The following is a 57,671-nucleotide window of genomic DNA, read 5'->3' on the forward strand; positions in this document are numbered from 1 at the left end:
TGACCTCAATTTATCAATTAATAAAGATCTATCTTTTATGCATAAAAATGCACACCTACTAGTGAAAATTTCACTAAGGTTGTGCAAAAATACTCAAAAAACATAAAAAGGGATAAAATATATATTAAAATCAATTTAAATTTTATATCTAAAAAATAAAAACACAATGGGAAAGTATTGATTCCTCAATATTTTCCCATTGTGTTTTTATTTAAGTTCTTATTTGGTGGAGGCGACGGGTGTCGAACCCGTGTCCGAAAGTAGATCCATCTAGCTTTCTACGAGCGTAGTCTGTATATTAAATTTCGCTTACAAGAGTGCCTACAGACAGGCGCCTTGCTCGCTAGCTTCATAAGTTCCGTTCCTAGCTCAAAGCTTTGCTAAGCTCGGTTCCCCACTAATTATGACACCAGTATCCTAAGCCGTGGGCAACCTAGGGCTGATGAGTAGCTTATATTAAGCTGCTAATGCAAAATTATTATCTTCTGCGTTTATCTTTAATGCATACTTTATTATCGAGGCACCATGCTTCCCTCGACTCGCTTATCAAACCCATCTTACCCCCGTCGAAGCCAAAACGCCCCCATGTATGAGATAATATGGTCTAAACGCTAAATTCCATATTCAATTTTTAAATTTAAAAGTTTTAATCAAACTTATGTTCTCATTATATATCAATTAATTAATTTAGTCAAGGGACATATATTTTTGTTTGTAAGAGACAAATTCCTTGACTAATTAATTAACTTTTAACATTCTAAAACAGACAATTTATATAATACCTAATTATACTTAAAATATCAATGGTTAATTTTACCTTAATTAAAATTTCTTATCTTTTACTCTCGCTATACTTAAAATATAACTTATTAATAATATTTAACTTATAGAATAATATTTTTTTAAATTATTTAAAGTAAACTTCTCCATCTTCTATTTTATCTATAGTAACTAGAGACTCAACTCTTATTCCTTTATCCTCTAAGTGAGCTCTTCCACTTTGGAATCCTTTTTCTATAACTATTCCTACTCCAACAACTTCTGCTCCAGCTTGTTTAACAACATCTATTAATCCAAAAACTGCACATGCATTTGCTAAGAAATCATCAACTATAAGGATTTTCTCTCCTGGTTTTATGAATTTCTTATCAACAACAACATTGTATATTGTTTTTTTAGTGAATGAGTAAACTTCTGAGTTAAATAACTCTTCTCTCTTGTTTCTTGGTAATCTTTCTACTTTCTTACCAAAAACAACTGGTACATTATCAAAGTATTGAGCTGTTATTATTCCTAAGCCTATTCCTGTTGATTCTATTGTAAGGATTTTGTCTATTTGATCATTTTTAAATTTATCTTTAAATTCTTTTCCTACTTCGTTAAAAAATTCTACATCCATTTGGTGATTTAAAAAAGAATCAACCATTAAAATATTATCTTCTGTAACTCTACCTTCTTTTTTTATCTTATCTTTTAATAGTTCCATTCGGTTACATCCTTTCTTACTATTAATTTATAGTATTAATTTTCTATATTATATCATAACAGAAAAACTTATTTCTATCTAATTTTATTATATAGTATTCTTAAGATTCATGTAATCCTTTTTGGTAATTCTTTATATAATAATATTAGAAAAATATTTAGGAGAGATAAATATGACTTTATTTCAATCATTAATAATACTACTTATATGTATTTTATCCATAATTATAATTTTATATTTAATTGAGTCAGATAATTTTTCACCAGAAAAACAAATAAGAAAATATGTCTCTCTAGGAAAATTCCAAAAAGCTCTTTATTTTTTAAACAAACATTCAGAAAAATTAGATCCTCTATTTTTCTATAACAATAAAATTTTAGTATTATCAAAACAAAAAGATTTTGATTCAGCCTATGAACTTTCTATAGAGGCAATAAAAAAACTTAAAGAACCTAACTATGAATTTTACAATAATATTTCATTTGTATATTACAATCTAAAACTTTACCATAGAGCCATAGATTTTTCAGAAAAAGCCTTAAGTTTAAATCCTATAGATACCTTTGCTTTAAGTAATAAAGGCTTCTCTTATATTAAAATAGGGGAATACTCTAAAGCTGAGGAATGTTTTGATAAAGCCTTAGAGTTTAATCCTAGCTTTAAAAATGCCTTATCAGGAAAGGCTCACTGTGCTTTTGAAAAGGGAGATTATCTTCTTGCTACTAAATATCTTGAAGATTTTGTTTCAATTGAAAAAGAAAATGCATCTGCTTATAAAAAATTAGGAGAATGCTATTTTCTATTAAATGATTTAAAAAACAGTTCTAAAATGTACGAAAAATCTTTAGAAATCAATTCTGAAAATGATGCTTGTTATTGTGAATATTCCAATGTGTTGCTTTACTTAGGGCATTATGATAAAGCCCTAAACAATTTAAATAAAGCTCTTTCTATATCTCCATATAACTTTGTGGCCTTTTATTATAAAGCACGAGCTTATTCATTAAAAAAAGACTTTGATAATGCCTTTTATTATTTAGAAAGAGCATTCCATCATTGTAATTCCTTAAAAGAAATAGCTCTTAAGGATGAAATGCTTACAAACTTAAAGTTTTTCTCAAAGTTTAGTGAGTTATTAGAAATTAATTCTTAATTTAAAAATGAGCCTTATTAATAATTTATTTTACACAAATTATTAATAAGGCTCTAAAATATATTTATAAATTACTCACTAAAATCATCTATGCTTATACTTAAAAAAATACAGTCATTATTTCCATTAATAGTTTCTTTTATTTCCTCTGAATCCATGTCAATTCCTATAACATTACTATTAATTCCATTTCCTAAAGTTGCATAATAAAGGCAAACTCTCTTTCCTTTTTCAAGTTCTAACTCATGATCTCCAGCAAAATTAGCACTTAAATAGTCTTTTATATTTTCTTCAGCCTTGTAATTATGACGACTATAAGCTCCCGCTCCTCCTAAAAGACAATTTATCCTATTATCATCTTTAAAGTTTATTCCTAAGATTATATTCTCTTTCCCCTTTTCAGCTATTTCACTTATAGCTGTCAAAATCGTTTCATTTTTCACTTCTTTTCCCTCTTTATAAACCTCATAATTTAAATGAATCCTATAACCATTGTTTTTAGAAATATTTTTCACATTATAGAAAAAAACTCTATTGTCAGTCAAATTTAAAATCTGCTCCTCTTTTTCTGAAAACTTCTCAAAACTTACCTTTGCAACATCATTTTTAGAAAACTCTCCACATCCAATAAATAAAAATGCTGGAATTATAGCTAAAATTACCCCTTTTAAAACTCTCATTAAAACACCCCTATATTAATTTTTATATTATAATTTGCAACCCCCGATTTATTAAAATTTTATAAATTAATAATAAACAAAAGTTCCTTTACTTAAATATAAAAAAGGTTCTTAAAAGATAAAAGTTCTTAAATTTTACAATATAATAACTTTATTCTTCTAAGTACCTTATAAAAACAACCTAGTATCTATTCCTTTCCTTAAGTTGTCTATCCATTTCTCTCTTATGAGCCTTTTCAAGCATTGTATCTCTCTTGTCGTAGTTTTTCTTACCTCTACAAACTCCTAAGTTAACCTTAACTCTTCCATTTTTTAAATATAAAGAAAGCGGTATTAAAGCAACCCCTTGCTGCTGAACTATTCCTATTAATCTTTGAATTTCACTTTTATGAAGAAGTAATTTTCTTTTTCTTAATGGATCAACATTAAATATGTTTCCTTGTTCATAAGGACTTATATGCATATTATTTATAAATATTTCTCCATTATTTATATCTGCATAACAATCCTTTAAGTTAACTCTTCCGTTTCTAATAGATTTAACCTCTGTTCCAACTAAAGCTATACCTGCTTCCATAGCTTCATCAACAAAGTAATCATGTCTAGCTTTTCTATTCTCTGCTAATGTTTTATTGTCTTTTCTCTTTGCCATACTTCTCACCTACTATGGTTATATTAAAAGCATTTTTACTTACCAAAGCAAAATGCCTCCTATTTCTTCTTTTCTTTTCTTTTTATTTTAACATACTTACTATTTAAATGTAAATTCACAAAACTATACTTATTAACACTAAGCGCCAACCATTCTCTATACTTTCTTAAATAAAAGCTTCAAATCACCTTATCTATTAACTAAAAACCTAATTATATAAAGATATTAATAAAACTTATAGATAGAATGTAGAGAATATCTACATAAATTATTAATGAAATGTAGATATTCTGCAAATCTATCTATAAGTTTTTCTATCTTCCTATTATAATCTCTTCCTCAGCAGTTTTTTCTCTTGGTTCTATTATTTCAACCTTTCCTTCTGATTCAAGCTCTTTTTTTACTTCATCAAGTAATTCTTCTCTCTCTTTAGTTTCAGCTTCTTTTTCTTCAATAGTATATTTATCTTCAACTATTTCAAAATAAACTTCTCTAGTATCCATTTCTACTCTTGAGCAAAGAACCTTAACTCTTTCTCCAAGTTTATAAACTTTCTTAGTTCTTTCACCTATCAATTGAAGGTTTTCTTCATCATAGATATAATAGTCATCTCTAAAACTTGTTACATGAACAAGACCTTCTATGGTATTTGGAAGTTCAACAAAGGCTCCAAATCCAGTAACTGAAGAAATAATACCATCAAATATTTCTCCAATTCTATCTTTCATATATTCAGCTTTCTTAAGATCATTTGTTTCTCTTTCAGCTTCTTGAGCTATTCTTTCCATTTCCGAAGATTGCTTAGATGCAGAATCAACAATACTTAAAAGTCTCTTAGCTCTCTTAGAATCAATCTTCTTATTTATATATTCTTTTATTATTCTATGAATTTGTAAGTCTGGATATCTTCTAATTGGTGAAGTAAAGTGACAATAGTATTCGGCTGCTAATCCAAAGTGTCCTGCACAGTCTGGAGAATATCTAGCTTGCATCATACTTCTTAAAAGTAAAGTATTTATTACCATCTCTTCATCTTTACCCTTAACTTCTTCAACAACCTTTTGTAAATCTCTAGATTCAATAAGCTCTCCAAAATTAAATGAATATCCTAAGCTATATGCAAAGTTTTTAAATCTTTGAAGCTTTTCATTATCTGGCTCCTCATGTATTCTATATACAAAAGGTATTTCAGCCTTATTCATATATTCTGCTATAGTTTCATTGCATACTAGCATAAATTCTTCTATGATTCTATTTGCTATAGCTCTTTCATATGGTTTTATATCTATTGGCTTTCCTTTTTCATCTAAAATTATTTTGCTTTCTGCAAATTCAAAGTCAATAGCTCCTCTTTCCATTCTTTTCTTATTTAAAATTTTACATAACTCTTCCATAGCTTTAAAGTCATCTACTAAGTCTTTATATCTATCAATTAATTCTTTATCATTATCTCTTAATATCTTAGTTACATCAGTATATGTCATTCTCTCATTAGTTTTAATTACACTTTCATGTACTGAATGATTAACCACATTTCCTTTATGATTTATTTCCATAAAGCAAGTTAATGCAAGTCTATCAACCTGTGGATTTAATGAACATATTCCATTTGATAACTTTTTAGGAAGCATAGGAATAACTCTATCAACTAAGTAAACAGAAGTAGCTCTTTTAAAGGCCTCTTTATCTAAAGGATTGTTTTCTTTTACATAATGAGTTACGTCTGCAATGTGAACTCCTAATTTATAGTTTCCATTTGGAAGTCTTTCTATAGATACAGCGTCATCTAAATCCTTAGCATCTTCACCATCTATAGTAACCATTTTTACATCTCTTAAATCTGTTCTTCTCTTAATTTCTGACTTTGGAATTTCCTCTGAAATTTCTTCTGCAAATGCTAAAACTTGTGGAGGAAATTCTTCTGGAAGAGCATATTTCTTAATTACAGTTATAATATCTAATCCTAAATCTCCTCTGTTTCCTAATATTTCTACTACTACTCCTTCTGGATTTTTTCTTCTACCATCTGGCCACTTAGTTATTTCAGCAACAACTACATTGCCTTTTTTAGCTCCATTTCTATCTTTCTTAGATATGAATATATCATTTTGAATTCTTTGATCCTGTGGAAGTACAAATCCAAAACTCTTATTATCTTCATATATTCCTATTACTTTTGTGTTAACTCTTTCAGTTACTCTTACTATTTCACCTTCACGTCTCTTGCCTTCTTGATTTTCTTTTAAAACCTTACCTAATACTCTATCTCCGTTCATAGCTCCATTTAAAGCATTTTTAGGTATAAATACATCTGTTACTCCTTCTTCATCTGGTATTAAGAAACCAAAGCCTTTTTGATGAATTTGGATTTTTCCAGGTATTAAACCCACTTTATCTATTAATCCAAATCTATCTTCCTCATCTCTTACTATTAAGCCCTCTGCTTCTAATGCCTTAAAGACTTTTTTAAATTGCTTATATTCAGCTTTATTTATGTTAAATATCTTTGATAGTTCTAACATTGTCATTGGTCTGTATGCTTCTTCTTTCATAAGACCTAAAATTATATCTTTTATTTTCATGCTTTTTCCTCCGTTCTATATATAGATTTAAATGCAACTTGTATATTTTAGCTCAAAGCCTGTTTATCTTAAATTCTAATGAATTACCTTACCTAATTATCTAAGATATTGCCAGGAAACATTAATTTATCATCCTACTAATATGATATGTTTAATTTCTCTCTTTGATTAAGGAAATTCAATCCAACATTAACTTAAAAATTTTTCTTTAAAAGTATTAGATATGAATTTTTAATTCACTTCAATATAATTTAAAAGCCACCCTAATTATATGGGTGGCCAAAAACAACTATTTAACTAAATTTATAGCTAATGTATTTATAGCGAATAATACAGATGAAAAGATAGTAACCTTTATAAGTCTAGCTTCTCTTGTTCTACCTTTATTTCTTGAAAAGAAGCTATCTTGACTTCCTTGAATTAATCCACTTAAGGCATCTGCTTTACTTGGTTGCATCATTATTGAAACCAAAATTACTATAGCTAAAATAGTTTGGACCACTACTAAAATTTTATTCATAAGAAAACCTCCTAAGCTTTGTATAGTTGCATAATTCCATAAAATTATCATATCATACCAATGAAAATTTTACAATATTTATATACTTTCTAGCACACTTTTATAAAATAATACATATTATATAGTTTAACTATTTTTCTATCTTCTTATACTATAAAATGCTCTTCTTAGAGACTTTTATATAGTTTTATATAATACTAGTACTATAACATTATTAAAAAAACTTAAGGAACTATAATAATTAAAAACAATTATGATAAATAAAAAAACTTCGCCCTAAAAATAGGACGAAGTTGAATACCCAATACCACCTAATTTATATTAGTATTGATTGTATTTTAATTATGACTAATAAAAACTTAGTTTTTTATTTATAAACTTTTATTTTTATCTTTAAAATATAATTATTTTGAAAGGTTGAAGAACGCATTTATTCCTCTGTATTCAGCTACTTCACCTAATTCTTCATTTATTCTGATTAATTGGTTATATTTAGCTACTCTTTCACTTCTAGCTGGCGCACCAGTTTTTATTTGACCTGCATTAACTGCAACAACTAAGTCTGCTATAGTTGTGTCTTCAGTTTCTCCTGATCTATGAGAAACAACAGCTGTATATCCTGCTCTATTAGCCATTTCTATAGCATTTAATGTTTCTGTTAATGTTCCTATTTGGTTAAGTTTTATTAAAATTGAGTTAGCAATTCCTTTTTCTATACCAGTTTTTAATCTTTCTGTATTTGTAACAAATAGATCATCACCAACTAATTGAACTCTTTTACCAAGTCTTTCAGTCATAAGCTTCCAACCTTCCCAGTCTTCTTCAGCCATACCATCCTCAATTGAGATTATTGGATATTTGTTAACCCAATCTTCAAAGAAATCAACCATTTCAGCAGCTGTTAAAGTTTTTCCTTCATGCTCTAAAACATATTTTCCATCTTTATAGTACTCAGATGAAGCTGCATCTATTGCTATAAAGAATTCTTTTCCTGGTTCATAACCTGCTTTTTCAATAGCTTCTAATATAACTTCTATTGCTTCTGCATTTGATTTTAAGTTTGGAGCAAATCCTCCCTCATCACCAACACCAGTTGAGTATCCTTTTGAATTTAAAGTTTTCTTTAATGCATGATAAACTTCTGCACAAGCTCTTACAGCTCTTTCAAAGCAATCAAATCCTACTGGCATAATCATAAACTCTTGGATATCTACTGAGTTATCAGCATGACTTCCTCCGTTTATTATGTTCATCATTGGAACTGGTAAAACTTTAGCATTTACTCCTCCAATGTATTGATATAAAGGCATTCCTAAATAGTTAGCAGCTGCTTGAGCTACCGCTAAAGAAACTCCTAATATTGCATTAGCTCCTAATTTACCTTTATTTTTAGTTCCATCTAACTCTATAAGAGTTTTATCTATGTAAGCTTGATCTAATACGTTTAATCCTATTATCTCTTCAGCAATTGTATCATTAACATTTGCTACTGCCTTTTCAACACCTTTTCCTAGGTATTTATCTTTATCTCCATCTCTTAATTCAACAGCTTCATATATACCTGTTGAAGCCCCTGAAGGTACTGCTGCTCTACCAACTGTTCCATCTTCTAAGTAAACTTCAACCTCTACTGTTGGGAAGCATCTTGAATCTAAAATTTGTCTAGCTACCACATCAATTATTTCAATATATTGTTTCATCTTTAAATTCCTCCTTAAAAAAATTCAAATTAATACTCAATTATTTTTATTCTTTACTTTTCTGATAAATTTTATGCTTTAATTTTAATCTATTTTTCATATTAAAAATATGATTCAAATCACATTTTCTTGAAAATGATTATCATTTTTATTTTTTTAGAGAAATATTCTTTAAACACCTATAAAATTTATAATTTAATAAGAAAATATACATTATACTTAATACAATATTACTACATTATAAATTAACCATATATACTTATAAAAAATTTTTATAAAATCTTATTTTCTAAATTTAAATAATATTAACTTTAAATTACTTAATTACAATTCTATTTTTATTGTTTACACTTATAACTCAATTTATAAATTAATTTTGAAATTTACTTTAATATTATTTTACACAAATAAATAATATATAAATTTAAGTTATAACTAAATAAAAAAAGACTCTCCTAAATAAGCTGAATTATCAACTCTTTAGGACAGCCTTTTTAAATTAGTGTTTATGACATGCTACTACATGATGAACATTTTTTTCATGAGAGTGCATGTATTTTTGACATAAATAATAAATAGCAAATGGTAATATTAATGATATTACATAGCTTATAATAAGCATCCACATATACTCATGTGATTGAACTAAATTTCCTGCAATTGATGTAGGCGGAACAAAGGATATAAAGAATGCAAATATAGAAGTTACAAGGCCAACTACTGCTACTATAATCTTAACTAGTTTTCCACCAGGAATTTGATAAGCTCCATTTAATCCTTCTCCTAATATAGCTTTTATATATCCTACGAAGAATAGAATATATCCACTTAAATAAATTACAACTGTTAATGACATTGCTGCTAAGAATGAAAGATTACTTCCACCTGCTCCGAATGTTAAAACAGCATCCCATATACTAACAATTATACCTTGTGCTATAACTAAATAAACTGGTACATCCTGCTCATTTGTTTTAGCCCATGATTTTGGAATAGCGCCTTCTTCAGCTGCTATAATCATTCCTCTTGTCGGTCCTACAACCCATGAACTTACTTCTGCAATTACACCAAAAGCAAGTAATAAAGCTATTATCTTGACTAAAATTGTATTGTTAGCTGTAAAATGCCCTAATAAAACAGCAAAAGTTTGAACTACCCCAGCACTTAAATTTATTTGATCTTGAGGAATAACTGCTGCTATTGCAAGCCCTCCTAAAGTACTAACAACAATTGCCACTATAACTAATAAAAACATTGCTAATGGATATTCTTTTTTTGGATTACTCATTTCATTTGCATGGGTAGCTGATGCTTCTACACCCATGTAAGATAATATAAATGATACAAATACAACTAATGTATTTACTTTTGTAAAGTCTGGAACAAAAGTATCTTTACTTGATATGTATATAGTATTACCTTGAACTATATATACAAGAGATAAGATTATTAAAATAGCTGCTGGTAAAAGTATTCCTACTATAAAACCTATTTTAGCTATTTTAGCAGTATATTTTGTTCCCCCCAATTGAGATAATGCTAAAATCCAAAAGATTACAAATACACCTATAAATTTTATCATTGTATTACTATTTAGTGCTGGCCAATCAAATACATATGATAAAGCCCCAAGAATGAAGTAAATCATGGTTACAAATCCAACTGTTATTTCAAAGAATTCAAAAAATAAGTTTGCAAAACCATATTTTTTACCTAAATTCTTTCCAGTCCAAGTGAAAACTCCACCTTTTTCCCATCCATCTACAGTTGCCATTTCAGCAGCACATAAAGCAACTGGAATAAACCATAAAAATCCTCCTAAAAGTAGATAAAATACTAAGTGTAATTTAGATGTTGCAAATGTAGGATATTCATATACAGCCATAACCATAGAGGCTGTCATTGCGAAGAACCCAAACAATGTTAATGATTTTTTTGTTGTTCCTTCCTGTTTCATTTAAATTCAACTCCTTTTAAGTTATTTGATTAGCTCAAATAAATTAAAAAGTTAGTTGCTTCAAAGAGAAGTAAGAAACTTTTAATCTTTGAGTTATAAACATATTTAACATTTTATTAACCTTTTGTTTATATATATTATAACTCTTAACTTATTATTTGTTAAATATTTTTTAAAATTATTTCAAATTTCTATTATTTCCTTTTAATCTTTAAAAATTAAATAAAATAAATTAATTATATTACTATTAATGTAAAATAACCATACTATCTTTAAAATATTGAATTTTATCTATTAAAATTATTTTAATTTTAAATATTAATAATCGACATTTAAGTATTAATAAAGTAAATATTAATTAAATTCCTCACTAAAGACATCTTACTTAGATTTAAAAAAACATAAATCACTATATAAGTTGTAGAAACACAAATTCACAACTTATTTTATTATAAAAAAATAGTATCCTTCATTAAGAAGAATACTATTTAAAACATATAACTAACTATTATATTATTTGTTTAAAAGACATTTTCCAGTCATTTCTGAAGGAACTTCTAATCCCATAACAGTTAACATAGTTGGAGCTATGTCAGCTAATTTTCCACCATCTTTTAGTGATTTTCCTTCAGCATCTTTTGATATCCATAAGAATGGAACTGGATCTGAAGTATGAGCAGTCATTGGTTTACCAGTTGAGTAATCTATCATTACTTCTGCATTACCATGGTCAGCAGTTATGAATAAAGTACCTTCTTTTTCTAATACTTTATCAGCTACTCTTCCTAAGCACTCATCAACTGCTTCTATAGCTTTAACAGCAGCTTCTTGCACTCCAGTGTGTCCAACCATATCTGGGTTAGCGTAGTTTAATATTATCATATCATATTTATCTTGATCTAATCTATTTATTAATTCATCAGTTACTTCATAAGCACTCATTTCTGGTTTAAGATCGTATGTAGCAACCTTTGGTGAAGCTATTAATGCTCTATCTTCATTAGTGTTTGGTTGTTCTACTCCACCGTTAAAGAAGAATGTTACGTGAGCATATTTTTCAGTTTCAGCAATTCTTAATTGGTTTAATCCTTTAGATGCAACATATTCTCCTAAAGTATTTGTATAACTTTCTGGTCTGTAAGCAACATCTACACACTCTAAAGTTTTGTCATATTGAGTCATACAAACAAAGTTAAGGTGTAATTGCTTTCTTTCAAACCCTTTGAATTCTGGATCAACTATAGCTCTAGTTATTTCTCTAGCTCTATCTGGTCTAAAGTTGAAGAATATTACTGAATCTCCATCTTTAATTCTAGCTACTGGGTGTCCATCTTCCTCAATTACTGTAGGTAAAACGAACTCGTCAGTTTTATTATCATGGTAAGATTTTTCTATAGCTTCAACAGCTGAAGAAGCTTTTTCACCTTCTCCTAAAACCATAGCATTATAAGCTAATTCTACTCTTTCCCATCTATTATCTCTATCCATTGCATAATATCTACCACTTATAGTAGCTATTTCACCAACACCAATTTCTTTCATAGCATTTTCTAATTCAACTATGAATTCTTTACCTGATGATGGAGCAACATCTCTACCATCCATGAAAGCATGAACGTAAACTTTTTGAAGCCCTTTTTTCTTAGCTAATTCTAAAAGACCTTTTAAGTGATCTATGTGAGAGTGAACCCCTCCGTTTGATAATAATCCCATTAAATGTAATGAAGTATTATTTTCTTTAGCTTCGTCCATAGCTTTAACTAAAGCTTTATTTGTAAAGAAAGTTCCTTCTTTTATTTCTTTAGTTATTCTAGTTAACTCTTGGTATATTATTCTACCAGCACCTATATTTAAATGACCAACTTCTGAGTTACCCATTTGTCCTTCTGGAAGACCAACTTCTAATCCTGAAGCTTGTAATTCAGTGTGTGGATATTTTGCAAATAATCTATCATAATTTGGTTTATTAGCAGCAGCTACTGCATTACCCTCTTTGTTTGGAGAAATTCCAAATCCGTCTAATATCATTAACATTACAGGTTTTTTACTCATAATAACCCTCCAAAAACTAAATTTCTATTTATACATTTATTATAATGTTTAACTAATTAAAAAACAATAGCAATAGACAATTGGTATTACTTGCCTATTGCTACTATTTAATTACTAATATTTATTAGTAGTTTACGATTTGAGCAAAGTCAGCTGCAACTAAGCTAGCTCCACCAACTAAAGCACCATCGATATCTGATTTAGCCATTTGTTCAGCTATTGTGTTAGGCTTAACTGATCCACCGTATTGGATTCTTACTTTATCAGCAACTTCTTGTCCGAACATTTCAGCAACCATAGCTCTTATAGCAGCTATTGTTTCATTAGCTTGATCTGAAGTAGCAGTTTTTCCAGTTCCGATAGCCCATATTGGTTCGTAAGCTATAACAACTTTCTCAGCTTGCTCTTTAGTTAATCCGTCTAAATCAGCAGTGATTTGAGCTTTTATAACGTCGTTAGTAGTTCCGTTTTCTCTTTGCTCTAAAGTTTCTCCACAGCAAAGGATTGGAGTTAAATTGTGTGCGAAAGCAGCTTTAACTTTTTTGTTGCAAGTTTCATCTGTTTCGTTGAAGTATTCTCTTCTTTCACTATGTCCAATTATAACGTAATCTATGTTCATAGCTTCTAACATTCTTGGAGCGATTTCTCCAGTAAATGCTCCTTTTTCTTCAAAGTGCATGTTTTGAGCACCTACTTTTATATTTGTTCCTTCAACAGCTTTTTTAACTGCATCTAAACAAACGAAAGTTGGACAAACAACAACCTCACATTTTGCATCTTTAACTAATGGCTTTAATTCTTCAACTAATTTAACAGCCTCGTCTATTGTATAGTGCATTTTCCAGTTTCCTGCTATTATTGGAGTTCTCATCTATATTCACCTCTATTAATATTTTAAATATTAAATAATATATGACAGACAATAATATCATATATTATTTCTCTAAAATCTCTGAAAATATTAAATAATAACCCTAATATTTTCTTAACTTTAGTAAAACAAGGCTAAGATTCAATGAAAAATAAATTTCATTGAATCTAGTCTTATTTCTTATAAAACAACAATCTTTATACTTCAATCTAAATATCTACTTTAATATATTTATAATATTATTTATCGTTTAAAGCAGCTATTCCTGGTAATACTTTTCCTTCTAAGAATTCTAATGAAGCTCCACCACCAGTTGAGATGTGAGACATTTTGTCACCGAATCCTAATATGTTTACAGCAGCAGCTGAATCTCCACCACCTATTATAGTAGTAGCATCTGCTTCAGCCATAGCTTTAGCAACAGCTATTGTTCCTTTGTTGAAGTTTTCGAATTCGAATACTCCCATTGGTCCATTCCAAATAACTGTTTTAGCATCTTTTATAGCTTCAGCGTATATAACTTCAGTTTTAGGTCCGATATCTAATCCCATGAATCCTTCAGGAATGTTTTGATCCTCTGTAACTATAGCTTCAACATCTTTGAATTCTTTAGCTACTCTGTGGTCTACAGGTAATAATAATTTAACACCTTTTTCCTCAGCTTTAGCTAACATTTCTTTAGCATATTCAACTTTATCTTCTTCTACTAATGAACTTCCTATAGTATATCCTTGAGCTTTTAAGAATGTATAAGCCATTCCTCCACCTATTATTAAAGTGTCAACTTTTTCTAAAAGGTTATTTATAACGTTTATCTTATCTGAAACTTTAGCTCCACCTAAGATAGCAACGAATGGTCTTTCTGGATTTTCTACAGCATCTCCTAAGAACTTAAGCTCTTTTTGAATTAAGTATCCACATACTGCTGGTTTTAAGTATTCAGTTACTCCAACTGTTGAGCAGTGAGCTCTGTGAGCAGTACCAAATGCATCGTTAACAAACATTTCAGCTAAGCTAGCTAATTCTTTTGATAACTCTTCTCCATTTTTAGTTTCTTCTTTTCTGTATCTTGTATTTTGAAGTAAAACTACATCTCCATCTTTCATTTCAGCTATAGCTTTTTTAGCATTTTCTCCAACAACATTATCGTCAGCAGCAAATACTACTTCTTTACCAAGCATTTCGCTTAATCTTTTAGCTACAGGTGCTAATGAGAATTCTGGTTTAGCTTCTCCTTTTGGTTTACCCATATGTGAGCAAAGGATTACTTTAGCACCATTATCAACTAAGTATTTTATAGTTGGCATAGCTCCATTTAATCTATTTTCATCAGTTATAACACCATCTTTTAATGGAACGTTAAAGTCGCATCTTACTAATACTTTTTTACCTTTTACTTGAACGTCTTCTATAGTCTTTTTATTGAAGTTCATTATATTCACCTCTTAAATAATATTTTATAATTACCTTTAATATAAATAAAAATCATTTATATGTTAAAGTAGTCTGGCCTCATAGCTTTAACTATAAAACCAGACCCTTTTATATAATCAGTCTAAATATTTAATTTTAAAAATTACTTAGAAACTAAGCATTTTAAAGTTCTGATTAATTGGTTAGTGTATGAAGCTTCATTGTCATACCATGAAGCAACTTTAACTAATTGTTGTCCGTCAACTTCCATTATTTTAGTTTGAGTAGCATCGAATAATGATCCGAAGCTTGTTCCGATAATATCTGATGATACTATTGGATCTTCAGTATATCCGAATGACTCGTTTGAAGCAGCTTTCATAGCAGCGTTTACTTCGTCTACTGTTACTTTTTTGTCTAAAGTACAAACTAACTCAGTTAATGAACCAGTTATTACAGGTACTCTTTGAGCGTTTCCGTCTAATTTACCAGCTAATTCTGGGATAACTAAACCTATAGCTTTAGCAGCTCCAGTTGAGTTTGGAACTATGTTAGCAGCAGCAGCTCTAGCTCTTCTTAAATCTCCTTTTTTGTGTGGAGCATCTAAAGTATTTTGATCGTTAGTGTAAGCGTGGATTGTAGTCATGAAACCTTTGTTTAATCCGAAGTTATCATTTAAAGCTTTAGCCATTGGAGCTAAGCAGTTTGTAGTACATGAAGCACCTGAGATAACATCTTCGCTTCCATCTAATATGTTGTGGTTTACGTTGAAAACAATTGTTGGTAGGTCGTTTCCAGCAGGAGCTGAGATAACAACTTTCTTAGCACCAGCAGTTAAGTGAGCTGAAGCTTTCTCTTTTGATGCAAAGAATCCAGTACACTCTAATACTACGTCTACTCCTAATTCTCCCCATGGTAATTGAGCAGGATTGCTTTCAGCAGTTACTTTGATTTCTTTTCCATTAACTACAAAAGCTCCTTCTTTAACTTCTACTTCACCATTGAATCTTCCTTGTGCTGAATCATACTTTAATAAGTGTGCTAAAGTCTTAGCATCAGTTAAGTCGTTGATTGCTACAACCTCAAACTCAGGGTTGTCGATCATTAATCTTAATGCTAATCTTCCTATTCTTCCAAATCCGTTAATAGCTACTTTTACCATTATAAATACCTCCTAAAAGATGTTGTTTTTTATATATAAAATATTTAAAAATATTTTAAACAAAGTTATTTTTAGAGATTTCATATTTTTTTATTCATCTCTATTTAAAAAATTCAAAACTTCATTAGCTGCTCCTTCATCTGTAATAAGAACGGCATTTTCATTACCATAAACAGTAGTTAAAACTGCTTCTGCTTTATTCTTACCACCAGCTACAGCTATGTGATTTTTTATTTTTCTAAGATCATTTATTGTAACTCCCAAAGTAGGCATTACATAAACAACTTCTGACTTTTCATTAAAGTAGCACCCAAAAGCTTCTCCTTTAGCACCTAAATCTAACAACTTTACTATTTCTTCTTTAGGCACGCCTCTTTTGTTAGCCATTTTTTTAGCTTGACCTATACCATATATTAGCATATCTGCATTTTTAATATTTTGTATAAGATCCTTCATATCTTCCTGTTTCATTAAAGCATCCATTACTTCTTTACTTATATTATCAGGAACATGAAGCATTTTATAGGTTCCATTTAACTTTTTAGCTAAATTCGCAGATAATGTATTTGACTGCGTCTCAACCTTCTTACCCATACCACCTCTTGCAGGCACCACTAACACATCACGTAGGTTTGCCATTTCTGGTAATTCGTCTATAACTTCTTTTACAGTACTTCCACCAGTAACAGCAATAGTATAGCCATCTTTAATGATATTCTTAGAATAATTTGCAGCGGCTTTTCCAAGCTCTTTTATAGTATTTTCATCTTCACTGCAATCTCCTGGAACAACAATTACGTTTCTTACATGAAGCATATCGCATAATTGCTTTTCAAGATTAGATAGCCCTTTTATTTCATGTATAAATCCTTTTAAAGATTCTAACATGAACTCTCCTTCTTGGGTTACAGACATACCTGGAGTGTTTATTTGTATAAGGTTTTGAGATTTTAAAAAACCTATTTCTGTTCTTACAATTCTTTCACCTAAATTTAAATTGTTTGCCAAAGCTCTTCTACCTATTGGCTGATTATAATAAATTGTTCTGATTATATTGTATCTTTTAACTAATAGTTCTACCATTTCAGGAACTATTATCTTTTGCAATTTTAAAATCTCTAGCAAATCTCGCAACTCCTTTGGACACTATAAGTCCCACTCTCTTCTCAAATGTCCCACATGTTTATTATAAAACATATTAAGAAAAAATTAAAGGGTTTTCAGAAAATTTTTTCTTATTTTTTTAAAAAAATATAACAAATATAGTCAGCTTATGAAATTTGTCTATATTTTGCACTTAAAACAAGTACTTTACACCCTTATTTGCCATAAGCTAGAAATTTTTCCTTTTAAAATCTTTTTCTTTTACTAGATGACTTTATTCCTAACTCTTCTCTGTATTTTGCCACAGTTCTTCTTGAAATAGCCATTTGTTTTTCTTTTAGAATTTCACTTATTGATTGATCTGATAATGGCTTTTCTTTATTTTCTTCTTCAATTACTTGTACTAAGGCTTTTTTTATATTTATAACTGTAAAATCTTCTTCTCCGTTACTTTTTTCTTTATTGCTTATTGAGTTTACAAAAAGATTCTTTATTTTTATTGTTCCCATAGAAGTTAAAATATACTTATCCCTTATAGCTCTTGAAATAGTAGATTCATGCATTTCTAATTGTTCAGCTATTTCTTTTAAAGTCATAGGCTTTAAATATTTCTCTCCCTTTTCAAAATAACCTTTTTGTTTTTCAAGTATTTTTTCAAGAACTTTGTATAAAGTACTTTTTCTTTGCTCTATACTTTTTATTAGAAATATAGCTTTTTCCATTTTTTCCTTTACATACTCTGTAGCCTCTTTATCATTAGTACTATCTTTTAATATTGATTTATATAAAGGATTAACTGAAAGCCTAGGCAAAACTCCATCATTCATTAATATAAAAAATTTCCCATCTATCTTTCTTATTTCTGCATCAGGAACTATAAAACCAACTTCATCACCAGTATAAAAGCCTCTTGATGGTTTAGGCTCTAATTTTTTTATCAAATCCCCATAGTCCTGTGCTTTTTTAGTGGTAATTCCTAAATCTTTAGCAATAGCTTGATATTTATTATCTGCTACGTTATCCAAGTGTCTATCTATAATTTCTTTAACTATTTGATCGTATTGACCATTTCTTTCTAATTGAATTTCTAAGCATTCCTTTAAACTTCTTGCACCTATGCCAGCAGGTTCTAAATTATGAAGAACTATTAAAGCTCTATTAAAAGTCTCTTCAGTACAATTTAACTCACCAATTAATTCTTCTTTTTTTATATCCAAATATCCCTTATTATCTAAACATTCAACCATATAACTACATACACTTCTCATATATTCACCTATTGGAAATTCTAATATTTGCCCTTCTAAATAATCTTTTAAAGATTCAGGCTTACTCATGAAAGTAAAAGGTGATATTCCTTCTTGATTATATTCGCCATAACTTTGAGAGCCATAGTTATCAGACTCTAAATATTTTACTAACTCTTTATACTCTAATCTATCTTGTTCATTTGATACATCTTTAGTATCTTCATATTGAGCTTCTAATACAGGATTTTCTGAAAATTCTTTTTCAATATATTCTCTTAAATCATATGTTGACATTTGCAAAAGTTTTATTGAAAGTTGCATTTGCTGGGTCATAATAAGCTTTTGCTCTTGAGTTAAATTCAAATTAAAATCCATTAACATATATGTATCACCTAAAATCATCTAATTGTAATCTATTCACTTTTATCTTTTAACCTTTCTTAATATAATTATCCATGAAAAAAATTATTTTTCAATAATTTTAAATTTTAGCTACTTATAAAACAAAGCATGTATCAAAATAAATTTTAATAAAACTTACAAAACTTCTTAGGAAACTCTACTAATTCTCAAAATATTTCATAAGTTTTATTATTAACCTTTGATAAACACCTTTATTATTTTCATATTTATTTTAAATAACATTTCCCATTCCAATTATAGACGTCTTTATTTTATTCTTTATAGTTACATACTTATGTACATTTTGTCAAATTTATATTGTCATTACTTTTATTTAATATTAAAATTTTCAACCTCATTTAAGGTTTCTGGCACATTAAATTCTCCCCTTATAATAGCCACTTTATATCGTTCTACTTCATCTAAAATTTCTTTAGAAACTAATTTGCTAGTTGTTTTAGCAACCTCAATTCCATTATCCTTAAGACCTATCTCCATTTTATTTTTTGGTCCAACTTTAAAATCACTATTTATAACTTCTTTAGCTGTAGTATATACTGCATCATCTAAATTCTTTATCATTGATGATAATATAACATCAGCATATTCTGGAAATCTATCTGCCCAATCAATATCCACTCCAATAGCATACTTTCCATTTTCCTTAGCAGCCTTAAAAAGACCTTCTCCTGCTTCTCCTGCTGATTCAAATATTATATCTGCTCCTTCATCATACATTTTTTTAGCTATATCATTTACTTTCTTTTTATCGTTAAAATTTCCAACATACTTAATTAAATTTCCTTCTTTTATATTTTTATATGCTTCCTCATTAGAAACCTTTAATCCAGACATAAATCCTGATAAAAATGTTTCTATCAAGTCTTCCTTTATTGCCCCTATAAATCCTACCTTATTTGTTTTAGTATAATTACCAGCTATTATCCCCATTAAAAAAGCACCTTGTTCATCATTAAAATCTATAGATTTTACATTTGGAAGATCTGATATAGTATCTACTATAGCAAAATTTTTATCTGGATAATCTTTAGCTACATTATTTAAACTCTCTAAAAATTTAAAGGCTGAAGCAAAAGTTAAGTCATTATTTTGAGCGGCTTCTCTAAGTCTTTTTTCATAATCCTCTGATGAATTAGTGTCAAAAACTTCTATTCGCGCACCATATTCTTTTTTTATTCTCTCTAATCCATCTACAGCTAAGTTAGTAAAATAATTTTCCTCGTTAGAAAAGTCATCTTTTACTAAGGCAAAATTATAAACTTGTTTTTCTATAACATCTACTTTTTTTAAAACTGATGAATTATTTGAACCACACCCACAAATTATTGAAGTTAATGCTAAAAGCAAAGCTAAAACTTTAAATGTTTTTTTTAATTTCATTTTTAGTCCTCCTATTTTTTAAGTCAAAGTTATTATTTCTTTAAGTAGGAGAATTTATGTAAAATATAAAAAACAAATCAATTATCCTATATAAAATAAAGATTTATAAAAAAAGAACCCCCTTAAAGGGAGTTTTTTCTAATATTCTTCTACATAAAATAATGCACAAACTTTAGGACCAGAATGAATTGCTACTGAACATCCTAGAGGAAGTTTTATATATTCAATATTATTATTTTCTAAATATTCCTTTATAGGTAAATAAATATCCTCATTTTCAAGTTCAACTAATATAATAGGCTCTCCTTCTTTTTTAGGGATTGAATCAAATTGCTCAATCATAGCCTTAATCATCTTTTTAGTTCCTCTTATTTTTCCTTGGACATTCATTTCTCCATCTAATACATTAAGCATAAGTTTTATGCCTAAAGCATTAACAAATAAAGCTTTTCCTTTTGAAAGTCTTCCTCCTCTTACTAAGTTATCTAAACTTTCAAAAGCTATAGTACTTTTAATATGATTCCTGTATTCTAAAATTTCTTTTTCTAAATCCTCTAAAGTTATTCCTGATTCTATTAATCTAGCTGCTTTTAATACAATTAATCCAAGTCCAACAGTTACATTTCTTGAATCTATTACAACTATATCATCACTTTCTAATTCAGACTTAGCTAAACATGCTGATTGATAAGTACCACTCATATTAGATGATATATGTATAGATATAATTTTGTATCCTTCATCTAAGTAACCTTTATATTTCTCTACAAATCTAGTTGGAACTATTTGAGCAGTAGTTGGAAGATTGTCTTCTATTTCGATTCTTTCCATCATAGAGTCTACTTTTATTTCAACACCATCTAAATAACTCTCTTCTCCAAAATTTATTAACATAGGCATTACATCTATGTCATATTTTTCTATAATCTCCTTAGATAAGTCACAGGTACTATCTGTTATGATCTTTATTTTATCCAAAATTATTTCCTCCTTATTTCATATTTGGAAATCCAATTTGTCTTAAAGCTTCATAAGCTATAATAGCAACTGTATTTGATAAATTTAAACTTCTAGTAGTTGTATTTATCATTGGTACTTTTATTCCATGATGAGCATTATGAACATCTTCTGGAACTCCAGCTGACTCTCTTCCAAACATTATAAAAGATCCTTCTTCATACTTTACTTCATCATAATGATCTTCTGCATGAGTTGTTGATAAGTAAATCTTCTTATCTCCATACTTTTTCATAAAATCTTCATAACTTTCATGAATTTCAAGATCTAATTGACTCCAATAATCTAATCCAGCTCTTTTTAAATGCTTATCATCTATAACAAAGCCCATAGGTTTTATTATATGAAGCTTTGAATTTGTTAAAACGCATGTTCTTGCTATATTACCAGTGTTTTGCGGTATTTCTGGTTGATATAATACTATATTAAGATTCACCTTTGTCCCTCCAAATAAATGTAAAAAATTATAAATTTTAAGTTAATTCATAAGTATATGATATTATCTAATGAAATAAAATGCAAGTTAATCATTATTTAATACAAATTCATATATTACCTTTGCTACCCCATTTTTATCATTGCTTTCAGTTATATAATCTGCTTTTTCCTTTAAGGAATCTATAGCATTTCCCATAGCAACACCTAATCCTGCATAATTAATCATAGATAAGTCATTTTCATTATCACCTATACATATAATCTCTTCTCTTTTTATATTGTATTTTTCTGATAAAGCTTTCACAGCTTTCCCCTTTGATACTCCTTTATTATTTACTTCTAAGGCATATCTTCCTGATTGAGTAATTTCATAATTGTCTTTTTTAACAAGTTTTTCTCTTATTTTTTTTAACTTGTTAGTATTTAATTCAATTATTATACATTTACCTATATTATTGCTTTTAAAGACTTGTCTCCACGAATCTTTTTCTTTCACATAAATGTTCTTAACTCTATATTTTTCAGGTATTTTTTTATTTAAAATAATATCACATAAATGTTTTCTAAATCTTGATGGCCAATAAACTTTATCTTTTGAATGAAAGCTAGGAACAGCTTTATATTCCTTGCATATACTCATAATATTCATACATTGACTTTCATTTAAAACATCCTTGGATATTATAACTTCTTTATCCTCATCAATTACCCAAGCTCCATTATTAGCTATTACAGCACAGTTTACTCCTAAAAACTCTGAAAAATATATTGCATTTTTAGGATTTCTACCTGTACATATTATTATATGTACTCCTTTTTCGTAAGCTTTTTTTAAAGCAATTCTATTTTCTTCACTCACAACTTTCTTTGAATTTAATAATGTACCATCCATATCTATACATATCATTTTATATTTCATAAATTCTCCTCCAAAACAAAATGGGAGAGTTAATTTATTAATCTCTCCCCTTTTTATCATATTCAATTTATTTTTTTAATAAGTTTAGTTTTTAAAGAAATTATAAATTTATCCTAAAAAAACAAGAATTATTTATCCTTTAATTTGTTCCTGTATTTCCTTGTACTGCTGGTTCCTGTGGCGTAGCAGGTGGTTTGGGTTGTTCTTGTATTTGAGGTGTAGTCGGCTGTGGTGCAACTGGCTTTTGTATTTCCGGCTGTGGTTTAGCTGGCTGTTTAGGTGGTTGTTCTTGTTTTGGTTGCTCAGCCTTTTTTGTTCCAACTTTTATAATTTCATCTTTTTGCTTATATACATCATGCCCTATTAGTTTCTTATCTATTTCTTTCCCATTTTGATAAGTTACTAAATATCCTGATGACTTATATCCTGTAACTGGTCTTTGTTCAACAACCTTTTGTCCTTCTGGTAAACTAGGATCATCCACTGTTTTAACTGATGGTTTTAAAGTTTCATTTACTACAGTTTGCAATTCATAAGTTTTTCCATCCATACCTTGAACATTACCATATATATTAAATGTTACATGTTTATTACTAGTATATCCTTGTATATATATCGGGAAATCATACGTATTTTTAAATTGATAATCTAAAGATCCCCATGAAACTGTGGCATCTTCACTTGGACCTGAATAAGTAGTTGTCATACTATGATTATGTCTCTCTGTTGGCATTATTCCAGATCTTAAAATAGCTCTATATAATGTTGTAGAAACTTGACAAATCCCTCCACCAGTAACCATCACTACTTTATTTCCTATATAAGCCGCTCCATCTCTATATCCTTTATCTGTAGTTCTTTCTCCTAAAGTATTATTATAACTAAATGTATCTCCTGGCATTAAAATAGTTCCATTAACTGCTTTAGTTGCAATTTCAACATTAGCACTTCTACTAGCATCTGAACTTGTATAACTTGTTGTAAAACTTCCTATAACACCATCTATTTTTGAAAGCATTTCTTTAGTTATCTTTGGTTTTGTAACTTCTACAGGTACTTCTACAACCAAATTCCCCTCTGGATTTGCATTTATAGCTTCTTTCACTAAAGCCACCATTTTATCTTGCTCTATAGCTCGTCCATCTTCTCCCGCTATTATACTTATATTACCACCATTTATACTTATAGTAGCATTTTTAGCATTTTGATTTACCATTTCAGTAAGTTTTTTTTCATAATCTATCAACTTAGATTCATCATATTTAAAATCTAAATTTAATTCCTTTTTACCTTTTTCGTTTATAAGATTATTTTTCTCAAAAAGATTTAAATCTTTTCCATAACTAATAGCTTCATCAACAGTTTCATCTATATTATATTCTGGTGATAAATCAGAATATTTTATTTCAATACTTTTATCTGCTGCCTGAACTTTTATAGTTTTATTTTCTACAGGTTGTTTTACATCTTTATCTAACACCTGAACTGCTTGCTCTTTTGTCATTCCTGATAAATTCACATTTTCAACATATACGTTAGGATATATCTTATTATTCCACTGTTCAACTTTTTTCTGAATACTTACTATATATATAACAATAGAACTTATTATAATTGCTAATATAATAACTATTGATATTATTATTTTCTTCTTACTTTTAAATAAGCCTGTGCTTGATTTCTTATTTTCTTCCTTCACAATTATTCTCCTCTCTAAACCTTCTAAAAAAACTATAATCTAAATATTACTAAAAATTATTACAATATAATAACATTTCTTATTATAGCAAAATTTTTGTAACTTTTGGAGAAAAATTAAATAGAGCTAAAATTTTTAACTCTATTTAATATTTACAAAATAATCTATCCTAGGAACTACCCATCATTGTCTAAAATATATTCAGTTCTTTCTTTTGAAAAATCTCCAGTAATATCAAATGCTTCTATTGATATTATTATCGCCTTGCCTTTTGGAAGATAAAATCTACTTTTATCAATTACAATTTTAGTTGCTTTTCTTGGTAAAGTTCCTGCATAATTATCATTTACAAAAACATTATATCCATTTAAATCATCTTCTTTATTAGCTGTCCAATTAACATATATCTTATTATCAGATATATATGCGTTTAGTCCTGTAACTGCAGAAGGTGGCATTAAACTATCTATACTATTAGGCCCCCAGTTCAAATCTACTGGACTTCCAACTCCATCTAGCTTTCCTTCATCAGTAAATTGCCACATAGTCCATCTTTTCCATCCGCCAATATTTGGTGGAACTTTTGGATTAGAAGGTATTCTGGTATACATAGCAATCCACAAAGGCATATCACTTAAAGGATATCCTTTACCAGGAACTTTAAAATCATCATATAAATCTATAAAGAACAATCCTGTATATAGCATTAATCTTCTTCTAGTTTTTTCTTCAAATCTATCTCTAAACCTATCAACCCAATTTACAAGCTCTGTAGTAGTTAAGGATCTATCTGTAGGAGTTTCAACATCTAATACCGGGAATAAATCACCATAATCACCAGTTCCAAATCCTTGTTGCAAAACATCAATAAATTGATCTGCTTGCATAGCAGCACTATCTAAATCCTTAGAAGGTTTAGCAAAATGATATGCTCCACATGGAATATCTAACTTTCTACACGCTTTTGCAAACTCTAAAAACTTTTTGTCAATTCTTAACTTACCTGTTCCAGAGCCTGAAGCTCTTAAATAAATAAAATCTGAATTTTTATCTAGTGTTACAAAATTAACATCTCTACTAAATTCATTTAAATCTGGACCAAATATACTTAATGGATTTTTATTTTGCATTAATACTCTCCCTGCAAAGTAATTCTTACTATATAAAATATAATTTTACAAGGAAAGTTGTTACTAAATAAAATTATTCTCTATTAACCTTTAAAGATTTTTCTATTATTGTATCTAAAAGTTCTTCAAAACTCATATTTATTCCTGTAGCACTTTTAGGAAATAAGCTATTCTTTGTCATACCAGGTAATGTATTTACTTCTAATACATAAGGAATGTTATCTTTTACTAACATATCTACCCTAGCATATACATCGCACTTTAATAACTTGTAAGTTTCTAAAGCCATTTTTTCTACTTCTTTATGAAGATCTTGATTTAATTTAACTATAAATTCATCTGCTCCGCCATCTTCATACTTTGAAGCTATATCAAAGAATTTTCCCTTTGGTTTTATAGCTAAAACAGGTAACATTTTTCCATCAATTATAGGACAAGTTATCTCATCACCTTTGATGTACTCTTCAATCATCACTTCTCTATCATATTTTAAGGCCTCTAATACAGCATCTTTAACTGATTCTTTAGATTCAACTAAAGTTGTTGCCACAGATGACCCCCCATTGTTAGGTTTTATGAATACTGGATAACCTAAGTTCTCTATTTTTTCATAATCTATCTCGTCTATTGATGAAACCATTAGCCATCTTGCTGTTCTAACATTTCCAAAAGCTAATATTCTCTTAGTCATATCCTTATCCATGCATATAGCACTACTTAAAGGGCCACACCCTGAAAATGGTATACCTAAAGTTTTAAGAACAGATTGAACAGTTCCATCCTCACCAAATTTTCCATGTAAAGCTAAAAGAGCAAAATCAATTCCTTTAACCTTCTCTATTAAATCTTCCTTTTCATTTAAAACTATAGGAATAGCTTTATATTTATCTTTATCTAAGGCATTAACTACAGCATTACCACTTTGTATTGATATTTCTCTTTCTGAAGAAATACCTCCCATTATTACTCCAATTTTCATATACTTACCTCCAAAATAGAAATAATTAAGGACTTGTCTTATTTAAACAAGCCCTTAATATTATATCACTATATTTTTAAAATAGAAAGTTTATAAAATCATTTAATATTATTAAACGCCTTAATATATTTCGTAAATGTCAGCAAACTCTATTGATATTTTTTCAACTTCTGTTTTATAATCTAAACCACAACTATCCTCTGCATCACTTTCCAATTTTACATTAGGTAATAAAATTGAAAATTCACTACCTGACTCATTACTTTCTCTCAAAAAAACTTTTCCTCCATGTAATTCTACTAAAGATTTAACTAAAGATAATCCTATTCCACTTCCCTCTTTATTCCTATTTAAAGATTTATCATTTTGTATAAACCTTTTAAAAATAAATTCTTTCATATGTGATGGAATTCCTATACCCGTGTCTTTAACTCTTATATCCACCCATGTTTCATCTGTTAGAATACTAACTTCTATATTTCCACCTGATTCTGTAAATTTTATAGCATTAGATAATAAATTTAAAATTATCCTCTCAATTTTATCTGGATCACACTTTATCTCTAATTCCTCACAGTCAGTATCAAAAATTATGTCTATATTCTTAGATTCGACATAAGGAATTACAGACATAGTTATATCTTCTGTAAGTTTTATTATGTCATAATTAATAAAGTCCATTTTAATAAACCCAGAATCTATTTTTGTTATATCTATAAGGTTATTTACAAGCCTTAACATTCTAAAGCAATTCTGCTTTAAAGTTTTTTCATACTTGTCATATAAATTAACAAATGTTTCTTCATTATTCTTATTAGTGTTTAGAAGTTGTATACATGAATATATTATATTAATTGGAGTTCTAAGTTCATGAGATAAATTGGCGAAAAATTCATTTTTAACTTTATCATATTGTTTTATTTCTTCAAATTTATTTTTTAAAATTTCTATTTCTTTTACATCTTCTACATGTCTTGCAACTCTTACCCATCCTAAGGTATTGTTTTTATTATCCTTAATTCTACTAGAAATAAGTTCTAATTCAACCATTCCATTTTTAGATCTTACTTTATCTATTGTTAAAACTTTATCTTTATTAAAATATTTGCTATCTATAATCTTTAAATTAGATTCAATTAATAATAAATTACAATAAACTTTACCTATTAATTCCTCTTCATTATATCCTAAAACATCCATAACTGCTTTATTTACATATGTTATTTTCCCTTCAACATCAATTGTAAATATTAAGTCTTTTATATTTTCAGTAACACCTCTAAGCTTTTGCTCATCTAATTTTAAATTTTTCTCCATTCTGTATTCTTCTGTTATATCATTTACCCTTAATACATAATAAAGATGTTTTTTCTTGTTTATCTTTTGGAGATTTACTTTTACAACTTCATCATCTCCATTTAGTTTTATTATTCCCTTCCATTCTTGTGAATTTCTAAGAACACTTTCTATACTAATTATATTTTTATCATATAAAAACTCTTTAATTTGTTTTTCTAAATCAAAATAAGTTTTATTCTTTCTATTTTTCACAGAAATTCTCTTGCTTCTACATTTTTCATTTGCATATATAACTTTTAAATTATTATTAAGTAATATTACTTCGCTATTACCATCAAACTCTATTAGGTTAAAAAATACACTTAACTCTTCTTTCATAAAATTTTTGTTTTTTATAACTTGAAATGAATCAAAAAGCATACCAAATACAAAACTCATAAATGATATCAAGTTAAAAAATACGATATTTATTTTTATAATATCATTATTAGCTACGGTCAAAGAAATGCCATAAACTAATTTTAACAACATAAGAACCCCACTTATCATTATTACCAAATAAGTTATTTCTCTAAATTGAAAAATTTTAATTAAACAGACTATAATACAAGAGATATATGTTAAAACTATTAAAATTAAAGTTAAATTATATATAATATTATTACTATATACTCCTAGATTATTATTAATATTTAATATTTGTAATATAAGTGTTAATAATACTACAAATATTATAGTTGTTTTTTTGTATTTTATTATAAAAACATCAAAGTTTTTAAGGCATAAAATAGATAAAAGTAATAATACACCTCTAAACAATAAACTAAATAAATTTAAATCATAAACCTGATTCTCAACTATTTTCCCAGTTAAAACTATAAAAAACATTTCAGTAATAATGCTTACATAAACAAGAGATATGCCAAAGAATTCTTTTCTTTTAAGACCTCTATAATATATAAAACATATAAATAATATCATAAGACAAAGGATTATTTTTGCTATTACTATTATTTCTTCAGCAGCATATATTAAACTTACATCCTTAAATATATCATTATTCAAATCACAAATAATCTTTAAACCTTTTATAAAAAATAAACTTAACAATATTACCGTAGCTATTGCTATTCTTTTTAATATTTTTTCTTTAATACCTAAATTATTAAAAAGTCCAATCAACATATCTAAAATTTCCCCATTCTTATTTAGAATAACACTTCTATTATATATTAAATGAATATTTAATATAAGTTAAACTTATGCTTTTTCAAAAAAAAATTTATTCATCCTTTCATAAATTTACTCTATATATTATTAATATTGACCTATTTATTTTTAACATCTAAAATGTTATTATGAAAATTTTAAAAATTTAATAGGAGGATTAAATGAATAATAAAACAAAAGGTATAATTTTAATAACCATATCAGCACTTAATTTTGCTCTTATGAGTACATTTGTAAAATTATCAGGTAATTTACCATCAATAGAAAAAAGTTTCTTCAGAAATTTAGTTAGTTGTTTAGTGGCATTTTATTTAGTTAAGAAAGATAATGCCTTACTTTTTGGACACAGTAAGAATAGACTTGCTCTTATAGGACGTTCTGCTTTAGGAACATTAGGAATTTGGGCTAATTACTATGCAATTGATAGATTAATATTATCAGATGCTACTATTCTTAATAAATTAAGCCCATTTTTTGTTATTATATTTTCTTATTTATTTCTAAAAGAAAAATTAAAACCAATTCATATAATATGCCTCTTAGCTGCATTTTCTGGAGTTTTATTTATAGTTAGACCTTCTGGAAATTTAGCAAGTAACTTTATTCCTGCTATAATTGGACTTTGTTCAGCAGCCTTTGCTGGAGGAGCATATACCTTTGTTAGATATTTAGGTGGTAAGGAAAAAGGAGCTACTATTGTTTTCTTCTTTTCTTTCTTCTCAATAGTAACAACTTTTCCTATTATGTTATTTCAATTTGAAACATTTAACTTAGGACAATTTGTATTTTTAATTCTTGCAGGTATTACAGCTTCTTGTGCTCAATTTGCATTAACAGCTGCTTATAAATATGCTCCAGCAAAAGATATTTCAATTTATGACTACACTCAAGTCATTTTCACTGCTCTAATAGGTTTTATATTATTTGGGGATATACCAGATAAAATATCACTAATAGGATATGTCTTAATTCTATTGTCGTCTCTTTCTATATTTTTATATAACAAAAAAGAGGCTAATAAGTAAAAAAAAGCTACACTATTTTGTGTAGCTTTTTATCTATTATTTTTAAAATAATCACAGTATTTATTTATCTTGCATATATCACATTTAGGCTTTCTAGCTATACAACATCTTCTTCCATGAAAAATTAAAAGATGATGGGTTAAAGACCATTCTTTTTTAGGTAATTCTTTTTGAAGTTGTTTTTCAGTTTCAAGTACATTATCTGAATGTGCCAACCCAATCCTATTCGAAACTCTAAATACATGAGTATCCACTGCAATAGATGGAATTCCAAAAGCATTTGATAAAACCACATTAGCAGTTTTTCTTCCTGCTCCAGCTAAAGAAGTTATTCCTTCCATAGTTTTAGGAACTTCTCCGCCAAAATTTTCTTTTAATTGATGAACCATCATAATTAAATTTTTAGCTTTATTTCTATATAACCCTATTTGCTTTATTCTATCTTCTAGTTCCTCTTGACTTATAGTTAAAAAAGCATCTACATCTGGATAATCTTTAAATAAAATCTTAGTAACCTCATTAACCTTTTTATCTGTAGTTTGCGCTGATAAAATAGTAGCAACTAAAAGTTGAAAGGGAGTTTCATAATTTAGCTCACACTTAGCATCTGGATACTCTTCTTTCAATATTTCTAATACCTCTTTAGTTCTCTTTTTCATAGTACATCCCCCTAATCTTTATATACCCCTCTATAATCTTCTGGTAAAAGATTAGCTATATTTTTCATAAGATAATTTAAAGCTCTTTCTTCATACTCATGCTTTCCTTCATCTTTTTCTTTTTTAGGCAATTCCATAGGAGTTCCAAAGTTTATGTTAACCTTTGAATGATTAAACTTCTCAGCTCCCATATTTTCATCATTTATTGGCATAAGCTTTTCAGTTCCAGTCATTCCAAAAGGTACTATTTTAGCCTTTGTTAATCTTGCTATAAGTATAATTCCCTTTTTAGCTTCTATCATTTTTGCATTTCTACTTCTTGTTCCTTCAGGGAAAATAACTATATTTTCTCCACCTTTAACCGCCTTAACAATTTTGCTTAAGGATTCTCTATCTGCTGAATTAGGCTTTATTTTTATATTTTTAACTAATCTTGTACCTATATTAGTTAAGGCATTATCATTTAGCTTTACTCCTGCAACAAAATATGGATTATATTCTTTTTGTAAAACTTTATCTAGAACTAATCCATCTGCATTACTTAAATGATTTCCTATAAATATAAATGGACCTTCTTCCTTTTTTATTTTATCAAGTCCATAAACATTCAAGTCAGCATATTTATTTAAACACCCACCGATTAAAGTTCCTGCTATTGGTCTAAAAATACTCTCTGGTAATCTAACTAGTATATTAGCTCCTATACGAGTAAACATAACTTTACCTCCTTTATCAATTTTAACGATATATTATTATACATCATAAAAATTTAAAAGTCTATTTTTAAAATTTTTAAGATTTTCAGAATTTAATTTATAGCTTGATATATCTTCCTTATTAATTAACACCTTTTTAATCATTATATTCCTTAAAATCGTATTTTTACCTCTCCATCCACAAGAAGTCTTTTTAAAGGTTTCATTAAATTCTTTTTTGCTTATTTTATGAAAATCCTCAAAAGAATCCCTTTGCATAAAATCAAGAGGTTTAAAATCTTCTATATTTGTATAACTTACTTCCTTATTGTATGGACATTCCTTTTGACAGCTATCACATCCAAATATTCTTCCATTCATAAGCTTTAAATATTTATCTTCAACATCTTTTTTTTGAGTTATATAAGACATACATGAATTAGTATTTTTCATTTTACTTCTATTTAAAACCTTAGTTGGGCAATTTTTATAGCATATCTCACAGGTACCACATTCCTTATAAGTTCTTAATTCATCTAAAGTTCTTTCTTCTTCACACTGAATTTCTAAATCAGTAATTATTTCTCCTAAAAACACATAGGACCCATACTTCTTAGTAATTAGCATGTTGTTTTTTCCTATGAATCCTATATTTCCTAAATATGCAATATGTCTTTCAGGCAAGGAATTACTATCAACTAAAGAAATTGCCTTTCCTCCTAAAGACTCTATATATTCACTTATCTTCTTAAGGAAATTAGAAACAACATAATGATAGTCCATTCCTCTAGTATAAACTGAAAATCCATTATCAACATATTCCTCATCATATAAATAAGGAAAAGCAATTGTTATTATAGTCTTTCCTTCTTCCATGTACACATTAGGATTTAATCTTTTCTCTATATCCTTTTCCTCAAACTCATTTTCAAACCCTTTATCTTTTCTTATATTGTACACCTCTTCAAGTTCTGAAAATCTTCTACACTTTACAAATCCCACAGTGTCTAACCCCAAAGATTTACAAAACTCTAAAATCTTTTCCTTCAAAAATTATCACCTCAAACTAAAAAAGACTATATTAAATTTTTTATTAGTAAATCTAAAAACATATAGTTTCAGTTTTTCACCAACTAATAAAATTTATATATAGCCTTATTATAAACCAAATAATAAAAATTGGCATATTTATAAATTAATTTTTAATAACTGCTGGAATTCCAACAGCTGTTTTGCTCTCTGGAATATCCTTTAGTACTACAGAGTTTGCTCCTATTTTTGCTCCATCCCCTATACTTATAGGACCTAAAATTTTAGCCCCACATCCAATAATAACATTATTCCCTATAGTTGGATGTCTTTTACCTTTATCCTTTCCAGTTCCTCCAAGAGTAACTCCATGATATATAGTTACATTGTCTCCTACCTCTGCAGTTTCACCAATTACAACACCCATTCCATGATCTATAAAAAGCCCTTTTCCTATTTTTGCTCCTGGATGAATTTCTATGCCTGTAAAAAATCTTCCTAACTGAGAAATTAATCGTGCTAGAAAAAATAATTTTATCTTATACAGTCCATGTGCTATTCTATAAAATATCAAAACATGTATACTTTGATAAAGCAATAAAACCTCCAGTTTTGTTCTAGCAGCTGGATCATTTTTCATAACATTTTCTATATCATATCTTAATTTTTTGAACAAAATTTTCACTCCTACAAATTACTCATATAGCCCTGTTGAAAAATATTTTTCTCCTCCATCAGGTGCTATAACCAACACTTTTTTATCTTTAGCTATCTTCTCTAAAATATCCTTTGCTCCTTGAAGTGCAGCACCTGAAGATATACCTACTAAAATTCCTTCTTTATCAGCAAAGTTTTTTGCCATAGTGTATGCATCTTCATTTTTAACTTTTATTATTTCATCAACTACTGATGAATCATATATCTTTGGTACAAACCCAGCACCTATTCCTTGAATTTTATGAGCGCCAGAATTTTCTCCTGATAATACTGCTGAATCACTAGGCTCTACGGCAACTATTTTTATATTAGGATTATATTCCTTCAATTTTTTTCCTACCCCTGTAATAGTTCCACCTGTTCCTACTCCTGCAATAAATACATCTAAGTCTGGTATATCTTTTATTATTTCTTCAGCAGTAGTTTCATAATGTTTTTTTGCATTAGCTTCATTTAAAAACTGTTGAGGCATAAAATATCCCTCTGTACTAGCTAATCTCTCAGCTTCTTCAATAGCTCCCTTCATTCCTTTAACGCCTTCAGTTAAAATTATATCTGCTCCATAAGCTTTTATCATGTCTCTTCTTTCTTTACTCATTGTCTCAGGCATAGTTATAATAACTTTGTATCCTTTAATTTTACCAATCATAGCTATGGCAATTCCTGTGTTTCCACTAGTTGGTTCTACTATAACTCCATTTTCTTTTAACAATCCTTTCTTTTCAGCTTCTTCTATCATTCCTAAAGCTGCTCTATCCTTTATACTTCCTCCTGGATTAAATTTTTCTAATTTAACAAATACATTATTTCTTTCAAATAAATTATTTGCTTTTAATATTGGTGTGTTTCCTATTAAACTTAAAAGACTATTAAAAACCATATAAATTTCCTCCTTAAAAATATAATAAAAAAGGCCTTACACTATTTAGAGACGAAGCTTTTTACTCCGTGGTTCCACTCTAATTAGGTAAAGACCTCACTTAATCAAGTACTATAAATACTTTATCACGTTAACGGGTGATACTCGAAAATTTCTAATGCTAACTTTTCGAAATTTCTGTTCAAAAGCGCACTTCTTATAAAGTATTGGTGAAAGATTTCCAGCACCACTTTCTCTCTGTGACCTATCTTTATAATACTTTACTTTATCATAACATTTATCCTACTATTTTGATACGAATTATATATTTTATTATATTCTTTTATTAAAATTTGTCAACTAATCTGTGTACTTTTTCTTAAATTTTCTTTTTAAGTTATTGGGAATTAATTCATCAACTATATCATGAATAAGAACCATACCCACTAATTTTTCTTCATAATCCACAACAGGAATTGATATTAAATCATACTTTGTTGATTTTTCTATGGCATCCTCTATAGTACTATCTATATTAACACTTATAGAAGATGTGTGCATAATCTCCTTAAGTCTCTTATTTTCTCCATTCATTATTAAATCTCTTAAAGTTACAACTCCTTTTAATCTATCTTCTTCATCAGTTATATAAACATAGTACATAACTTCTTCATCTGCATCTAATTCTCTTAATAGTTCTATTGTCTCTTTTACAGTAAGATCTAGATTAAAAGATATAAAATCCTTATTCATTATACTACCTACGGATTCATCTGAATATCCCATAAGTTCTTTAACTTCTTCTGCATCTTCATTTTCTAATGCAATTAATACTTTTTCTCTCTCTTCCTCATCTAGTTCATCTATAATATCTGCTATTTCGTCATTTGGAATATTTTCAAAAAGTTCTGCAGTTTTAGAATGAGAAAGTCCTTTTATTATACTACTTTGTACTTCTGGTTCTATTTCTTCTAAGGTATCAGCAGCTAAATCTTCATCTAAGCTATCAAAAACTTTTTTTCTGTTTATAGCATCAAGTTCTTCAAGTATATCTGCTAAATCAGCTGGATGCAATTTTTGAAGCTTTTTATATGGAATAGCTAGCTTTAAGTTATCATTAATCATTTCTAAAGACTCAACATCTTCCCACATAATAACTTTTTCTTGAAACTTTTCCTTAAAAACTTTAGCTAATAATTTTCCTAGCCCTTCTAACCCCTTACGTCTAAACTTTACTATCTTTCCTGTTTCAACAGCTATTACTCTAAATTCACCTGCAATTTTTACTATTCTTAAATCATCAACTTTAACTACTTTCTTACCATTTATATCTACGATTTTTCTATCCAATAAATTTTCAGATAAAAGATAACTGTAATTTCTTGGTAATATTTCTCTACTACCTCTTATTTGTATTTTAAATTTTCCATTATCTCTTTGATAAAAATCTATATTTCTAAACTCATAATCAAATATGACACCATCTCGCTTTACTTTATAACCTATAATTCTTGGATAACCCTCCTCTGTGGTTACATAAACATCCTTTAAAACTCCTATGACTTCATTGAACTCATCATATATTTTCTTATTGATTATGTTACTGTATAAAAACATTGTTAATTTATTCATCCAACTCTCCTCCTTTTTTGTTTTTAAGAAAAGGAGAAGTATATTATTAGTTTACTAATCTAGAAAATCACTTCCCTCTTTTCTTATAATATTTAGTTTTAAATTGCACCTATCTTCTCGAGGGCTATCTTCCATTTAGTTTCACCACCTATAAATAAAAAATTACATAACTCTCTAATTTATTATATTATATAAACTTTAAAATGCAACTTTTTGTCAATATTTAAATAAAACTATTTTATTTTTCATTTGACTTTTCTGCTTTATCGTGATAAAGTATTAATACAATAAATCGAAAGGAGAAAGATATGAGAAAGTTATTATTTTTATTAATTAGCATAGTACTTCTATCTTTTCTTATTTTTGGTTATTCATCAAAGAAAATCGAAACTAAAAAGGATAGTAAAACAGTAATTATAGGAATAGATGATACTTTCGTTCCTATGGGTTTTAAAAATGAAAAAGGTGAAATAGTTGGTTTTGATATTGATTTAGCAAAGGAAGCTTTTAAACGTATGAATTTAAAAGTTATTTTCCAACCAATAGATTGGTCAATGAAAGAAACTGAACTTAATAATGGAAATATAGATTTGATTTGGAATGGATATACTATGACACCTGAAAGATTAAAAAAAGTTACATTTACAAATTCATATTTAAAAAATAGACAAGTTATAGTTACACTTTCTAATTCTAATATAAATAATTTAAATGATTTAAAAGGAAAAACTGTAACTACTCAAGATGGTTCTAGCTCTCTTGATACTCTATTTGAAAAACCTGAACTAACTAAATCTTTTAAAAATGGAGAACCTGTACTTTTTGATAGCTTTAATGATTGCTTTATGGATTTAAAAGCTGGAAGAAGTGATGCAGTTGTTTGTGATGAAATTCTTGCTCAATACTATATTTCAAAAAATGACCCAAGTAAATTTCATGTTCTTACTGAAGATTTAGGTAAAGAAAGTTATAGCATAGGACTTAGAAAAGATTCCAATTTAATAGAACCTTTAAATAAGACTTTAGAAAATATGAAAGAGGATGGAACTATAGCTAGTATATCTAATAAATGGTTTGGAAAAGATTTAGAGAAATAAGGAGGTATTAACTTTGAATTATATTATTACTTTAATGCCCACAATAATAGAAGGCTTAAAAAATACATTAGTTGTTTTTATATTAACACTAATTCTATCTATTCCTTTAGGAATAATAGTTGCGATACTTAGATTATCAAATATTAAAATAATAAACTTTATATCATCTTTATATGTTTGGGTTATGCGTGGAACCCCTCTATTATTACAGTTAATCCTTATATTCTTTGGACTACCAATAATAGGAATAAACATAGATAGATTCCCAGCAGCTATAATAGCTTTCACCTTAAATTATGCAGCCTATTTTGGAGAAATATTTAGATCAGGTATAAAAGATATTAATAGAGAACAATTTGAAGCAAGCAAAATCCTAGGTCTTTCAAAATGGTTTACCTTTAAAAAGATAATTCTTCCTCAATCATTTAAAAAGACTTTACCTTCAATTGCTAATGAAGTTATTACTTTAGTTAAAGATACTTCATTAGTTTATGTAGTTGGTATAGGTGAACTTCTAAGAGCTGGTAAAATTGCAAGTAATAGAGATGCTTCTCTTGTTCCATTATTTTTAATAGGCATAATATATCTACTGTTAATAGCAATTCTAACTAAAATATTTTATAGATTAGAGAAAAAATATTCATATTATGATTAGGAGGATTAAAAATGATAGAAGTAAAAAATTTAGAGAAATCCTTTAAAGGTAATAAAATATTAGAAAATATATCTTTCACCTTTAAAGAAGGAGAAATATTAACTTTACTAGGACCTTCTGGTGCCGGCAAAACAACAATACTTAGAATTTTAAATGGACTTGAAACCTGTGACTTTGGAGATATAAATTTAGACTCAATAAAAATTTGTGAAAATGGAATATATAAAGATTCTAAAGCACAAAAGGAAATTCACAAAAAAATAGGATTAGTATTTCAAACATTAAACCTTTTTCCTCACATGAATATTTTAGAAAACTTAATTTTAGCTCCAATGCATACTCTAAACCTATCTCTAGAAGAAGCTACTAAAAAAGCATTACAAATTCTTTCTAAACTTTCTTTAGAAGATAAAGTTAAGTATTACCCTTGCGAGCTATCAGGTGGACAAAAACAAAGAGTTGCTATTGCACGTGCTTTAATGTTAAATCCTAAATATATATGTTTTGATGAACCTACATCTGCCTTAGATCCATCTTTAACTCATGATGTTTCTAATATTATAAAATCCTTGGCTACTGAAAATATTGGAGTTTTAATAATAACTCATGATATGGAATTTGCCAAAGAAGTCTCTTCTAGAATTATAAAATTAGATTCTGGAAAAATACTAGAGGATGTAGCTTCAAAAGAGTTTTGGAGATAATCCTACTTCTTTTTAAAGTTTATTTTTAGTTTGTTATTATCTCAAAAATAAGGGAGTATATCAAAATAAATTCAAAAAACTTATAAACAGTATGAATAGAATATCTAGATAATCTCTAGAATTTAAACTTTCACTTAAAACCTAGTAATTTTCAAAATCTGTTTATGAGTTTTATTATTAACTCTTGATACAGTCCCTTGCAGAAATTCTATTTTTCTTAAAAGTTAAAACTATATAAAAACCTAAAATACACAAAATCAACTCACTAATTATATCACCATTTAAGAACTTAATTCCTAATAATTCTAATGAGTTTTCTACTATTATGAAAGCTAATGTTACCCCTAAAAATAAAATTCCTTTTTTATTAGAATGTTTTTCCTTTTTAAAAAGTATTAAACAACTTAATATAGTTACTAATAAAATAATATATATTGATTTAAGTAAAGTGTTTCTTTCTATTGTAACTATATAACCATATTCCCAAGACATCCTAAAAAAAGGTTTAAAAATAGCTATTACTACTATATAAAACCCTGTTAATAATATTGGTGCAAATTTAAAAAACTCAAATTTTATCCTGTCACTTCTAAACAAAATATAGAATGCTACTAATGCTAATAAAGGAATATATATTATATCTAAAAAACCTACATATTTAAATAAACTTATATACCTTTGATTACTTACTAAAGCTAGTACTATTAAGGATATGATTCTTATAATTTGTAATAAAAAAACTATGCTTATTATATCTTTTATTTTTTTAGGTGAATACTTATAATTTTCTACTAAATTACCTATAGTAATGAAAATTATAAAAAACAATATTGTGTAATAAATAAATATTTGATTCATAATTCCTCCTAATTTATCTCTCACCTATCTTGTTTACATATTAAATCTCATTACTATAAGTTATTATTTATATTACTTATTTATTCCTAAAACTTGTATTCCATCTTTAACACACTGAACTCTTAATGGAAAATCTGGACCTCTTTCTCCATCTATATCTGTAACTATTTTCTCATTAGACTCTATAAGAAGTTCATCTGTTCTTATATACTCAATTCTAGAATCCTCTAAATGTTCTCCCTTTAATACCTTTATAAACATAGGTATTAATTCTGGAATATGACAAGCTTTAAATATAACTATATCTAAAAGCCCATCTTGAACTTTAGCCTTAGTTGCTAATTTAAAGTTTCCTGCTGTTTGTCCATTAAAAACAAGCATTAAGTATATTGGTTCATTAAATACTGTTCCATTTACAGTAATTTTAACATCTAGTTTTCTAAAATTAGGTAATTCCTCTAACCCTTTTAAATAGTATGCTAATTTACCTATTGTATTTTTTAAATTTGTATCTGTTTTTTGAGATACATCAGTAAATAATCCTGTAGATAATACATTTACAAAGTAATTGTCATTTACTTTACCTAGATCTACTCCAACGGCATAAGAATCTAATATTTGTTCAACACATGCACCTGCATCTTGAGGCATACCTAAATGTTTTGCAAAGTCGTTTGCTGTTCCTACTGGAATAATTCCTATTGGAATATCTATTCCTTTTTTTTTCATAGCATTAACAACAGTATCTATTGTTCCATCTCCACCTGCAATAAGTACATATTCATAAGTAGAATCTACTACATCTAAAGCATTTATTACATCAACTCCTCTTTGAATTCTATACGGCACTATAGTATATCCCTTTTCCTGATGCATAGTTATTATCTTGTCAAGTTCCCTTAAAATAGCGTTTTCTCCAGAATATGGGTTATATATAAATCTTACTTTCTTCAATGTTTTATCCTCCACTTTTAATTACTTACTATAAATAAATTGAATTGATATTTCTTTCAATTAATGGTATCATTTTTAATATATTATACAAACCCTACAATATTATAAAATTATATCATTTGTTAGTCCTATTGTCGATAATGTGGTATAAGTAATTACATTTTGACTTATACTAAGAATTATGCAATAATATCTATGTTTTAACTATTTATTGAAATTAGTCCAAAATTATTTTGTTCTAAGATATATTTAATTTTGGGATATACATTAGTATAATTTTATTATTGTTAATATTTTTATTAGGAGTGATTATATGAGAAAAAGTAGTATACCAAATATATTTACTTTTATAAACCTATCTTTTGGTATATTATCATTATTAGCAACATTTAAATCAAACTATTTATTAGCTGCAATTTTTATAATTATGGCTGGATTAGTTGATAGATATGATGGACGAGTTGCTCGCTATTTAAATGTTTCTAGTGATCTTGGTAAGGAACTGGATTCTTTAGCTGATTTAGTATCATTTGGTGTGGCACCATCAGTACTAACTTTTGTATTCTATAACTTTGAATCTTTAGGTCCTATGGGAATTATAGGTTATGCATTATTACTTTGCTTCCCTATTTGCGGAGCTTTTAGATTAGCTAGATACAATGCAACTGAATTTGATGGTGTATTTAGAGGAGTACCTATAACTATTGCTGGAGCTGTTGTTGCTTTATTTATCTTATTATCAACAAAGTATCAATTAAACATTTTATTCCCAATAGTAATTTTAGTTGTATTCTCTTACTTAATGGTTAGTAATTTACAATTAAAAAAATTTTAAAAAAAGCGTGTATCAAAATAACTTTTTATAAAACTTACAAACAATATGAATACAATATGTTTGTAAGTTTTATTTGTTATATTTTGATACACACCTTTTTATTATTTATTCTTCTTCCTCTCTATTAGAGTTTTCAAAAAGTAAGTCTTGTTCAACTTCAGTTAGAATTACATCCTTTGAAGCTTTTTCCATTATATATTTAGATTTAAGTCTTATATACTTAATATACGCTTCCTCATTATCCTTAATAACCTCTAAAACAGAATCTATTATCTTTCCCATTTCATCAACTCTATCTAAGGCATCATCTAAATCTCTTTTTCTAACTTTAGCTATATTATTTAATTCTCCAGCAGCTCCAACTAAAAGTCTATAAGCATTAGCATAACTGTTTAAAACAGAACTTAAATTATTAACCTCTTTAAAATGTTTTTTTAAACCCCCAATTTGTCCCATTAAAAAGTCTCCTCTTTAGTACTAACATTCATTTAAAAGTTTAAAATATCCTTGAGGAAATTTGCATAAAGGACAGTTCAGTGGCGCTTCTTTTCCTTCATGTATATATCCACAATTTGTACATATCCATTTAACAGATTCTTCTGATGAATATAATTTTTTTGATTTGATTTTATTATAAAGGTACATATATCTTTCATTATGAGATTCCTCTACCTCTCTAAGCTCCTTATAAAAATCTGCTATTTCCTCATATCCTTCACTACGAGCAGTTTCTTCAAACTCTTTATATATTTCTTTGAACTCATCACTTTCTCCCATAGCTGATACCATAAGATTCTGTGCTATGTCCCCTACATTACCTAAAAATCTTTTAAAAACTTCTCTAGCATGAGCATATTCATTTTTAGCAGTTTCATCAAAAACATCTGCTATCCAGTGCTGTTCTTCTTCTCGTGCTTCTTCAGCAAATAAATTATATTTTGTTCTAGCACGACATTCTCCTGCAAAGGTTTTATAAAGATTTTTTTCAGTTTGAGATCCTTTTAAACTTTTCATATTAACTCCAATTTTATATTATTTATATTCTATAATATGAAAGTTTTTTGCTATTAATCACACATAAATAACATATCTGAACCATCTTTTCTCTTACTGATTAAATTTACTTTTCTTCCCCATAAAATCTTTATATACTTTAAAGTTTTCTTTGCATAATTATATTCTAATTCTCTCCCATCAAAAACATGCTCTAAGTTTAATGTCATATCTTTTTTATTTAACTCTTTAACTCTAATATGAGGAATAGAGTTCACACCACATTCTTCAGAAATAAGATTCCTAATATTCTTCCATCCTAAATCATCAGAAACTTCCTCTACAACATAATCAAAACCTTTTTTATCATACTTAAATAAATTAAGTTCTTCACAAAGCTCTCTAGTTAAATATTTTCTTATAAAAGAAGTATCTCTTTCTAATGCCCTTACTTCAAAAATCTTTTCTTTACCATACCTTTTTTCTATATCCTGAAAAATTCTAAACCCTATATAGTAAGGATTAAGCCCATAAGTAATAGGAGCCACAACATCATTATGTCTTTTTAAAAACTCTAAATGAAGTCCCTGAGGTAAATTTAACTTTTTCAAAATGTTATAATGCCAATAACTTGCCCACCCTTCATTCATTATCTTAGTTTCTATTTGTGGTAGAAAATATAGACTTTCTCTTCTAACTATTTTTAATATATTTTTTTCCCACTCCTCCAAATTACTATAATCTATTATAAATTGAATAATATCTTCATCTGGATTTAATGGGATTTTTCTTATATCAGAAGGAAGTATTTCTTCCATCGAATCTAAGATACCTCTATTTTCTTTTTTCTTATTTAATATCTCCAATACTCTTTTTCTCTGCTCATCTTGAGACTCTCTCTTTTCACCTATAACTCTTGGTATTTGATATCTTATTGAATGAGTAGCATCTAATATTCTCTCAACCTGACTATAACCTATACTTGGATCATTTATATATCCTCTTATAGTATCTGTATCTAGCTTAAACATTTCTAAAGCACTATTTGCATCTGTTCCTTCTTTAAACAATCTATTATTTTTAAAGAAATCATTATGACCATATACATGGGCCATAGTTAATATTTGAAGCAATAAAGTATTATCCTTCATTAAATAAGCTAGGCAAGGATTAGAATTTATAACCATCTCATATGGTAATCCCGTCATATTTAATGAATATAAGGTTTTATTCTTTTCATAAGCCTTACCATAACTCCAATGTGGATATTTAGAAGGCATTCCTGCATATGCTTCATAACTTAACATCTCATTATAGCCTATAATTTCATATTCCTGCATATAATAATCTAGTCCTTCATTTTTTGCTATTTCTTCTATCTTATGATTCCAACCTTCTAAATCTTTTAAATTATAATCCATATTTAAAGCCCCTTATCTTAAAAATTTAATTCCTTATTTTCTTCCTTTAATTCTTCAGATAGAATATATTTTATAGCATTCCATAAATCCTTCTTTTCCTTTACAGTTACAGAAACAAAATTGTTGTTACTTATTTCATTTTTAAATCTGTAGAACATTGTAGTAGAATAAGTGGAAGGTAAAAGCTCTATATATCCAAACACATTACTTAAATCTGAAATTTCATTTACAGCCTTCATAGCCTTTTCATTATCTTCACTCCAGTTATCTCCGTCTGAAGCATAGAAAGGATATATATTCCAAATACCTGGATTATACTTTTCTTTTATTAAATTTATGGCTGTTTTTATTCCTGAAGATATATAAGTTCCTCCAGATTCGCCTTTATGGAAAAACTCATATTCATTAACATTCTTAGCTGTAGTAGTATGAGATATGAATTCAAAGGCTACATTATTATATTTTCTTCTTATAAATCTAGATAAAACAAAGAAAAATGATCTAGCTAAATATTTTTTAGTATTATCCATAGAACCTGAAACATCCATTATAAAAATCATTACAGCATTACTTTCCTTTTTAGCATGTTTTTTTACTTTATAATATCTTAAATCCTCTTCTCTAAAAGGAAATCTTCCTATTTCTACTTCTTTCCCTATTTCATTTAACGCTCTTTTTTTACCTTGTTTTCTAACTATTTTAGAAATAACAGTTTTTTTCTTTGAAAGTCTTGGACTTACACCATATTTTTGATACCCTCTTTTTTTAGCTGTACTTTCAACTATTATTTCAGAGTATTTCTTTCTATCTAAGTTAGGCAAATCAAGATTCTGAACTATATAATCCATAAGTTTCTCTAAAGTTATCTCAGTTTCATATATATCTTTTCCTTCTTGATTTCCTACTTTATTATTTCCAATAGCTTTTCTCTTGGCACTGGATATTCTATCCCCTCGTTTTTCTTCTCCAGTACCAGCTGTCACACCTTTGTTATTTTCCCCATAAATAAATTGATATTCTTTTATTCCTCTAATAGGGATTTTATATTTTTTATTTTTAGTTTCTCCAATTATACTTTCCTCTGATAGTATATCCCCTAAATTTTCTTTAATAGATTTTTCTACTAGCTGTATATGACGTCTTCTATCCTCTATAGATCTATCATATTCTACATAGTTTTCTGCTTTATTTCTAAATATAGCCATTATTTTAATCCTTCCATAGGTTATTAGCTGCATATTTTAATATTACATCGCAACAATACTCACAATAACCATTTTTTTTCATTTGATTTACCATTGAATTATATTTCTTATCTTGTTCCTTATCTCTTACTCTAGATTTAGTTATTATTCTTGATAATTCCTTAACTGAAGCTGTTAATTTCTTTTCAATGGCTTCTTTTAGTGGTTCATAAGATCCATAGTCCATTTTTCCTCCACTTCTAACTATATAGAACATATATGATGTTACATCAGCTCTAAATCCCTTAGCAGAAGATTCAGATATTCCAATTTGTTCCTCTATACTTCTCATAAATTCTTCATCCGGCTCTAATTCTTCACTAGTTGCAAAATTTTTAAGTTTCGTTTTATTTACATAAGCCTCTGCATTATCTATATAATTATTAAATAGACTTTCTGCTTGTTCTTTGAAAGAATGAATAAAAGCCTTTGTAATTTCTTTTTCAAGAATATTATTATATTCTTTTCTTATGGTATCTTGAATATATCCTAAATATTTCTCCTTATTATCTTTAGATATATCCATATCCTTAATAGATTTTATTATGCTTTCCATAACACTTAATGGATTTATACATTTATTCTCTGCATTTGCTAAAGCATTATCTATTGCTTTTATAATAAATCTTGTTGAAATTCCCTTCATCCCTTCCATAGTTCCAGCTTCTTCTTTTAACTCTAAAACATCAATTCTCTTAGTTGTTCCTTTTTCTACAATTTCCTCTCCATTATAAAGTTTAAGTTTAGTAATTGGATCAACCTTCATAGAAGGAAGTAACCTTGTTAATATAGCAAACATTGAAGCAATTTCTATAGTATGAGGTGCTATATGAGCATCAAAATTAGATTTCTTTAATATTTTTTCATAAATTTTAATTTCTTCACTAAGCTCTAAGCAATATGGAACTTCAATCTTTACAATTCTATCTAGAATCGCTTCATTAGTATGATCTGATTTAAATTTATTCCACTCAGCTTCATTAGAGTGAGCTATTATAAGTCCATCAAAATAAATCATTGATCCTTTACCTGGTGAAGGAATAGATTTTTCTTGTGTTGCAGTTATTATAGTGTGTAAATATTCCACATCATTTTTAAATATCTCAATAAATTCAACTAAACCTCTATTACCAACATTAAAAGCACCATTTAATGAAAATATTCTTGGATCATCCTCTGGATACATATCCATTTTAGAAATGTCAATAGATCCTGTTAAAATTGAAGTATCTTGGTTATTAGGATCTACTGGAGGCACAACACCAATTCCTTTTCTAGAGCGAATTGAAAAATTCTTTGTTGAAACTGGAAACTTTTCATATTCTCCACCAAATTCATTTAATAATCTATACTTACAAATTGGACATAAATCACCTTCAATTTCAACACCTAATATATCTTCAAATTCTTTTCTTAAATGTTTAGGTATTAAGTGTAAAGGCTCTTCATGCATAGGACATCCATCTAAAACATATACTTGTGGTGCTGTTTCTAAAATCTTTTTAATTGATTCTACTATAGAGGATTTACCAGCTCCAACAGGTCCTACCAGATATAGTACTTGTCTTGCTTCTTCTCCTCTCATTGATGCTGAATGAAAATAATTCATTAATTTCATAACCACTGTATCAATTCCATAAAAATCTTCTTTAAAGAAATTATATTTCTTAATCTTTTCGTTACCATATACCTTTTTAATTTTTGCATTTTCCTCAGGTCTTAATATCTCAACCCCCTTATCCATAATAAGATCATAAATCCTCTTATGAGAAAGTTTTGCAACATCAGGATTATCTTTTACAATTTCTAAATAATCAAGAAATGTTCCCTTAAACTTCTGTTTATTATGTTTTTCTCTATCACTTTTTATAAACTCCTTAAAATCCATTGTAATCCCTCCTTCATCCTAAATATATTATCTATCTATTATGTTCTATGACAAAATATTCATATAAAAGAAAAAGGTGCTGTATCATTTTGATATAGCACCTTTTCTGTACTTTTCATAGTCCCTTAATGTTGTAAGAATAAATGGACCATACTTTATTATTTTCTGCTCTCCAAAACCTCTAATATTTTTTAAATCCTCTTTGCTTTTAGGATTTTTGTTTATTATATCCATAATCATTGAGTCCGTAAAAACTATGTATGGCTTAACGCCTTCCCTTCTTGATATATCTTTTCTTAAAATACGAAGTTTTTTGAAAAGTTCTAAATCCTTACATATACTTTCTTCATTCTTATTAATATCTAAAAGTACCTTTTCTTCTCCTCTTAATATTTCTATAGACCTTCTATTTAGCTTTAGCATAGAATATGTACCTTCTTTTCTTTCTAAAGCATTAATAACTAAAAGTTCATTTATTATATCTTTTATGTACTTACTTGTGTATTCTTTCATTATTCCAAAGGTTGAAAGTTCATATAGCTTATATTTTTCAATTTTAGGTCCATGGATTCCTCTTAAAATATCTATTAAAACACTTTCTCCAAAGGCTTCCTTTGTTCTATATATACAAGATAATATTTTTTGAGCTTCTAGTGTCATATCTATTAAATCGCTATTTTTCAAACAATTAGTACAATTATTACAATACTTTATGGAACTTTTCTCTTCAAAATAATCTAAAATGTATTTTCTAAGACACTTATCATAATTACAAAACTCTATTATTTTTTCTAGTTTTTTAAGCTCTATAGTCCTTCTAGATATTTCTGTAGTTGAACTTATTAAATAGTCCATTACCCTTATATCTTGCTCTGAATAAAGAAGATAACACTTCGCTAAGCTTCCATCTCTTCCTCCTCTCCCTATTTCTTGATAATAATTTTCTATACTTTTTGGAAATGTTGAATGTATTATAAACTTAACATCTGGCTTATCAATTCCCATTCCAAAAGCATTTGTAGCAATCATAACCTTAAAATTATCATTTAAAAATTCTTCTTGATAATAAATTTTTTCCTTATCCTTTAATGACCCATGATATTTTCCTACACATTTTCCTCTATAAAGCATATGTTTATAAAGTTCCTCAACCTCATTTTTAGTTGAGCAATAAATTATTCCTGACTCTTCCTCATGTTCACTTATAATTTCACTTATACACTCTAATTTATCAACTTCTTTTAATACATTTATCTCTAAATTATCTCTACTAAAGCTTCCTTTATAAATAAAAGGATCATTAAGACCTAAAAGTTCAATAGAATCCTTCATTACTATCTCTGTAGCCGTAGCTGTAAAGGCTGTAATAATTGGCCTTTTCTTTAGATTACAAATAAATGGTTTTATCTTACTATAACTTTTTCTAAAATCATGACCCCACATCGATACACAATGTGCCTCATCAACTACAATTTGTGCAATATTAGCTTTTTTTATATTATCTAAAAAATATTTATTTTCTAATCTCTCAGGTGATACATAAAGAAGCTTTAATTCTCCTTTTATAAATTTTCTAAGTATATCTTTAACCTCTTCAAAGTCATTTCCTCCACTTATATAAGCAGAATTAATTCCTAAGAAATTTAAGTTATCAACTTGATCCTTCATAAGAGATATTAATGGAGAAATAACAAGTGTTGTTCCTTTAAAAATATAAGCAGGTATTTCATAACATAAAGATTTTCCTCCTCCAGTAGGTAATATACAAAATACATCCTTCCCACTTAAAATCTTATCTATTACCTCTTTTTGACCTTTTCTAAACTCCCTATATCCAAAAATATTATTTAATACCTCAAACTCTCTTCTCATATCATTCTCCTAAAATTACTAATTATCTAACTTATATGAAATTTACTTAATATGTAACTAAAATAAAATTAAATTATACCTATCTAAAATTAATACTTAGTTAAAATAGTTCCTAAATTATAAATATTATACTATAAAATAAACTCTAAATAAAAAAAGAGATTCTATTAATTAAGAACCTCTTTTTGATTATTTCATATTTTAAGTTTAATATTCAAATTTTTATTATTTACTAAGAATATTTAAAAATTCTTTACTTTTTTCTCTTATATTATCACTATTTAATAAAGAAGATATGACAGCCACTCCATCTAAATTTTCTAAAATATCCTCATTCAAGTTATAAGGGGTTATACCTCCAATTCCATACAATGGAATATTCGAAACAGATTTTATCTCTCTTAAGGTTTCTAAGGTCATTAATGTTGCATCATCCTTACTACTAGTTGAAAATAAAGCTCCAACACCTAAGTTATCAGCCCCATCTTTCATAGCTTTTAAAGCTTGCTCTTTATTATGAACAGTAACACCTATAACAGTGTCCTTTGGCATTATTTCTCTTGCTATAGAAACCTCCATATCATCTTGACCTATATGAATTCCATGAGCTTTTACTGCTAAAGCTATATCTATTCTATCATTTACTAAAAATAATGCTCCAAAATCATCACAAAGCTTTTTTAAATCCTCAGCTTCTTTACACATTTCTTTAGTATTTTTATTCTTTGCTCTATATTGAACAATTGATACACCTCCAGTTAAAGCTTCCTTTGTTTTTTCTAAAAGCTCATTAAAAGGAATCCTATAATCTGTTACTAAATATAATTTTTTCGCATCTTTATTACTCATAAATAATCTTCTCCCTTTCTTTTATTGTTTCATCATTAATAATTGAAAGTTCATCTAGAAGATTATGCTTAAATGTCATTAATCCATCTTTTTCTCTTAATCTTTCTTCAGCTAATTCTCCACATATTCCCCATGTAGCTACAGCTTTAACCACTTCTTTAAATCTTAAATCTTTATGATCATAGAAACTTAAAGCTAGTGTTAATAAAGCTCCTAACATACATCCAGTACCTGTAATTTTGCTCATTTTATAAGTTCCATTTTTAATACTTGCACTTTCTTCTCCATTAGTTATAAAATCAACAACTCCAGAAACAACTACTATAAGATTTCTTTCTCTTGCATATTCCTTTATCTTATTTTTTGTATTTTCATTTAAAGAGTCCTCAAAGGAATCTATGCCAATTGACTTTGAAGTTTCACCTATAAGAGTTTTTATTTCAGCTAAATTGCCCTTTATAAGTGAAGGATATCCATTTAGTATTATTTTTTTAGCAAAATCCTTTCTAAGCTTGGATGCTTGTACACCTACAGGGTCTAAAACAGATGGAATTCCTTTTTCTTTTGCTATTTTCATAGAAATCATTGATGACTCCATTTGGTAAGGTTCTAAAGTTCCTATATTAACTAATAATCCATTAGCCATTCCAGTTATCTCTTTTAATTCATCATGATGCGTAGCCATAAGAGGTAATCCACCATAATTAATAGTTACTTGTGCTATATCATTAACTGTAACATAATTAGTTATGATATGTATTAACGAGTTTTCTCTTTTTAAAACTTCCATTTTTATTCCTCCTAGTAAAATTTATAGAAATGGTGTGTTGGTCCAACGCCCTTTCCAAGTTCAAAACCATTTTTTATAGCACCTGTAATATATTCTTTTCCACATCTTACTGCATCAGCTATATTCATCCCTTTTGATAAATTAGCTGTAATAGCTGATGATAATGTACATCCTGTTCCATGTGTATGCTTTGTATCTATCCTCTCTTCATGAAAAAGAATAAAGTTTTCACCATCATATAAAACATCTGTGGCCTCGCCTTCTAAATGACCTCCCTTAATTAAAACATTTTTTGCTCCTAATTTTTTAAGATCAAATGCTGCTTTTTTCATATCTTCTATTGTAAGTATTTCTCTACCTAATAACTCCTCTGCTTCTGGTAAATTTGGAGTTATTAAAGTAGATATTGGTATTAATTTCTCTATTAAAGTATTTTTTGCATCATCCGATAAAAGCTTAAATCCACTTTTTGAAATCATAACAGGATCTAATACTATTTTCGGTAATTTTTTCACTTTTCCTAAAGCATTACTTATAGCTTCTATTGATTCAATTTTAGATACCATACCTATTTTTATGGCATCTACTTCTATATCATTAAAAATAACTTCTATCTGCTTTTCTATGATTTCAGGAGTAACATCCATTATTCCAAAAACTCCTTGAGTATTCTGAGCTGTTATAGCAGTTATTATACTCATTCCGTAGACTCCATTGGCAGAAAAAGATTTTATATCAGCCTGTATTCCTGCTCCTCCTGAACTGTCTGATCCTGCAATTGTTAGTGCATTAAATAATTTACTCATATTATTCACTCCTTCTATAAAAAAGAAAAAGCATACATAGCCCTAAGGCTATATATGCTTTAAAATCAATTTAAATATATCTGTCTTGGGCTTCCCTACGCTGGTATTAACCAGATCAGGTTAAAGGGTCAAGAAATTTAATTTCTAATCTCAGCCAAACACTACTGGCCCCCCTAGCTATTTTTATACTATTTTCTACTCCAAATGATATCATAGCTCATCATCTTTTTCAACATACCTTTTTTTGATATTTTTTAATTTAAATCTTATAATTTTAAGTATATAATAGAATTTATTTTTAAAGTTTTTTACAACTTTCTCTTTCTATAAGCTTTACAGGTAAAACTATTTTCTTAGATATTTCTCTTCCTGTCTTCATTCTCTCTAAAAGCGTATCAACCGCAATACTGCCCATATGATCAGTAAAAACTTTTATCGTTGTCAAGGAAGGAGTTAAAAATTTAGCAGTACATATGTCATCAAAACCTACTATACTTATATCCTCTGGTATTCTTAAACCTCCTTCAAATATTGCTTTATAAGCTCCTATAGCCATAGGATCACTTGCTATAAAAAATGCTGTAGGAAGATTCTTCTCTTTTAATACCTTCTTCATAAGTTCATAACCATGCTCTGGTAAAAATCTTCCCTTTAGAACCCATTCTTCTTTATAATTACCCATTTTCTCCATATATTCTTTAAAAGTTTTTTCTCTGTAATTTACTTTTCTTGCAGACTCATTACCATTATGCGGAATTGATTCACCACCTAAATATCCAATATCTTTATGACCTAAGGATGTTAAATAATCTAAACAAATATTTACTCCATATTTAAAATCTACTACCACTGAATCGTATTTCAACTCTTCTGGAGAAGAATCTACAAAAATTATATTCTTAGATAACTTCTCCATTAATCTTATCTCTTCGTGTTCAAATATTCCAATAGCTAATATACCATCTAAATCTGTATATTCTCTTGTTCCCTCATTAATTATCTTTTGAAAATCTATTGGCTTGAACTTAATTTTTTCTTCATTACACTTTTTCTCAACTGCCATTCTTATTGAAAGAAAATATGGATCGTTTAATTCCTGTATTTCTGTGTACCAATAAACTATTCCTATATTATAATTTTTTATTTTATTTTTTCTTTCTTTTACTGGTACATAATTTAACTCTTCAGCTATTTCCATTACTTTTTTCCTTGTTGCTTCAGATACATTAAGAGTTTCATCTAAATTTAAAACTCTAGATACAGTAGCTATTGAAACTCCAGCACCTTTTGCAATCTCTTTAATAGTAGCCACATAATCACTCCTTACTTTTCTTATTTTATATTATATATTTTTTTACTAAAATTTTCTAACATTTTCTTTGTATAATCTATAAAATTTAACCAAATAAATGTTAAATTATACCTATTTTTTTATTATTTTTAACAATTTTTACTTGCTTAATAAACATTTTATGTTATAATTGTTTTAAAATTACAATAAAGTTTTAAAATTACAATAAAGTTTTAAGGTAAAATAGGGAGGACTTATTATGAAAAAGAAAGGTTTAGCACTAATTTTAATTTCAGCTTTAACTATGGGCACTTTAGTTGGGTGTGGTGGAGGTTCATCCTCTACTGAATCATCTGGTGATACGCCAAAAGAAAACGATTCACCTAAGATAGGAGCTACAATTTATAGTTTTGAAGATAACTTCATGTCATACCAACGTAGAAATATAGAAAAACTTTGTAATGGAAAAGCTGAGTTATTAATTAATGACTCTCAAAATAATCAATCTAAACAAATAGAACAAGTAGATACTATGATAGCTAAGGGTGTTGATATTCTTGCAATAAACTTAGTTGATCCTAAATCTGCTCCTACTGTAATAGATAAAGCTAAAGCAGATAACTTACCAGTAATATTCTTTAATAAGGAACCAGATGAATCTGTTATGCAAAGCTATGATAAGGCTTGGTATGTTGGTACAACTTCTGAAGAATCAGGAGTAATCCAAGGAGAAGTAATGGCAGAAGGTTGGAAAACTAATCCTGCTTGGGACAAAAATGGTGATGGAAAAATCCAATATGTAATGCTTAAAGGAGAACCTGGTCATCCTGATGCAGAAGCTCGTACAAAATACTCTGTTGAAACAATAAAAAAGGCAGGTATAGAAACTGAAGAGTTAGCAATGGATACAGCTATGTGGGACTCAACTAAAGCTACTGAAAAAATGGATGCTTGGCTTGCTAAAAATGGTGACAATATAGAAATGGTAATTTGTAATAATGATGGAATGGCCTTAGGTGCTATTTCTTCTCTTGAAAAAGCAGGCTATCTAGATGGAACACCTGAAAAATTTGTTCCAATATATGGTGTTGATGCTATTCCAGAAGCTTTAGATAAAATCAAAGCTGGTAAAATGGCTGGTACAGTATTAAATGATGCTAAGAACCAAGCTCAAGCGCTAGTGGATTCTTGTATGAATTTAGTAAATGGAAAAGATATAAATGAAGGAACTAGTTGGAAACTTGATGATAAAAGATCAATCCGTGTTCCATATGTAGGAATAACTAAGGATAATATCAATGTTGCTGAAGATTCATATAAATAATTCATAAAAATAAATGGGCTATATCAAAATAAATTTTGATATACGCCCTTAATAAAACAGGAGGTAAAAAAAGATGAAAGACTCTTCAAACCTGTTAGAAATGCGAAATATCTCTAAAGAATTCCCTGGGGTTAAAGCCTTAGATAATGTAACATTAAAAGTAAAAAAAGGGTCTGTGCATGCCTTAATGGGAGAAAATGGTGCTGGCAAATCAACATTAATGAAATGTCTATTTGGTATATATCACCCTAATTCAGGAGAAATTTTTATTTCTGGCCAAAAGGTACAATTTAAAAATTCAAAACACGCCTTAGATAACGGAGTATCTATGGTTCACCAAGAACTAAATCAAGTTAGAGAAAGAAATGTTATGGATAATCTTTGGCTTGGAAGATATCCTAAAAAAGGACTTTTTATAGATGAAAAGAAAATGTATGATGAAACAAAAAAAATCTTTAAAGATTTAGATATAAATGTTAATCCTAAAGATAAAGTTTCTACTCTATCTGTTTCTCAAATGCAAATGGTTGAAATAGCCAAGGCTGTTTCGTATAATTCTAAAATAATAGTAATGGACGAGCCTACTTCCTCTTTAACAGAAAAAGAAGTAAGTCACTTATTTAAAATAATAAATAAACTTAGAAAGCAAGGAATAAGTATAATTTACATTTCTCATAAGATGGAAGAAATATTAGAGATTTCTGATGAAGTTACCATAATGAGAGATGGTAAATTAATTACTACTGAAAACGCATTAAATCTGACTATGGATTTAATAATCAAACTTATGGTTGGACGCGAACTTACTGATAGATTCCCTAAAAAGGATCATATTCCTAAAGAAACTATTTTAGAAGTAAATAATCTTAGTGATACAAAAAATGAATTAAAGAATGTTTCCTTTAGACTTAGAAAAGGAGAAATTTTAGGAATTGCAGGTCTTGTTGGCGCTAAAAGAACTGAGACCTTAGAAACCTTATTTGGCCTTAGAGAAAAGGGCTCTGGGGACATAATTTTACACGGCAAAAAAGTTGATAACAGTAAGCCTTTTAAGGCTATGCAAAATGGGTTTGCTCTTGTTACTGAAGAAAGACGACAAACTGGAATCTTTGGAAAATTACCTATAGATTTTAATTCTATAATAGCTAATATAGATAGTTATAAAACCTCAACAAGTCTTTTAGCAAACGGAAGAATATATAAGGATACTCAGTGGGTTATAGATTCAATGAAAGTAAAAACCCCAAGCCAAAAAACTCTAATCGGTAGCCTCTCTGGTGGTAATCAACAAAAGATAGTAATTGGAAAATGGCTTCTTAGAAAACCTGAAATACTACTTCTAGATGAGCCTACTAGAGGTATAGATGTTGGTGCTAAATTTGAAATATACCAACTTATAAATGAACTTGCTAAAGAAGACAAAGGAATAATTATGGTTTCTTCTGAAATGCCTGAACTTTTAGGTGTATGTGACAGAATACTAGTCATGAGTAATGGTAGAGTTTCTGGCATAGTTAATGCTAATGAAACTACCCAAGAGGAAATTATGCATCTATCTGCAAAATATCTATCAGTAACAGGAGGAGTTAACAATGCAAACAAAATCAAAGAAAAAGTTTAATTTAAATAGCCAATGGTTAATGAATAATGCTATTTATATAGTTTTAGTGGCCTTATTAATAGGAATTTGTATTATTTCACCAGATTTCTTATCATTAAAAAACTTTATTAATATATTAAGTCAATCCTCTTCGCGTATAATAATAGCTCTTGGGGTTGGAGGAATACTTTTAACTGAAGGTACTGACCTTTCTGCTGGTAGAACTGTTGGTCTTGCTGCCGTAGTTTCAGCTTCTTTACTTCAAGCTGGAGATTATGCATATAAAATGTATCCTAATTTACCAGAATTACCAATATTTATTCCAATTTTAATATCTATGGCTGTTTGTGGAATAGTTGGTCTTGTAAATGGATTAGTTGTTTCTAAATTTAATGTTCCTCCATTTATAGCTACTCTAGGAATGATGACAGGAATATATGGATTAAACTCAATATACTTTGATAGACCTCCATATGGAGCTATGCCAATAGGTGGTCTTAGCCAATCATTTAGTAAATTTACACTTGGATCCATACCTGTGTATGGAAATATAAAAATACCTTATTTAGTTATATATGCAATTATTGCAATAGCTATAATTTGGACTTTATGGAATAAAACTAAATTTGGTAAAAATCTTTATGCTATAGGTGGTAATAGAGAGGCTGCCGTAGTTTCAGGCGTAAATGTTTTTAAAACACTTTTATTAGTTTATTTGTTAGCTGGAGTTCTTTATGGCTTTGCAGGTACTCTAGAAGCTGGTCGTGTTGGTAGCGCCACTGCTAGTACTGGTGAAATGTATGAACTAGATGCCATAGCCTCCTGTGTTGTTGGTGGAGTTTCTACTGCTGGTGGAGTTGGTACTGTTCCTGGAATAGTAACTGGTGTTTTAATATTCCAAGTTATAAACTATGGTCTAGCTTTTATAGGTGTTAGCCCTTATTTACAATTCGTTATAAAAGGTTTAATTATAGTTCTAGCTGTAGCTCTTGATATGAGAAAATACATGAAAAAGAACTAATAAAAAATGTATGGAAGAATATTTCTTCCATACATTTTTATATACACTTAAATTCAAAAGTTGTTTTTTGATAATACTCTTCATTTTTTTTAAGTATTATATCCTCTAAAAAACAATCATCATATCCTATTGGCAAACTTTGTGTTTCAAAACATATTCCATCATGCTTCTTTGCTACTTTGCCATTTTCTAAAGGTAATTCATCTGGAAAATTCATAGAATAACATAATACTGCTTTTTGATTTGTTTTAACCTTCATAATTCTTCCTGATACTTCATCTACTAACATTAAATCAAAATCACCTTTTTTATTTAAAATCCATGGATGATCATATCCTGAACCAATTTCTAGTTGCAAGTTATTTTTATTTATATCTTCACCTATGTTTTTTGCTTCCCTAAAATCAAAAGGTGTTTTTTCTACACTTAAAAAAATTCCTGTTGGAATTAAATTTTTATCTAACTCACATATTTTGTCTGAATCTATATAAATTTTTTGTTCTAATACATTTCTTTTATTGTTTCCTGATAAATTAAAATATGAATGATTAGTTAAGTTTACTACTGTGTCTTTATCTGAAGAAGCTCTATATTCTATAGAAAGTTTGTTCCATTCAAGAGAATAAGTAACCTTAACATTTAAATTTCCTGGGAATCCTCCTTCTCCATCCTTACTAAAACAAGTAAATGTTACTATAGAGTTTTCTTCATCCTCATTATATGAGTAATCCCAAATTTTTTTACTAAAACCTTTATATCCTCCATGAAGACAATTTCCATTATTATTTTTATCTAACTCATAATTAACATCATTTAATTTAAAGGAACCATTTCCTATTCTCCCTGCTACTCTTCCTACTACAGCACCTAAACTTGAAGGATTCTCAATGTAACTTTCTTCATCTTTATAAGCAAGTACTATATTCTCTTTATTTCCATACCTATCCTCTACATTTATTTTTTCTATAACAGCTCCTAAATTTAATATTTCCACATAAACTTTATCATTTTTTAATATTATTTTACTTATTTCATCATTAATTTTACTTTCTATAACCAAATCATTCACTCTCCCTCTCATATTTATAATTTAATTCTAACAACTTACTAAGACTTTTTCAACAATCTTTATCCTCTTAAACATGCTAATTTTAAGAATTTTATAAAAAATTTTATATTTAAAAACAACTTAATAAAAATAGTAAAATTTTTAGTAAAATATTTGATTTTTATTTTTTGTAATCGTATAATTATATTACAGATTTTCTATTAGGAGGTATATCATGGAATTAAATACACTTAAATCAACTTTTGTTAATAATTTTGGTAAAGAACCAACTTCATTATTTTTCTCACCAGGAAGAATAAATCTTATAGGTGAACATATTGACTACAATGGAGGATTCGTATTCCCTTGTCCAATAACTCTTGGAACTTTTGCAGCAGCAAGCTTAAGAAATGATAGAATTTGTAGAGCTTACTCTCTTAACTTTGAATCTCTTGGCATAATAGAGTTTTCTTTAGATGATTTATCTTATAAAAAAGAGGATAATTGGACAAACTATCTTAAAGGAGTACTAAAAGTGCTTATAGAAAAAGGCTATAAAATAGATAAAGGTATTGACTTAGTTATCAATGGAAATCTTCCAAACGGAGCTGGTCTTTCATCTTCAGCCTCTTTAGAAATGTTAATAGTAAAAATTTTAGATACATTCTTTTCACTTAATATCTCAAAAGTAGATGCAGCACTAATAGGT

General features: G+C 28.1%; 50 protein-coding genes, 1 other RNA gene, 1 riboswitch and 1 other annotated feature (1 of these 53 running past the window's edge). Of the genes, 10 read left to right on the forward strand and 41 right to left on the reverse strand.

The window, feature by feature from the left end:
- Positions 1-224 precede the first annotated feature (224 nt).
- Both ssrA and Q1J60_RS10355 read right to left on the reverse strand, forming a co-directional pair.
- Positions 225-585: a transfer-messenger RNA gene (gene ssrA, locus Q1J60_RS10350) on the reverse strand.
- A 322-nt stretch (positions 586-907) separates the two neighbouring features.
- A complete protein-coding gene (locus Q1J60_RS10355) occupies positions 908-1,486 on the reverse strand; it encodes a xanthine phosphoribosyltransferase (protein WP_300261800.1) in 579 nt (192 codons plus the stop codon).
- Positions 1,487-1,658: 172 nt separating this feature from the next.
- Here Q1J60_RS10355 and Q1J60_RS10360 point away from each other — a divergent pair, with 172 nt between their 5' ends.
- On the forward strand, positions 1,659-2,639 hold the full coding sequence (locus tag Q1J60_RS10360) for a tetratricopeptide repeat protein (RefSeq protein WP_300261803.1): 981 nt from the start codon (positions 1,659-1,661) through the stop codon (positions 2,637-2,639).
- A 71-nt stretch (positions 2,640-2,710) separates the two neighbouring features.
- Here Q1J60_RS10360 and Q1J60_RS10365 read toward each other — a convergent pair whose 3' ends face one another.
- The 20 genes from Q1J60_RS10365 to Q1J60_RS10460 form a co-directional block, all read right to left on the reverse strand.
- Positions 2,711-3,319 carry a hypothetical protein gene (locus tag Q1J60_RS10365; RefSeq protein WP_300261806.1) on the reverse strand — a complete coding sequence of 203 codons (609 nt, stop codon included), beginning with the start codon at positions 3,317-3,319 and terminating at the stop codon, positions 2,711-2,713.
- Between the two features lie 181 nt (positions 3,320-3,500).
- Positions 3,501-3,971, reverse strand: a complete 471-nt coding sequence (gene smpB / locus Q1J60_RS10370) for an SsrA-binding protein SmpB (RefSeq protein ID WP_003456486.1) — start codon at positions 3,969-3,971, stop codon at positions 3,501-3,503.
- A 314-nt stretch (positions 3,972-4,285) separates the two neighbouring features.
- Positions 4,286-6,553: a ribonuclease R gene (rnr, locus tag Q1J60_RS10375; RefSeq protein ID WP_300261808.1), complete on the reverse strand. Its 2,268-nt coding sequence runs from the start codon at positions 6,551-6,553 to the stop codon at positions 4,286-4,288.
- 289 nt (positions 6,554-6,842) lie between these two features.
- Positions 6,843-7,073 (reverse strand): preprotein translocase subunit SecG, encoded by a 231-nt coding sequence (secG, locus tag Q1J60_RS10380; protein ID WP_300261811.1) that lies wholly within the window; start codon positions 7,071-7,073, stop codon positions 6,843-6,845.
- 404 nt (positions 7,074-7,477) lie between these two features.
- Positions 7,478-8,773 (reverse strand): phosphopyruvate hydratase, encoded by a 1,296-nt coding sequence (gene eno / locus Q1J60_RS10385; RefSeq protein ID WP_300261814.1) that lies wholly within the window; start codon positions 8,771-8,773, stop codon positions 7,478-7,480.
- A 499-nt stretch (positions 8,774-9,272) separates the two neighbouring features.
- A complete protein-coding gene (gadC, locus tag Q1J60_RS10390; RefSeq protein ID WP_300261816.1) occupies positions 9,273-10,730 on the reverse strand; it encodes a glutamate/gamma-aminobutyrate antiporter in 1,458 nt (485 codons plus the stop codon).
- A gap of 513 nt (positions 10,731-11,243) precedes the next feature.
- Positions 11,244-12,782, reverse strand: coding sequence for a 2,3-bisphosphoglycerate-independent phosphoglycerate mutase (gene gpmI / locus Q1J60_RS10395; protein WP_300261818.1), 1,539 nt, complete (start codon positions 12,780-12,782; stop codon positions 11,244-11,246).
- Positions 12,783-12,906: 124 nt separating this feature from the next.
- Entirely contained in the window at positions 12,907-13,653 is a 747-nt protein-coding gene (gene tpiA, locus Q1J60_RS10400) for a triose-phosphate isomerase (protein ID WP_300261821.1), read from the reverse strand.
- A 239-nt stretch (positions 13,654-13,892) separates the two neighbouring features.
- Positions 13,893-15,086 (reverse strand): phosphoglycerate kinase, encoded by a 1,194-nt coding sequence (locus Q1J60_RS10405; RefSeq protein ID WP_300261823.1) that lies wholly within the window; start codon positions 15,084-15,086, stop codon positions 13,893-13,895.
- 143 nt (positions 15,087-15,229) lie between these two features.
- Complete coding sequence (gene gap / locus Q1J60_RS10410) at positions 15,230-16,228, reverse strand: type I glyceraldehyde-3-phosphate dehydrogenase (RefSeq protein ID WP_300261826.1); 999 nt, start codon at positions 16,226-16,228, stop codon at positions 15,230-15,232.
- 90 nt (positions 16,229-16,318) lie between these two features.
- Positions 16,319-17,353: a sugar-binding transcriptional regulator gene (locus tag Q1J60_RS10415; protein WP_300261829.1), complete on the reverse strand. Its 1,035-nt coding sequence runs from the start codon at positions 17,351-17,353 to the stop codon at positions 16,319-16,321.
- Between the two features lie 224 nt (positions 17,354-17,577).
- On the reverse strand, positions 17,578-18,963 hold the full coding sequence (gene rpoN / locus Q1J60_RS10420; protein ID WP_300261832.1) for an RNA polymerase factor sigma-54: 1,386 nt from the start codon (positions 18,961-18,963) through the stop codon (positions 17,578-17,580).
- 351 nt (positions 18,964-19,314) lie between these two features.
- Positions 19,315-20,385 (reverse strand): BMP family lipoprotein, encoded by a 1,071-nt coding sequence (locus Q1J60_RS10425; protein WP_300261835.1) that lies wholly within the window; start codon positions 20,383-20,385, stop codon positions 19,315-19,317.
- Positions 20,386-20,523: 138 nt separating this feature from the next.
- Positions 20,524-21,363, reverse strand: a complete 840-nt coding sequence (locus tag Q1J60_RS10430) for a DegV family protein (protein WP_300261837.1) — start codon at positions 21,361-21,363, stop codon at positions 20,524-20,526.
- Positions 21,364-21,376: 13 nt separating this feature from the next.
- Positions 21,377-21,838 (reverse strand): tRNA (cytidine(34)-2'-O)-methyltransferase, encoded by a 462-nt coding sequence (locus Q1J60_RS10435; RefSeq protein WP_300261840.1) that lies wholly within the window; start codon positions 21,836-21,838, stop codon positions 21,377-21,379.
- 87 nt (positions 21,839-21,925) lie between these two features.
- Positions 21,926-22,759 carry an HAD family hydrolase gene (locus Q1J60_RS10440; RefSeq protein ID WP_300261843.1) on the reverse strand — a complete coding sequence of 278 codons (834 nt, stop codon included), beginning with the start codon at positions 22,757-22,759 and terminating at the stop codon, positions 21,926-21,928.
- A 139-nt stretch (positions 22,760-22,898) separates the two neighbouring features.
- On the reverse strand, positions 22,899-24,458 hold the full coding sequence (locus Q1J60_RS10445) for a VanW family protein (RefSeq protein ID WP_300261846.1): 1,560 nt from the start codon (positions 24,456-24,458) through the stop codon (positions 22,899-22,901).
- A gap of 176 nt (positions 24,459-24,634) precedes the next feature.
- Positions 24,635-25,588 (reverse strand): glycoside hydrolase family 25 protein, encoded by a 954-nt coding sequence (locus Q1J60_RS10450; protein ID WP_300261849.1) that lies wholly within the window; start codon positions 25,586-25,588, stop codon positions 24,635-24,637.
- Positions 25,589-25,661: 73 nt separating this feature from the next.
- A complete protein-coding gene (locus tag Q1J60_RS10455) occupies positions 25,662-26,567 on the reverse strand; it encodes a D-alanine--D-alanine ligase (protein WP_300261852.1) in 906 nt (301 codons plus the stop codon).
- A gap of 120 nt (positions 26,568-26,687) precedes the next feature.
- Positions 26,688-29,051, reverse strand: coding sequence for a sensor histidine kinase (locus Q1J60_RS10460; RefSeq protein ID WP_300261855.1), 2,364 nt, complete (start codon positions 29,049-29,051; stop codon positions 26,688-26,690).
- A gap of 206 nt (positions 29,052-29,257) precedes the next feature.
- Between Q1J60_RS10460 and Q1J60_RS10465 the strand changes: the two genes are divergently transcribed.
- The gene (locus tag Q1J60_RS10465; protein ID WP_300261858.1) at positions 29,258-30,121 is read left to right on the forward strand and encodes a DMT family transporter; all 864 of its coding nucleotides are present in this window, start codon (positions 29,258-29,260) and stop codon (positions 30,119-30,121) included.
- Positions 30,122-30,150: 29 nt separating this feature from the next.
- Here Q1J60_RS10465 and nth read toward each other — a convergent pair whose 3' ends face one another.
- From nth to Q1J60_RS10495, 6 genes are all read right to left on the reverse strand, one after another.
- Positions 30,151-30,780, reverse strand: a complete 630-nt coding sequence (nth, locus tag Q1J60_RS10470) for an endonuclease III (protein WP_300261860.1) — start codon at positions 30,778-30,780, stop codon at positions 30,151-30,153.
- An 11-nt stretch (positions 30,781-30,791) separates the two neighbouring features.
- Positions 30,792-31,496, reverse strand: coding sequence for a lysophospholipid acyltransferase family protein (locus Q1J60_RS10475; protein WP_300261863.1), 705 nt, complete (start codon positions 31,494-31,496; stop codon positions 30,792-30,794).
- 36 nt (positions 31,497-31,532) lie between these two features.
- Positions 31,533-32,525, reverse strand: coding sequence for a tRNA epoxyqueuosine(34) reductase QueG (gene queG / locus Q1J60_RS10480; RefSeq protein ID WP_300261866.1), 993 nt, complete (start codon positions 32,523-32,525; stop codon positions 31,533-31,535).
- 145 nt (positions 32,526-32,670) lie between these two features.
- Positions 32,671-33,180, reverse strand: a complete 510-nt coding sequence (gene epsC, locus Q1J60_RS10485) for a serine O-acetyltransferase EpsC (RefSeq protein WP_300261869.1) — start codon at positions 33,178-33,180, stop codon at positions 32,671-32,673.
- 18 nt (positions 33,181-33,198) lie between these two features.
- Positions 33,199-34,101 carry a cysteine synthase A gene (cysK, locus tag Q1J60_RS10490; protein ID WP_300261872.1) on the reverse strand — a complete coding sequence of 301 codons (903 nt, stop codon included), beginning with the start codon at positions 34,099-34,101 and terminating at the stop codon, positions 33,199-33,201.
- Between the two features lie 44 nt (positions 34,102-34,145).
- Positions 34,146-34,382: a binding site (T-box leader), on the reverse strand.
- A gap of 58 nt (positions 34,383-34,440) precedes the next feature.
- A complete protein-coding gene (locus tag Q1J60_RS10495; RefSeq protein WP_300261875.1) occupies positions 34,441-35,712 on the reverse strand; it encodes a magnesium transporter in 1,272 nt (423 codons plus the stop codon).
- Positions 35,713-36,020: 308 nt separating this feature from the next.
- Here Q1J60_RS10495 and Q1J60_RS10500 point away from each other — a divergent pair, with 308 nt between their 5' ends.
- The 3 genes from Q1J60_RS10500 to Q1J60_RS10510 are packed head-to-tail and all read left to right on the forward strand — an operon-like array spanning position 36,021 to position 38,168.
- The gene (locus tag Q1J60_RS10500) at positions 36,021-36,809 is read left to right on the forward strand and encodes an amino acid ABC transporter substrate-binding protein (protein ID WP_300261878.1); all 789 of its coding nucleotides are present in this window, start codon (positions 36,021-36,023) and stop codon (positions 36,807-36,809) included.
- Between the two features lie 13 nt (positions 36,810-36,822).
- Positions 36,823-37,464, forward strand: coding sequence for an amino acid ABC transporter permease (locus Q1J60_RS10505; protein ID WP_300261880.1), 642 nt, complete (start codon positions 36,823-36,825; stop codon positions 37,462-37,464).
- Between the two features lie 11 nt (positions 37,465-37,475).
- Positions 37,476-38,168, forward strand: a complete 693-nt coding sequence (locus Q1J60_RS10510; RefSeq protein ID WP_300261883.1) for an amino acid ABC transporter ATP-binding protein — start codon at positions 37,476-37,478, stop codon at positions 38,166-38,168.
- A gap of 177 nt (positions 38,169-38,345) precedes the next feature.
- Here Q1J60_RS10510 and Q1J60_RS10515 read toward each other — a convergent pair whose 3' ends face one another.
- Both Q1J60_RS10515 and Q1J60_RS10520 read right to left on the reverse strand, forming a co-directional pair.
- A complete protein-coding gene (locus tag Q1J60_RS10515; protein ID WP_300261887.1) occupies positions 38,346-39,026 on the reverse strand; it encodes a hypothetical protein in 681 nt (226 codons plus the stop codon).
- 72 nt (positions 39,027-39,098) lie between these two features.
- Positions 39,099-39,980 (reverse strand): YegS/Rv2252/BmrU family lipid kinase, encoded by an 882-nt coding sequence (locus tag Q1J60_RS10520; protein WP_300261890.1) that lies wholly within the window; start codon positions 39,978-39,980, stop codon positions 39,099-39,101.
- Between the two features lie 313 nt (positions 39,981-40,293).
- Between Q1J60_RS10520 and pssA the strand changes: the two genes are divergently transcribed.
- Positions 40,294-40,815, forward strand: coding sequence for a CDP-diacylglycerol--serine O-phosphatidyltransferase (gene pssA / locus Q1J60_RS10525; RefSeq protein ID WP_300261893.1), 522 nt, complete (start codon positions 40,294-40,296; stop codon positions 40,813-40,815).
- Positions 40,816-40,920: 105 nt separating this feature from the next.
- Here the strand turns inward: pssA and Q1J60_RS10530 are convergent, their stop codons facing one another.
- The 10 genes from Q1J60_RS10530 to Q1J60_RS10575 form a co-directional block, all read right to left on the reverse strand.
- Positions 40,921-41,271, reverse strand: coding sequence for a hypothetical protein (locus tag Q1J60_RS10530; protein ID WP_300261896.1), 351 nt, complete (start codon positions 41,269-41,271; stop codon positions 40,921-40,923).
- Positions 41,272-41,292: 21 nt separating this feature from the next.
- A complete protein-coding gene (locus tag Q1J60_RS10535) occupies positions 41,293-41,829 on the reverse strand; it encodes a rubrerythrin family protein (protein WP_300261898.1) in 537 nt (178 codons plus the stop codon).
- Between the two features lie 53 nt (positions 41,830-41,882).
- Complete coding sequence (locus tag Q1J60_RS10540) at positions 41,883-43,229, reverse strand: SpoVR family protein (RefSeq protein ID WP_300261901.1); 1,347 nt, start codon at positions 43,227-43,229, stop codon at positions 41,883-41,885.
- Positions 43,230-43,246: 17 nt separating this feature from the next.
- Positions 43,247-44,434 (reverse strand): YeaH/YhbH family protein, encoded by a 1,188-nt coding sequence (locus Q1J60_RS10545; RefSeq protein WP_300261904.1) that lies wholly within the window; start codon positions 44,432-44,434, stop codon positions 43,247-43,249.
- Positions 44,435-44,438: 4 nt separating this feature from the next.
- Complete coding sequence (locus tag Q1J60_RS10550) at positions 44,439-46,361, reverse strand: PrkA family serine protein kinase (RefSeq protein ID WP_300261907.1); 1,923 nt, start codon at positions 46,359-46,361, stop codon at positions 44,439-44,441.
- A gap of 84 nt (positions 46,362-46,445) precedes the next feature.
- Positions 46,446-48,233: a DNA helicase RecQ gene (recQ, locus tag Q1J60_RS10555; RefSeq protein WP_300261910.1), complete on the reverse strand. Its 1,788-nt coding sequence runs from the start codon at positions 48,231-48,233 to the stop codon at positions 46,446-46,448.
- Positions 48,234-48,458: 225 nt separating this feature from the next.
- Complete coding sequence (gene thiE / locus Q1J60_RS10560; RefSeq protein WP_300261913.1) at positions 48,459-49,082, reverse strand: thiamine phosphate synthase; 624 nt, start codon at positions 49,080-49,082, stop codon at positions 48,459-48,461.
- A complete protein-coding gene (gene thiM / locus Q1J60_RS10565) occupies positions 49,075-49,872 on the reverse strand; it encodes a hydroxyethylthiazole kinase (RefSeq protein WP_300261916.1) in 798 nt (265 codons plus the stop codon). The genes thiE and thiM overlap by 8 nt, the downstream gene beginning before the upstream one ends.
- Positions 49,873-49,883: 11 nt before the next feature.
- Complete coding sequence (thiD, locus tag Q1J60_RS10570; protein ID WP_300261919.1) at positions 49,884-50,678, reverse strand: bifunctional hydroxymethylpyrimidine kinase/phosphomethylpyrimidine kinase; 795 nt, start codon at positions 50,676-50,678, stop codon at positions 49,884-49,886.
- A gap of 75 nt (positions 50,679-50,753) precedes the next feature.
- A riboswitch (TPP riboswitch) is annotated at positions 50,754-50,863 on the reverse strand.
- 113 nt (positions 50,864-50,976) lie between these two features.
- A complete protein-coding gene (locus Q1J60_RS10575; protein ID WP_300261921.1) occupies positions 50,977-51,990 on the reverse strand; it encodes a LacI family DNA-binding transcriptional regulator in 1,014 nt (337 codons plus the stop codon).
- Positions 51,991-52,228: 238 nt separating this feature from the next.
- On the opposite strand from Q1J60_RS10575, the gene mglB reads away from it, so the two are divergent.
- The 3 genes from mglB to mglC all read left to right on the forward strand — a co-directional run bounded on the left by mglB (position 52,229) and on the right by mglC (position 55,914).
- A complete protein-coding gene (gene mglB / locus Q1J60_RS10580; RefSeq protein WP_300261924.1) occupies positions 52,229-53,293 on the forward strand; it encodes a galactose/glucose ABC transporter substrate-binding protein MglB in 1,065 nt (354 codons plus the stop codon).
- A gap of 73 nt (positions 53,294-53,366) precedes the next feature.
- Positions 53,367-54,914 (forward strand): galactose/methyl galactoside ABC transporter ATP-binding protein MglA, encoded by a 1,548-nt coding sequence (mglA, locus tag Q1J60_RS10585; protein ID WP_300261927.1) that lies wholly within the window; start codon positions 53,367-53,369, stop codon positions 54,912-54,914.
- Positions 54,886-55,914, forward strand: a complete 1,029-nt coding sequence (mglC, locus tag Q1J60_RS10590) for a galactose/methyl galactoside ABC transporter permease MglC (RefSeq protein ID WP_300261931.1) — start codon at positions 54,886-54,888, stop codon at positions 55,912-55,914. The genes mglA and mglC overlap by 29 nt, the downstream gene beginning before the upstream one ends.
- A gap of 37 nt (positions 55,915-55,951) precedes the next feature.
- On the opposite strand, the gene Q1J60_RS10595 is transcribed toward mglC, so the two are convergent.
- Positions 55,952-56,974 (reverse strand): aldose epimerase family protein, encoded by a 1,023-nt coding sequence (locus tag Q1J60_RS10595; protein ID WP_423249129.1) that lies wholly within the window; start codon positions 56,972-56,974, stop codon positions 55,952-55,954.
- A gap of 223 nt (positions 56,975-57,197) precedes the next feature.
- On the opposite strand from Q1J60_RS10595, the gene Q1J60_RS10600 reads away from it, so the two are divergent.
- Positions 57,198-57,671, forward strand: partial view of a galactokinase gene (locus Q1J60_RS10600; protein WP_300261936.1) — the 5' portion only. The gene runs 690 nt beyond the window's last position; 474 of the gene's 1,164 nt are visible here — the first part of the coding sequence; its start codon is at positions 57,198-57,200; the stop codon falls past the right edge of the window.

The organism is Clostridium sp., from assembly GCF_029258205.1.
Taxonomy (GTDB): domain Bacteria; phylum Bacillota; class Clostridia; order Clostridiales; family Clostridiaceae; genus Sarcina.

Bases quoted from the DNA above. Each gene is read 5' to 3' on its own strand.
- Q1J60_RS10355 (WP_300261800.1), bottom strand. From the start codon at position 1,486: ATGGAACTATTAAAAGATAAGATAAAAAAAGAAGGTAGAGTTACAGAA.
- Q1J60_RS10360 (WP_300261803.1), top strand. From the start codon at position 1,659: ATGACTTTATTTCAATCATTAATAATACTACTTATATGTATTTTATCC.
- Q1J60_RS10365 (WP_300261806.1), bottom strand. From the start codon at position 3,319: ATGAGAGTTTTAAAAGGGGTAATTTTAGCTATAATTCCAGCATTTTTA.
- smpB (WP_003456486.1), bottom strand. From the start codon at position 3,971: ATGGCAAAGAGAAAAGACAATAAAACATTAGCAGAGAATAGAAAAGCT.
- rnr (WP_300261808.1), bottom strand. From the start codon at position 6,553: ATGAAAATAAAAGATATAATTTTAGGTCTTATGAAAGAAGAAGCATAC.
- secG (WP_300261811.1), bottom strand. From the start codon at position 7,073: ATGAATAAAATTTTAGTAGTGGTCCAAACTATTTTAGCTATAGTAATT.
- eno (WP_300261814.1), bottom strand. From the start codon at position 8,773: ATGAAACAATATATTGAAATAATTGATGTGGTAGCTAGACAAATTTTA.
- gadC (WP_300261816.1), bottom strand. From the start codon at position 10,730: ATGAAACAGGAAGGAACAACAAAAAAATCATTAACATTGTTTGGGTTC.
- gpmI (WP_300261818.1), bottom strand. From the start codon at position 12,782: ATGAGTAAAAAACCTGTAATGTTAATGATATTAGACGGATTTGGAATT.
- tpiA (WP_300261821.1), bottom strand. From the start codon at position 13,653: ATGAGAACTCCAATAATAGCAGGAAACTGGAAAATGCACTATACAATA.
- Q1J60_RS10405 (WP_300261823.1), bottom strand. From the start codon at position 15,086: ATGAACTTCAATAAAAAGACTATAGAAGACGTTCAAGTAAAAGGTAAA.
- gap (WP_300261826.1), bottom strand. From the start codon at position 16,228: ATGGTAAAAGTAGCTATTAACGGATTTGGAAGAATAGGAAGATTAGCA.
- rpoN (WP_300261832.1), bottom strand. From the start codon at position 18,963: ATGTTAATGGATTTTAATTTGAATTTAACTCAAGAGCAAAAGCTTATT.
- Q1J60_RS10425 (WP_300261835.1), bottom strand. From the start codon at position 20,385: ATGAAATTAAAAAAAACATTTAAAGTTTTAGCTTTGCTTTTAGCATTA.
- Q1J60_RS10440 (WP_300261843.1), bottom strand. From the start codon at position 22,759: ATGAAATATAAAATGATATGTATAGATATGGATGGTACATTATTAAAT.
- Q1J60_RS10450 (WP_300261849.1), bottom strand. From the start codon at position 25,588: ATGCAAAATAAAAATCCATTAAGTATATTTGGTCCAGATTTAAATGAA.
- Q1J60_RS10455 (WP_300261852.1), bottom strand. From the start codon at position 26,567: ATGAAAATTGGAGTAATAATGGGAGGTATTTCTTCAGAAAGAGAAATA.
- Q1J60_RS10460 (WP_300261855.1), bottom strand. From the start codon at position 29,051: ATGTTGATTGGACTTTTTAATAATTTAGGTATTAAAGAAAAAATATTA.
- Q1J60_RS10465 (WP_300261858.1), top strand. From the start codon at position 29,258: ATGAATAATAAAACAAAAGGTATAATTTTAATAACCATATCAGCACTT.
- nth (WP_300261860.1), bottom strand. From the start codon at position 30,780: ATGAAAAAGAGAACTAAAGAGGTATTAGAAATATTGAAAGAAGAGTAT.
- Q1J60_RS10475 (WP_300261863.1), bottom strand. From the start codon at position 31,496: ATGTTTACTCGTATAGGAGCTAATATACTAGTTAGATTACCAGAGAGT.
- cysK (WP_300261872.1), bottom strand. From the start codon at position 34,101: ATGGTTTTTAATAGTCTTTTAAGTTTAATAGGAAACACACCAATATTA.
- Q1J60_RS10495 (WP_300261875.1), bottom strand. From the start codon at position 35,712: ATGAATAAATTAACAATGTTTTTATACAGTAACATAATCAATAAGAAA.
- Q1J60_RS10500 (WP_300261878.1), top strand. From the start codon at position 36,021: ATGAGAAAGTTATTATTTTTATTAATTAGCATAGTACTTCTATCTTTT.
- Q1J60_RS10510 (WP_300261883.1), top strand. From the start codon at position 37,476: ATGATAGAAGTAAAAAATTTAGAGAAATCCTTTAAAGGTAATAAAATA.
- Q1J60_RS10515 (WP_300261887.1), bottom strand. From the start codon at position 39,026: ATGAATCAAATATTTATTTATTACACAATATTGTTTTTTATAATTTTC.
- pssA (WP_300261893.1), top strand. From the start codon at position 40,294: ATGAGAAAAAGTAGTATACCAAATATATTTACTTTTATAAACCTATCT.
- Q1J60_RS10530 (WP_300261896.1), bottom strand. From the start codon at position 41,271: ATGGGACAAATTGGGGGTTTAAAAAAACATTTTAAAGAGGTTAATAAT.
- Q1J60_RS10535 (WP_300261898.1), bottom strand. From the start codon at position 41,829: ATGAAAAGTTTAAAAGGATCTCAAACTGAAAAAAATCTTTATAAAACC.
- Q1J60_RS10540 (WP_300261901.1), bottom strand. From the start codon at position 43,229: ATGGATTATAATTTAAAAGATTTAGAAGGTTGGAATCATAAGATAGAA.
- Q1J60_RS10545 (WP_300261904.1), bottom strand. From the start codon at position 44,434: ATGGCTATATTTAGAAATAAAGCAGAAAACTATGTAGAATATGATAGA.
- Q1J60_RS10550 (WP_300261907.1), bottom strand. From the start codon at position 46,361: ATGGATTTTAAGGAGTTTATAAAAAGTGATAGAGAAAAACATAATAAA.
- recQ (WP_300261910.1), bottom strand. From the start codon at position 48,233: ATGAGAAGAGAGTTTGAGGTATTAAATAATATTTTTGGATATAGGGAG.
- thiE (WP_300261913.1), bottom strand. From the start codon at position 49,082: ATGAGTAATAAAGATGCGAAAAAATTATATTTAGTAACAGATTATAGG.
- thiM (WP_300261916.1), bottom strand. From the start codon at position 49,872: ATGGAAGTTTTAAAAAGAGAAAACTCGTTAATACATATCATAACTAAT.
- thiD (WP_300261919.1), bottom strand. From the start codon at position 50,678: ATGAGTAAATTATTTAATGCACTAACAATTGCAGGATCAGACAGTTCA.
- mglB (WP_300261924.1), top strand. From the start codon at position 52,229: ATGAAAAAGAAAGGTTTAGCACTAATTTTAATTTCAGCTTTAACTATG.
- mglA (WP_300261927.1), top strand. From the start codon at position 53,367: ATGAAAGACTCTTCAAACCTGTTAGAAATGCGAAATATCTCTAAAGAA.
- mglC (WP_300261931.1), top strand. From the start codon at position 54,886: ATGCAAACAAAATCAAAGAAAAAGTTTAATTTAAATAGCCAATGGTTA.